54 protein-coding genes, 2 tRNA genes and 6 pseudogenes (2 of these 62 cut by a window edge) are annotated in these 55,465 nt (G+C 62.2%); 41 read left to right on the top strand and 21 right to left on the bottom strand.

What is annotated here, in order from left to right; translation table 11 throughout:
- From sufD to CUR85_RS14950, 5 genes are all read left to right on the top strand, one after another.
- A protein-coding gene (gene sufD, locus CUR85_RS14930; RefSeq protein WP_067262947.1) for a Fe-S cluster assembly protein SufD crosses the window boundary here: on the top strand, positions 1-1,158 show its 3' portion. The gene continues 123 nt to the left of window position 1, outside the view; only the last 1,158 of its 1,281 coding nucleotides appear in the window; the start codon falls outside the window, past its left edge; the stop codon is at positions 1,156-1,158.
- Entirely contained in the window at positions 1,158-1,640 is a 483-nt protein-coding gene (locus CUR85_RS14935) for a hypothetical protein (RefSeq protein WP_067262945.1), read from the top strand. Before sufD ends, CUR85_RS14935 begins: the two co-directional genes overlap by 1 nt.
- Before the next feature lies 1 nt (position 1,641).
- Entirely contained in the window at positions 1,642-2,190 is a 549-nt protein-coding gene (locus CUR85_RS14940; protein WP_280322798.1) for a YIP1 family protein, read from the top strand.
- Positions 2,191-2,219: 29 nt separating this feature from the next.
- Positions 2,220-3,440, top strand: a complete 1,221-nt coding sequence (locus CUR85_RS14945) for a cysteine desulfurase (RefSeq protein ID WP_067262941.1) — start codon at positions 2,220-2,222, stop codon at positions 3,438-3,440.
- A gap of 74 nt (positions 3,441-3,514) precedes the next feature.
- Positions 3,515-3,591: transfer RNA gene (locus CUR85_RS14950), tRNA-Arg, on the top strand.
- Positions 3,592-3,703: 112 nt separating this feature from the next.
- On the opposite strand, the gene CUR85_RS14955 is transcribed toward CUR85_RS14950, so the two are convergent.
- Genes CUR85_RS14955 through CUR85_RS14965 form a run of 3 tightly spaced genes read right to left on the bottom strand, consistent with a single transcriptional unit; the run spans position 3,704 to position 6,050 of the window.
- Entirely contained in the window at positions 3,704-4,783 is a 1,080-nt protein-coding gene (locus tag CUR85_RS14955) for a methyltetrahydrofolate cobalamin methyltransferase (RefSeq protein ID WP_067266272.1), read from the bottom strand.
- A gap of 10 nt (positions 4,784-4,793) precedes the next feature.
- Entirely contained in the window at positions 4,794-5,741 is a 948-nt protein-coding gene (locus tag CUR85_RS14960; RefSeq protein ID WP_280322799.1) for a methylenetetrahydrofolate reductase, read from the bottom strand.
- 12 nt (positions 5,742-5,753) lie between these two features.
- The gene (locus CUR85_RS14965) at positions 5,754-6,050 is read right to left on the bottom strand and encodes a virulence factor (protein ID WP_067266269.1); all 297 of its coding nucleotides are present in this window, start codon (positions 6,048-6,050) and stop codon (positions 5,754-5,756) included.
- 293 nt (positions 6,051-6,343) lie between these two features.
- Here CUR85_RS14965 and CUR85_RS14970 point away from each other — a divergent pair, with 293 nt between their 5' ends.
- From CUR85_RS14970 to CUR85_RS14980, 3 genes are all read left to right on the top strand, one after another.
- Positions 6,344-7,462 (top strand): Ppx/GppA phosphatase family protein, encoded by a 1,119-nt coding sequence (locus tag CUR85_RS14970; protein WP_067266266.1) that lies wholly within the window; start codon positions 6,344-6,346, stop codon positions 7,460-7,462.
- Positions 7,462-8,187 (top strand): RlmE family RNA methyltransferase, encoded by a 726-nt coding sequence (locus CUR85_RS14975; RefSeq protein ID WP_067266264.1) that lies wholly within the window; start codon positions 7,462-7,464, stop codon positions 8,185-8,187. The genes CUR85_RS14970 and CUR85_RS14975 overlap by 1 nt, the downstream gene beginning before the upstream one ends.
- 93 nt (positions 8,188-8,280) lie before the next feature.
- Positions 8,281-8,838, top strand: coding sequence for a hypothetical protein (locus tag CUR85_RS14980; protein WP_067266262.1), 558 nt, complete (start codon positions 8,281-8,283; stop codon positions 8,836-8,838).
- A 71-nt stretch (positions 8,839-8,909) separates the two neighbouring features.
- Here CUR85_RS14980 and CUR85_RS14985 read toward each other — a convergent pair whose 3' ends face one another.
- Positions 8,910-9,044 (bottom strand): hypothetical protein, encoded by a 135-nt coding sequence (locus CUR85_RS14985; RefSeq protein WP_280322801.1) that lies wholly within the window; start codon positions 9,042-9,044, stop codon positions 8,910-8,912.
- Positions 9,045-9,054: 10 nt separating this feature from the next.
- Positions 9,055-9,972: an MBL fold metallo-hydrolase gene (locus tag CUR85_RS14990; RefSeq protein ID WP_067266259.1), complete on the bottom strand. Its 918-nt coding sequence runs from the start codon at positions 9,970-9,972 to the stop codon at positions 9,055-9,057.
- Between the two features lie 193 nt (positions 9,973-10,165).
- Here CUR85_RS14990 and CUR85_RS14995 point away from each other — a divergent pair, with 193 nt between their 5' ends.
- From CUR85_RS14995 to ccoS, 17 genes and pseudogenes are all read left to right on the top strand, one after another.
- Positions 10,166-11,227 carry a methionine ABC transporter ATP-binding protein gene (locus tag CUR85_RS14995; RefSeq protein WP_067266257.1) on the top strand — a complete coding sequence of 354 codons (1,062 nt, stop codon included), beginning with the start codon at positions 10,166-10,168 and terminating at the stop codon, positions 11,225-11,227.
- Positions 11,217-11,891 (top strand): methionine ABC transporter permease, encoded by a 675-nt coding sequence (locus CUR85_RS15000; RefSeq protein WP_067266255.1) that lies wholly within the window; start codon positions 11,217-11,219, stop codon positions 11,889-11,891. Before CUR85_RS14995 ends, CUR85_RS15000 begins: the two co-directional genes overlap by 11 nt.
- A 41-nt stretch (positions 11,892-11,932) precedes the next feature.
- A complete protein-coding gene (locus tag CUR85_RS15005) occupies positions 11,933-12,709 on the top strand; it encodes a MetQ/NlpA family ABC transporter substrate-binding protein (RefSeq protein WP_067266253.1) in 777 nt (258 codons plus the stop codon).
- 412 nt (positions 12,710-13,121) lie between these two features.
- Positions 13,122-14,114 carry a taurine ABC transporter substrate-binding protein gene (locus CUR85_RS15010; RefSeq protein WP_067266251.1) on the top strand — a complete coding sequence of 331 codons (993 nt, stop codon included), beginning with the start codon at positions 13,122-13,124 and terminating at the stop codon, positions 14,112-14,114.
- A gap of 102 nt (positions 14,115-14,216) precedes the next feature.
- Positions 14,217-15,020, top strand: a complete 804-nt coding sequence (locus tag CUR85_RS15015; protein WP_067266249.1) for a taurine ABC transporter ATP-binding protein — start codon at positions 14,217-14,219, stop codon at positions 15,018-15,020.
- Positions 15,020-16,284, top strand: a pseudogene (locus CUR85_RS15020) (ABC transporter permease). The gene CUR85_RS15015 and the pseudogene CUR85_RS15020 overlap by 1 nt, the downstream one beginning before the upstream one ends.
- Before the next feature lie 90 nt (positions 16,285-16,374).
- Positions 16,375-16,962 carry a helix-turn-helix domain-containing protein gene (locus CUR85_RS15025; RefSeq protein ID WP_067266236.1) on the top strand — a complete coding sequence of 196 codons (588 nt, stop codon included), beginning with the start codon at positions 16,375-16,377 and terminating at the stop codon, positions 16,960-16,962.
- A gap of 89 nt (positions 16,963-17,051) precedes the next feature.
- A pseudogene (locus CUR85_RS15030) lies at positions 17,052-19,512 on the top strand (GcvT family protein).
- A 67-nt stretch (positions 19,513-19,579) separates the two neighbouring features.
- Positions 19,580-21,956, top strand: a pseudogene (locus tag CUR85_RS15035) (FAD-dependent oxidoreductase); the annotation flags it as partial.
- Between the two features lie 120 nt (positions 21,957-22,076).
- Complete coding sequence (gene ccoN, locus CUR85_RS15040; protein WP_067262871.1) at positions 22,077-23,687, top strand: cytochrome-c oxidase, cbb3-type subunit I; 1,611 nt, start codon at positions 22,077-22,079, stop codon at positions 23,685-23,687.
- A gap of 5 nt (positions 23,688-23,692) precedes the next feature.
- Positions 23,693-24,529, top strand: a complete 837-nt coding sequence (gene ccoO / locus CUR85_RS15045; RefSeq protein ID WP_209273759.1) for a cytochrome-c oxidase, cbb3-type subunit II — start codon at positions 23,693-23,695, stop codon at positions 24,527-24,529.
- A 10-nt stretch (positions 24,530-24,539) separates the two neighbouring features.
- Positions 24,540-24,728 carry a cbb3-type cytochrome c oxidase subunit 3 gene (locus CUR85_RS15050; protein ID WP_136720504.1) on the top strand — a complete coding sequence of 63 codons (189 nt, stop codon included), beginning with the start codon at positions 24,540-24,542 and terminating at the stop codon, positions 24,726-24,728.
- Positions 24,725-25,624: pseudogene (ccoP, locus tag CUR85_RS15055) on the top strand (cytochrome-c oxidase, cbb3-type subunit III). The gene CUR85_RS15050 and the pseudogene ccoP overlap by 4 nt, the downstream one beginning before the upstream one ends.
- A 96-nt stretch (positions 25,625-25,720) precedes the next feature.
- The gene (ccoG, locus tag CUR85_RS15060; RefSeq protein WP_067267918.1) at positions 25,721-27,310 is read left to right on the top strand and encodes a cytochrome c oxidase accessory protein CcoG; all 1,590 of its coding nucleotides are present in this window, start codon (positions 25,721-25,723) and stop codon (positions 27,308-27,310) included.
- Positions 27,307-27,780: a FixH family protein gene (locus CUR85_RS15065; protein WP_067267908.1), complete on the top strand. Its 474-nt coding sequence runs from the start codon at positions 27,307-27,309 to the stop codon at positions 27,778-27,780. Before ccoG ends, CUR85_RS15065 begins: the two co-directional genes overlap by 4 nt.
- Positions 27,777-29,896 (top strand): annotated as a pseudogene (locus CUR85_RS15070) (heavy metal translocating P-type ATPase). Before CUR85_RS15065 ends, CUR85_RS15070 begins: the two are co-directional and overlap by 4 nt.
- Positions 29,893-30,078 carry a cbb3-type cytochrome oxidase assembly protein CcoS gene (gene ccoS, locus CUR85_RS15075; RefSeq protein WP_067267906.1) on the top strand — a complete coding sequence of 62 codons (186 nt, stop codon included), beginning with the start codon at positions 29,893-29,895 and terminating at the stop codon, positions 30,076-30,078. The pseudogene CUR85_RS15070 and the gene ccoS overlap by 4 nt, the downstream one beginning before the upstream one ends.
- Positions 30,079-30,133: 55 nt before the next feature.
- Here the strand turns inward: ccoS and CUR85_RS15080 are convergent, their stop codons facing one another.
- Complete coding sequence (locus tag CUR85_RS15080; protein WP_067267904.1) at positions 30,134-30,817, bottom strand: helix-turn-helix domain-containing protein; 684 nt, start codon at positions 30,815-30,817, stop codon at positions 30,134-30,136.
- A gap of 155 nt (positions 30,818-30,972) precedes the next feature.
- Between CUR85_RS15080 and CUR85_RS15085 the strand changes: the two genes are divergently transcribed.
- Positions 30,973-31,707: a response regulator gene (locus tag CUR85_RS15085; protein WP_067267919.1), complete on the top strand. Its 735-nt coding sequence runs from the start codon at positions 30,973-30,975 to the stop codon at positions 31,705-31,707.
- Here the strand turns inward: CUR85_RS15085 and CUR85_RS15090 are convergent.
- The 6 genes from CUR85_RS15090 to CUR85_RS15115 form a co-directional block, all read right to left on the bottom strand.
- On the bottom strand, positions 31,704-33,233 hold the full coding sequence (locus CUR85_RS15090; RefSeq protein ID WP_067267903.1) for a PAS domain S-box protein: 1,530 nt from the start codon (positions 33,231-33,233) through the stop codon (positions 31,704-31,706). The two genes, CUR85_RS15085 and CUR85_RS15090, sit on opposite strands and share 4 nt — an antisense overlap.
- A gap of 123 nt (positions 33,234-33,356) precedes the next feature.
- Entirely contained in the window at positions 33,357-33,770 is a 414-nt protein-coding gene (locus CUR85_RS15095; protein WP_067262103.1) for a c-type cytochrome, read from the bottom strand.
- A 21-nt stretch (positions 33,771-33,791) separates the two neighbouring features.
- Positions 33,792-34,076, bottom strand: coding sequence for a universal stress protein (locus tag CUR85_RS15100; protein ID WP_280322803.1), 285 nt, complete (start codon positions 34,074-34,076; stop codon positions 33,792-33,794).
- Positions 34,001-34,645, bottom strand: coding sequence for a hypothetical protein (locus tag CUR85_RS15105; RefSeq protein WP_280322804.1), 645 nt, complete (start codon positions 34,643-34,645; stop codon positions 34,001-34,003). Before CUR85_RS15105 ends, CUR85_RS15100 begins: the two co-directional genes overlap by 76 nt.
- A gap of 158 nt (positions 34,646-34,803) precedes the next feature.
- Positions 34,804-36,744: a TonB-dependent receptor domain-containing protein gene (locus CUR85_RS15110; RefSeq protein WP_067262100.1), complete on the bottom strand. Its 1,941-nt coding sequence runs from the start codon at positions 36,742-36,744 to the stop codon at positions 34,804-34,806.
- A gap of 265 nt (positions 36,745-37,009) precedes the next feature.
- Positions 37,010-37,099 (bottom strand) — tRNA-Ser (locus CUR85_RS15115).
- A gap of 183 nt (positions 37,100-37,282) precedes the next feature.
- Here CUR85_RS15115 and CUR85_RS20340 point away from each other — a divergent pair.
- The 9 genes and pseudogenes from CUR85_RS20340 to CUR85_RS15155 all read left to right on the top strand — a co-directional run bounded on the left by CUR85_RS20340 (position 37,283) and on the right by CUR85_RS15155 (position 44,354).
- A complete protein-coding gene (locus tag CUR85_RS20340; RefSeq protein WP_343245459.1) occupies positions 37,283-37,717 on the top strand; it encodes a DUF2059 domain-containing protein in 435 nt (144 codons plus the stop codon).
- A gap of 2 nt (positions 37,718-37,719) precedes the next feature.
- Positions 37,720-38,085 (top strand): hypothetical protein, encoded by a 366-nt coding sequence (locus CUR85_RS20345; RefSeq protein WP_343245460.1) that lies wholly within the window; start codon positions 37,720-37,722, stop codon positions 38,083-38,085.
- Positions 38,085-38,894, top strand: coding sequence for a DUF2059 domain-containing protein (locus tag CUR85_RS15125; protein WP_067262099.1), 810 nt, complete (start codon positions 38,085-38,087; stop codon positions 38,892-38,894). Before CUR85_RS20345 ends, CUR85_RS15125 begins: the two co-directional genes overlap by 1 nt.
- A gap of 206 nt (positions 38,895-39,100) precedes the next feature.
- Complete coding sequence (locus CUR85_RS15130; protein ID WP_067262097.1) at positions 39,101-39,787, top strand: 50S ribosomal protein L21; 687 nt, start codon at positions 39,101-39,103, stop codon at positions 39,785-39,787.
- Between the two features lie 12 nt (positions 39,788-39,799).
- Entirely contained in the window at positions 39,800-40,069 is a 270-nt protein-coding gene (gene rpmA, locus CUR85_RS15135) for a 50S ribosomal protein L27 (protein ID WP_067262095.1), read from the top strand.
- Between the two features lie 296 nt (positions 40,070-40,365).
- Positions 40,366-40,902: a GNAT family N-acetyltransferase gene (locus tag CUR85_RS15140; protein WP_067262104.1), complete on the top strand. Its 537-nt coding sequence runs from the start codon at positions 40,366-40,368 to the stop codon at positions 40,900-40,902.
- 30 nt (positions 40,903-40,932) lie between these two features.
- Positions 40,933-41,967 carry a GTPase ObgE gene (obgE, locus tag CUR85_RS15145; RefSeq protein WP_067262093.1) on the top strand — a complete coding sequence of 345 codons (1,035 nt, stop codon included), beginning with the start codon at positions 40,933-40,935 and terminating at the stop codon, positions 41,965-41,967.
- Positions 41,955-43,060, top strand: a pseudogene (proB, locus tag CUR85_RS15150) (glutamate 5-kinase). Before obgE ends, proB begins: the two are co-directional and overlap by 13 nt.
- A 28-nt stretch (positions 43,061-43,088) precedes the next feature.
- A complete protein-coding gene (locus tag CUR85_RS15155) occupies positions 43,089-44,354 on the top strand; it encodes a glutamate-5-semialdehyde dehydrogenase (RefSeq protein WP_136720505.1) in 1,266 nt (421 codons plus the stop codon).
- A gap of 3 nt (positions 44,355-44,357) precedes the next feature.
- Here CUR85_RS15155 and CUR85_RS15160 read toward each other — a convergent pair whose 3' ends face one another.
- Complete coding sequence (locus CUR85_RS15160) at positions 44,358-44,960, bottom strand: histidine phosphotransferase family protein (protein WP_067262089.1); 603 nt, start codon at positions 44,958-44,960, stop codon at positions 44,358-44,360.
- A gap of 29 nt (positions 44,961-44,989) precedes the next feature.
- On the opposite strand from CUR85_RS15160, the gene CUR85_RS15165 reads away from it, so the two are divergent.
- The 6 genes from CUR85_RS15165 to CUR85_RS15190 all read left to right on the top strand — a co-directional run bounded on the left by CUR85_RS15165 (position 44,990) and on the right by CUR85_RS15190 (position 49,101).
- Positions 44,990-45,175, top strand: coding sequence for a DUF3553 domain-containing protein (locus CUR85_RS15165; protein WP_067262087.1), 186 nt, complete (start codon positions 44,990-44,992; stop codon positions 45,173-45,175).
- 148 nt (positions 45,176-45,323) lie between these two features.
- On the top strand, positions 45,324-46,082 hold the full coding sequence (gene olsB, locus CUR85_RS15170; protein ID WP_067262083.1) for an L-ornithine N(alpha)-acyltransferase: 759 nt from the start codon (positions 45,324-45,326) through the stop codon (positions 46,080-46,082).
- Positions 46,079-46,927 (top strand): lyso-ornithine lipid O-acyltransferase, encoded by an 849-nt coding sequence (olsA, locus tag CUR85_RS15175; RefSeq protein ID WP_067262082.1) that lies wholly within the window; start codon positions 46,079-46,081, stop codon positions 46,925-46,927. Before olsB ends, olsA begins: the two co-directional genes overlap by 4 nt.
- Positions 46,928-47,081: 154 nt before the next feature.
- Positions 47,082-47,957 carry a 30S ribosomal protein S2 gene (rpsB, locus tag CUR85_RS15180; protein WP_067262080.1) on the top strand — a complete coding sequence of 292 codons (876 nt, stop codon included), beginning with the start codon at positions 47,082-47,084 and terminating at the stop codon, positions 47,955-47,957.
- Between the two features lie 98 nt (positions 47,958-48,055).
- Entirely contained in the window at positions 48,056-48,931 is an 876-nt protein-coding gene (tsf, locus tag CUR85_RS15185) for a translation elongation factor Ts (protein WP_067262078.1), read from the top strand.
- A gap of 38 nt (positions 48,932-48,969) precedes the next feature.
- Positions 48,970-49,101 (top strand): hypothetical protein, encoded by a 132-nt coding sequence (locus CUR85_RS15190; RefSeq protein WP_280322805.1) that lies wholly within the window; start codon positions 48,970-48,972, stop codon positions 49,099-49,101.
- A 138-nt stretch (positions 49,102-49,239) separates the two neighbouring features.
- On the opposite strand, the gene CUR85_RS15195 is transcribed toward CUR85_RS15190, so the two are convergent.
- The 8 genes from CUR85_RS15195 to pstC all read right to left on the bottom strand — a co-directional run.
- Entirely contained in the window at positions 49,240-49,995 is a 756-nt protein-coding gene (locus CUR85_RS15195; protein WP_136720725.1) for a LuxR family transcriptional regulator, read from the bottom strand.
- Positions 49,995-50,432, bottom strand: a complete 438-nt coding sequence (gene aroQ / locus CUR85_RS15200) for a type II 3-dehydroquinate dehydratase (protein ID WP_136720726.1) — start codon at positions 50,430-50,432, stop codon at positions 49,995-49,997. The genes CUR85_RS15195 and aroQ overlap by 1 nt, the downstream gene beginning before the upstream one ends.
- Positions 50,433-50,587: 155 nt before the next feature.
- Entirely contained in the window at positions 50,588-51,598 is a 1,011-nt protein-coding gene (locus CUR85_RS15205; RefSeq protein ID WP_280322806.1) for an IS30 family transposase, read from the bottom strand.
- 133 nt (positions 51,599-51,731) lie between these two features.
- Complete coding sequence (phoB, locus tag CUR85_RS15210; RefSeq protein WP_067266767.1) at positions 51,732-52,421, bottom strand: phosphate regulon transcriptional regulator PhoB; 690 nt, start codon at positions 52,419-52,421, stop codon at positions 51,732-51,734.
- A 4-nt stretch (positions 52,422-52,425) separates the two neighbouring features.
- Entirely contained in the window at positions 52,426-53,133 is a 708-nt protein-coding gene (gene phoU / locus CUR85_RS15215; RefSeq protein WP_067266769.1) for a phosphate signaling complex protein PhoU, read from the bottom strand.
- 4 nt (positions 53,134-53,137) lie between these two features.
- Positions 53,138-53,935 (bottom strand): phosphate ABC transporter ATP-binding protein PstB, encoded by a 798-nt coding sequence (gene pstB / locus CUR85_RS15220; protein ID WP_067266771.1) that lies wholly within the window; start codon positions 53,933-53,935, stop codon positions 53,138-53,140.
- Between the two features lie 15 nt (positions 53,936-53,950).
- Entirely contained in the window at positions 53,951-55,306 is a 1,356-nt protein-coding gene (gene pstA / locus CUR85_RS15225) for a phosphate ABC transporter permease PstA (RefSeq protein ID WP_067266773.1), read from the bottom strand.
- Positions 55,303-55,465, bottom strand: partial view of a phosphate ABC transporter permease subunit PstC gene (gene pstC / locus CUR85_RS15230; RefSeq protein WP_197470959.1) — the final stretch only. It continues 1,307 nt past the right edge of the window; 163 of the gene's 1,470 nt are visible here — the last part of the coding sequence; its start codon lies off the right edge, out of view — the gene reads right to left on this strand; it ends in the stop codon at positions 55,303-55,305. Before pstC ends, pstA begins: the two co-directional genes overlap by 4 nt.

Below are 55,465 nucleotides of genomic sequence, written 5' to 3' on the forward strand. Positions count from 1 at the left end.
CTGCCGCAGCGCCGGGATGAATATTGGAAGTTCACCCGCCCCGACACGCTGACCCAGGCTGAGGCGCAGCCTGCCGCGATCTTCGATCACGGTGACGCGCCCTTGTTCGACGGCACCGAGCGTCTGCGCATCGTCTTTGTTGATGGCGTGTTCGACGCCGACGCCTCGGATGACCTCACGCTCGAAGGCGTCAGCATCGAACGGCTCGCCGCGGCGGACAGCGACCTGCATTGGGCACGCGACCTCTACGGCACGCTGGAAAAGAACGGCCAGACCCCGGTGCAGCGTCCGCTCGCGGCGCTCAACACCGCCTTCGCGACCGATGGCGTCTTGATCCATGTCTCCGGCACGCCGAGCAAGCCGATCAATCTGGTTTATCAACACAAATCAGAGACTTCCGACGCGATTTTGCACCATGTGGTAAAGCTCGACAAAGGTGCCGAAGTCACGCTTTTGGAGAACGGTCCCGCAGCTGCGCGCTTCAACACCGTGATGGAGGTCGAGGTGGCCGACACCGCGCGCTTCCACCATGTTCGCGCACAGGGCCGCGACCACGAGCGCCGTGCCGCGACCCATGTCTTCACCCGTTTGGGGACCGAGTCGCTGTTCAAGAGCTTTACCGTCACCGTGAACGGCGCGCTGACACGCAACGAATGCGTGATCGAGCTCACTGGCGACGATGCCTCGGCCCATGTGGCGGGCGCCTGCGTCGGCGATGGCGATTTCCACCATGACGACACGGTTTTCATCACCCATGATGCCGAGAATTGCGAAAGCCGTCAGGTCTTCAAGAAGGTGCTGCGCAACGGTGCCACCGGCGTGTTCCAGGGCAAGATCCTCGTAAAGGAAGGCGCGCAGAAGACCGATGGCTACCAGATCAGCCAGTCGCTTCTTCTGGACGGCGACAGCCAGTTCCTCGCCAAGCCCGAGCTTGAGATCTACGCCGATGACGTGGCCTGTTCGCATGGCTCGACCTCCGGCGCGATCGACGAGGAGGCACTGTTCTACCTCCGCGCCCGCGGTGTGTCCCATGCCGAGGCAACCGACCTGCTGACGCTGGCCTTCCTTGCCGAAGCGGTGGAGGAGATCGAGGCCGAGGAACTGCGCGAGGAAATCACCGGGCGTCTCAGCTCGTGGTTGGAGCGTCGTAGCGCCTGATGGCTGTCACCAGCGATATCGTTGCGACCTACCGCAGCCCCGGCAAAGTGATGTCGGGGCTGCTTGCGCAGGGACGCAACGAGGTGCGCGTGCTGATGTTCGCGCTGATGGCGGGGCTGCTGATCTTCGTGGCCCTGTCGCCGTATCAAGCCCGCGCGGCGCATCTCGATCCGGACGGGCCGCTCGCGGTGCGCCAGTATTGGAGCGCGTTTTTCTGGATCTTCGTGATGCCCTTGCTGCTCTATGGCTTGGCCGCGATGGTCTGGGGGATCAGCCGTGTCGCGGGGCAACGGCTCAGCGGTTATGCGGTGCGGCTGACCTTGGTTTGGTCGCTCCTTGCCTCTGCACCGATCCTTTTGTTGCTGGGCCTCGCGCTTGGGTTCATCGGGCCGGGCCTACAGGCGCAGATCGTCGGGGTGATCTGGTTGGCCGTTTTCTTTTGGTTCTGGATCGCGGGACTTGTCGCCGCGCAGCGGGGCTGAGATGAGCGGCGCCCTGATCCAGCTTGCGCAGACCACCCTGCGCAGCCCCCGTGTGGCAGCGCGCCAGATTGCGGTGCTGCCCTTGGGCAATGATGTTGTCTGGACGTCGCTTGCCTTGGTGGCCGCACTGAATGCGCTCGTCATCTCGGCCACCTTCGTGATCGCGCCGCCCGCCATGGCGCTGCCGAGCTATTTCCAATCGCCACTGGTGCTCTTCGCGCTGCAGGCCGGGTTGATGGTGCTCTATGTGCATGCGCTGACTTGGGTTGGCCGGGCACTGGGCGGGCAGGGCGCGGTGACGCCGCTTTTGGCTGCCGTCGTGTGGCTTCAGGCGCTTCGCCTCTGTGCGCAACTGGGCATCTTGCTGCTGACCTTGGCGCTGCCGCCGGTGGCGTTGCTGGCCTCTTTCGTCGTTACAATTTGGGGTCTTTGGATCCTTTTGAATTTTGTGGCCGAACTCTTGCATCTGCCGGGGCTATTCCACGCCGCCGCGGTGCTCGTGGGGCCGCGCTTGGGGTCTTGCTGGGGCTTGGCCTTTTGCTGTCTTTGATCGGGCTGACCGCCCAGGGAGTTTAAGTCATGTTCGACGTTGAAGCCGTCCGGGCGCAGTTTCCGATCCTTGGCCGCGAGGTGAACGGCAAGCCGCTGGTCTACCTCGACAATGGCGCTTCGGCCCAGAAGCCGCAGGTGGTGATCGACGCGATCACCCAAGCTTATGCGAATGAATATTCCAACGTTCACAGGGGTCTGCACTACCTTTCTAATCTTGCGACCGACAAATACGAAAGCGTGCGCGGCACCGTGGCGCGCTTCCTCAACGCCGGGTCGGAAGATGAGATCGTGCTCAACACCGGGGCGACGATGGGGATCAACACCGTGGCCTACGGTTGGGCCATGCCCCGGATGCAGGCGGGCGATGAGATCGTCCTGTCGGTGATGGAGCATCATGCCAATATCGTGCCGTGGCATTTCCTGCGTGAACGGCAGGGCGTGGTACTGAAATGGGTCGATGTGGACGCCACCGGCGCGCTTGACCCGCAGGCGGTGATCGATGCCATCGGGCCGAAGACCAAGCTGGTTGCAATATCTCACCTTTCCAACGTCTTGGGCACGAAAGTTGACGTGAAAACCATCACCGAAGCCGCTCATGAGAAGGGCGTTCCGGTCTTGGTCGATGGCTCGCAGGCGGCGGTGCATATGCCTGTCGACGTGCAGGACCTCGGCTGTGATTTCTATGCCGTCACGGGGCATAAACTCTATGGCCCCTCCGGTTCGGGCGCGATCTATATCAAGTCCGAGCGCATGGCCGAAATGCGCCCCTTCATCGGCGGCGGTGACATGATCCGCGAAGTCAGCAAGGACGCGGTGAGCTACAACGACCCGCCAATGATGTTCGAAGCAGGCACCCCCGGTATCGTCGGCACCATTGGCTTGGGCGTAGCGCTGGAGTTCATGATGGATCTGGGGATGGAGAATATCGCCGCCCATGAGGACGATCTGCGCGACTACGCGGTCTCGCGGCTCGGCGGTTTGAATTGGCTCAACCTGCAAGGCACGACGCCGGACAAAGCGGCGATCTTCAGCTTCACACTGGACGGCGCCGCCCATGCGCATGACATCTCGACCGTGCTCGACAAGAAAGGCGTGGCCGTCCGGGCTGGGCATCATTGCGCAGCCCCCTTGATGACGCATCTCGGCGTTTCGGCCACCTGCCGCGCGTCCTTTGGCATGTATAACACCCGGGCCGAGGTCGACACATTGGTCGATGCGCTTGAATTGGCGCATGATCTTTTCACCTAAGGTGAATTTCGCCGCCCTTGCCCCCGGATTTCCCATTGCAGGGGCGGCGCGCTCTGGCTATACCGCCCCTCAGTGGACCCTTAGCTCAGCTGGATAGAGCGCTGCCCTCCGAAGGCAGAGGCCAGAGGTTCGAATCCTCTAGGGTCCGCCATTTTTTCCGATCGTTAAGTTTGCTGCCGCGCGATGCGTCGATCATCCGTTTGCGCAAGAAAAAGCCCCGCGCAGCGATGCTGGCGGGGCTTTCCGATTTCTAAAGCGGTGCCTTAGCGGCGGCGGCGCCCACCTGAGCGGCCCGCGCGACCGCGGCCCTCTTGACCCGCTTTGGGCGCGCTTTTGTTGAACTCAATCCAAGCGCTGCCATGAGGATCACGGTCGAAGAGGAAGTTGGCGGCGCGGATGGCCTCCATCTCCTTGCCCGGGCGGGGTTTGGTCGAGCCGAGGTTAAAGAGCGTCGCAAAGGTCTCGTCATCCATATCTTCGGGGAGGATGATCCCCGCGGCGGCAATCTCGGCCCGCTTTTCGGCGATTTTGGTGGCGCTCAGCGGCACGGCCACCGGGTTCATGATCGCACTCGTCATGCCCGCACCCATTGCCATGGGGAGGAAGGCATTGTTGATGCCGTGGCGGTTGGGCAGCCCGAAAGAGATGTTGGAGGCGCCACAAGTGGTGTTCACGCCCAATTCCTCGCGCAAACGGCGGACAAGGGTAAAGACCTGATGGCCCGCCGTCGCCATGGCGCCAATCGGCATGACCAGCGGGTCGACGACGATGTCATGGGCGGGAATGCCAAAATCGGCGGCGCGTTCGACGATCTTTTTCGCCACGGCAAAGCGCACATCCGGGTCCTCGGAGATCCCTGTGTCGTCATTGGAGATCGCCACGACAGGCACGTTGTATTTCTTGACCAGCGGCAGCACGACCTCCAGCCGCTCTTCCTCTCCGGTGACGGAGTTCAGCAGCGGGCGGCCTTCGCAGGCCTCAAGCCCCGCCTCAAGCGCGCCGGGGACCGAACTGTCGATGCAGATCGGCACGTCGACGGCATTTTGCACGACCTTGATCAGCTCCGGCATCAGCATCGGCTCGACGAAGTTGTTGTCGGCATAGCGCGGGTCTTCGGCCATTTTGTTGGAGAAGACCGCGCCCGAGTTCACGTCGAGCACCGTGGCACCGGCGGCGACCTGCGCGATGGCATCCGCCTCGACCCGCGAAAAATCGCCTTGCTCCAGCTCTTGGCTGAGGATCTTGCGGCCCGTGGGGTTGATCCGCTCTCCGATCACGCAAAACGGCTCGTCAAAGCCGATGACGGCGGTCTTGGTCTTGGATTCGATGACGGTTCTGGTCATGTAACTTCCTTCAGGCTGCGTCGGCGGGCACCCCAGAGGCGCCGCCATTCTCTTGGACCCATGTGGCGCTGGTCTTGATCCCGCCCAGCGGGAAAAGATGCACATGGGTGATGTTGAAATCCGGGTGCGCCGCTTTGTGGGCGGCTAGTTCGCTGATCACATCTGTCGGCTCATAGGGCAACAGCAGCTTGGTGACATCCATTGCCCGCTTTTGCAGCACCTTGAGCGAGGGGCCAACACCGCAGGCGATGGCGAATTTGATCAGCGTTTGCAGTTTGGCGGGGCCCGCGATGCCGATGTGGATGGGCAGGGTGATACCAGCGGCCTTCAGACTGTCGGCCCATTCGATGATCGGCTGCGCGTCAAAGGCGAATTGCGTGGCGATGGCCATTTCGGCGTCCGTGCGGGTTTGGAAATCGTTCTTCCATTTGAGCGCCGCATCGACGTTAAGGCGGCCCCCGACAGCGTCGATATCGCGGTTGCCTTCGGGGTGGCCAGCGACATGCAGGCGGGTAAAGCCTGCCTTGTCGAACAGCCCCGTTTCCATCAACTGCATCGAGTCGCTGAATTCCCCCGCCGGAGTGGTGACACCGCCCGCCAGCAGCAGCGCTTGGCGCACATCGGCCTCGCCCTGATAACGGGCGATCCAATCGGCCAGCGTGGCGCGGTCTTTGATGATGCGGGCCGGGAAATGCGGCATGACCTTGAAGCCATCCGCATTCAACCGCGCGGCGGTGGCGACCATGTCTTCGATCGGGGTGCCGTCGATATGGGCGATATAGACACAGGTGCACTCTGGCAGTAGGGCGCGGAAATCCTCGACCTTTTCGGCGGTGCGGGGCATCACCTCGATCGAATAATCTTTCAACAGCGCCTCGACTTCGGCCACCGGCGCCTCTGGGGCCGGTGTTTCCTTTTTGCGGAAGTTCAAAAGTGCCATGAGCGTGTCCTTGATCATAGGGCTGGCAGGCTATGCCCAACCGTCGTTGTCAATCAGTTGCTTAATCCGGTCGCGGTCGTATTCCGCGTCGATGCGGGCGGCTTCGGCATCGGCGATGCTGTCGGGATCGCCCTCAACCTCAAACGGCTCTGCCTTGCGCCATTCCGCGAGATAGGCGTCGGTATTGGCGGCCCCCACCTTCATCGCCGCGCGGTCGATCGCCTGTTCAAAGCGTTCGGGCAGGGGGCGTTTCGCCCCGCGACGGCCCTTGCCGACGATCACCTGAGCGGGAATATCGCGCCAGTAAACGATGGTGACTGCGGGCATGGGACGATTCCTCCGGTTTAAACCTGTCTAACGAGCGTCGCGGTCAGGACAGGGCCGTTTTTCGACGAAACACGACCCATCCGCGACTTGGGGGAGGTGATAGCGCATTGGCCCTGCCATCACGAGGGGGCGGCGCCCCCATTATTCTCAAGATGATTGTGAGGTGGCCCTGATTGCGGGGCGAGGGTGTCCCGCGGACGCCGCGGAAATTGGCCCAAGGCACCGCGACCACTTGCACCGGCTGGGCGCAGGGAATACCTTTGGGGGCAACTCGATATGAAAGGCGCGTAACCATGGCGCCACAGCGTCCCAAAGGTGCGGGTGCGCTCGACAAAGACATTCCGGCTCTGAGCCCCGCGCCAGTTCCGCCCAGATCTAATGAGCTATATGCGGCCCTAGATCTGGGTACAAATAGCTGCCGCATGTTGATCGCCCAGCCTCGGGGCAGCGGTTTCCATGTGGTGGACAGTTTTTCGAAATCGGTGCAATTGGGTGCCGGTTTGGAAAAGACCGGGCGGCTTTCGCGCGGATCAATGGCGCGCACCATTCAGGCATTGCGCATCTGTCAGCAAAAGTTGCGGCGCAACAAGGTGCAGAACATGCGTCTTGTCGCGACCGAAGCCTGTCGCCGTGCGCAGAACGGGGCGGAGTTCATGCGCCGCATTCAGCGCGAGACCGGTCTCAAGCTCGACATTATCCGCCCCGAGGAAGAAGCCCAGCTTGCCGTGATCTCCTGCGCGCCGCTGGTCAGCCGCAAGACGGAAAACCTGCTAGTGGTCGATATTGGCGGCGGTTCGACCGAGCTGGTGTGGATCGACATCTCCAAAGTGCCGCGGGCCGACCGCGCACGCTCGATCATGCGGCTTCAGGGCGGGTTCTATCAGGCGAAATCTGATGTCCCCGCCGCCCGGGTGGTGGATTGGATCAGCGTGCCCTTGGGCGTGGCGACCCTGCGCGATCAATTTTCTGACGTCGAAGACGATGCCGCGCGCTTTGCCCTGATGAGTTGGTTTTTCGAAGAGAACCTCACCGATTTCACGCCCTATCAGACGATCCAGTCGCAAAAACGGTTCCAGATCGTCGGCACCTCGGGCACCGTGACCACCGTGGCGGCAAGCCATCTGAACCTGAAGCGCTATGACCGGACAAAGGTCGACGGCCTCAGCATGACCAGCGCCCAGATCGACAAGGTGATCCATTCCTATATCGCCATGGGGCCGGGCGGGCGGCGCGCCGATCCGCGTATTGGGCAAGACCGGGCGGCGCTGATCATGTCGGGGGCCGCGATCCTGCAAGCCTTGATGCGCTGCTGGCCGACCGACAGGCTGTCAGTTGCGGATCGCGGTCTGCGCGAAGGCCTGCTATATGCACAGATGAGCGCCGATGGCGTATTAGAAGAAGGGGTCTTTTAATGGCCAAGACACCGGACGGAAAGAACACCTCGGGGCGCGGTCAGCGTGATCTCAAGGTCAAGGTGAAATCCGCACGCGGGCGCAAGCTCAGTTCCACCCGTTGGTTGCAGCGGCAGTTAAACGATCCTTATGTCAAACGCGCGCAGGCCGAGGGCTATCGTGGGCGGGCGGCTTATAAGATCATGGAGCTGGACGATAAATATCGCTTCCTCGTCCCCGGCGCGCGGGTGGTCGACCTTGGTGCCGCACCGGGCGGCTGGTGTCAGGTCGCCGTCAAACGCTGCAACGTATTGGGCGAAAAGAAGGGCAAGGCGCAGGGCACCATTCTGGGGGTCGACCTGCAAGAAATGGAGCCGATCGCGGGCTGCGAGTTGCACCAGCTCGACTTCATGGAGGATGACGCCGACCTCAAGGTCAAGGAGTGGCTCGGCGGCAAGGCGGATGTGGTGATGTCGGACATGGCCGCGGCCTCATCCGGGCATAAACAGACCGACCACCTGCGCATCATCGCGCTTTGCGAGGCGGCGGCCTATTTCGCTTTCGATGTGTTGGAAGAGGGCGGCACATTCGTAGCCAAGGTGCTGGCAGGCGGCGCGGAAGGTGAGTTGCAAAAGCTGCTCAAGCGCCGTTTTGCCAAGGTCGCCAATATCAAACCACCTGCAAGCCGCCCGGATTCGTCGGAAAAATTCGTGGTGGCCACAGGGTTTAAGGGCGAAGAAGCCTAACCCGCCATCGCCGTTCATGGGGCGTAAACCAGTCAAGGCTTAGGGTGTAGCTCTCCCGCGGTATTGTGCCGCCTACCTCATGAGGGCTCCCCGATGCTACGACACCTGCCACTTGTATCGCTCATCTTCATCCTCTGTTCCGGGCTCAAGGTTTCCGCCTCCGAAGTGCCTTGGGCCGTGAACGATTACATCGACCGTGACTTGCTGTCTTGGGTCAATGACGCCCGTATCGTCGATGCGATCGCACAGCAGAACGCGCGGCACCGCGAATTGAAGGCGCTGGCGGTCACGCCGGCGGCAGTTACAGGGCCGGGCGCCGAGGTGCCCCAGTCGAAAGCGCCGATTGCCGCAGCGTTTCTCCAATCGCAGATCGCCCGCGCCGAGGGTCAGATCGCCGAGGTGACTTTGCTGGATGCCTATGGGCTGACCGTGGTCTCCAGCGGCAGCGCCTCGGTCTATTTCAAAGGCGGCAAGCCCAAGAACAGCAACCGTTTTTCGCCGCCGTCGGGGATTTTCGTGATTGATCAGGTGGCCGTTGACGAAAGGTCGAAGGCCCATCAAAGCCGCGTCTCGATGCCGATCACGGAGCCGTCGAACGGCGCAATCATCGGGGTGATTACAGTTGAGTTGGAAGCGGCGGCTTTCTTCTGAGGCTGCCCGCGCAGACCGGTCCCGGCAGGCGGGGCCGGTCTGTTGCTCACCCCTAAGCGGGGTCGGGACTATCAAATATCCCCGAACAATCCTTCAGCGATAAACCCCTTGGCTTCGGCGTTGTCGTGCGGTTGAGCGCCGGGGGTATTTACCGGCAATACCCCACTGGCCATGGCGTGCGAGTCGAACAGGGAGCGGTAGCGCAAATCAAGTGTTTCATTGCGCGCCCCCCAGAAAGCGATAGCTCTCGCCATTGCGCTCGACACGGCCCAATCCGCCCTGCGGCAGGTGGAACCCCATCAGCCAGATCCGCTCCTGCGCCAGCCGATCCAGCAAGCGCTGCCGGGTCTTCGCGCCTAACTCGGGGTCTTGGTCCGATCCGCTGGCCCAGCCCGGGCGCGCAAAGGCAAGATGGTGGTTGCCAATGGCGTCGCCGCCGATCAACAGCGCATCACCGCCCGTGCCCAGAAGGAAAGACATATGCCCGGGCGTATGGCCGAAACTGTCCTGCGCCGTGATGCCGGGCAGCACTTCGTCCCCGTCGGCAAAATGGCTCACCCGATCCTCAATCGCTTCCAGCCGCCGCGCGGCCCCCACGGCAAAGGCGGCACGGGCCGGGCCAATCCGGTCCACCGTCGCCGGATCGCGCCAATAGTCCCATTCGACCTGGCCCATATGGTAGCGCGCATTGGGAAAGACCAGATCGTCGAAATCGTCCAGCACGCCCCACAGGTGGTCGGGATGGCCATGGGTAAAGACCACATCGGTCACCGCCTCCGGCGCGACGCCTGCGGCATCAAGGCTGTCGAGCAGCGCCCCGGCGGAGGGCATGAAGGCAGGGCCCGCGCCCGCGTCAAAGAGGATCACACGCTCGGCATTGCGCAAAAGCGTCAGGTTGCAGGGCGGCTCCAACTGGTCTTGGGGCAGGTCGAAGGGCGCCAAAGCCTCCGCCAGTGCGTCTTGCGGCAAACCTTCGAAGAAAAAGCTGCGCGGCAGTACCAGATTGCCGTCGCTTATGCTGATGAATTCATAGCCGCCGATCTGGGCCGAGGTCATCGCGAAGACGCGCAGCGGCGTTTGGGCGAGCGCGGCCGCCCCCATTCCGGCCAGCACCATCCGTCTGTTAATCTTCATCTGATCCCCTCCCATCATTCATTCCGATTCGTGAATATAATCATCCCCATCGGTGTGCGGCACAAGGGGCGAATGCGGGGGCGAGAGATAGGCCCGAGAAACAAGGCAGCTATGCATGATCATGCCTTGCATCGCCCGCAGGGGTTCTATCTACGGGGGCACCACTCGAAACCCACCCCGATCCGGACGGAAAATGACTGATATCACTACAGAAGGCGCCTCGATCGCCTTTGACAAGGTCGGCAAGGCCTTTACCAAAGCGGGCGGTGCGACCGTGAACGCGCTCGAAGGGATTTCCCTCGACGTGGCGCCCGGCTCCATCACCGGGATCATCGGGCGTTCGGGGGCGGGCAAGTCGACCCTGCTGCGGATGGTCAACGGGTTGGAGCGTCCGACGACCGGCAAAGTGCTGGTCGGGGGTGAGGATGTTGGCAGCGCCAAGGGCGGCAAGCTGCGCGCGATACGCCGTGACGTTGGCATGATTTTTCAACACTTTAACCTGCTGTCTTCACGCACTGTGGCGGGCAATATCGCGCTGCCGCTCGAAGTGGCGGGAATGCCGAGCGCGCAGATCAAGCCGCGCGTGGCGGACCTGATCGACCGTGTCGGTCTGAGCGCGCAGGCCGGGCGCTATCCGGCGGAGCTTTCGGGCGGGCAGAAACAGCGCATCGGCATCGCGCGGGCCTTGGCCACCGGGCCGAAGGTGCTGCTTTCGGATGAGGCGACATCGGCGCTCGACCCCGAAACCACCCAAACGGTTCTGGCGCTTTTGAAGGACATCAACCGCGATCTGGGGCTGACGATCCTGCTGATCACCCATGAGATGGCCGTGGTGCGCGACATCGCGAGCCATGTGGCAGTGATCGACGCGGGCCGCATCGTGGAGCATGGGGAGACCTATGACATCTTCACCGCGCCGCAACATGCGACGACGCGGTCCTTCCTGTCGGGCGTGACGGGCGTCACCCTGCCTGCCTTCGTCAAAGACCGCCTGACCCGAACCCCGCCCGCGGCAGGGGGCGAGGAGGTCATCCGCGTCACCTTTGCGGGCACCCATGCCACCGATCCGATGCTGGCGCGATTGACGCAAGAGATGGGCATTCCGGTCAATATCCTTGCCGGCGCGGTGGAAGAGATCGGCACGCGGCCCTTCGGCAACCTGCTGGTGTCGATGCCCGTGGCGCAGGCCGCCCAAGCGCGGGCCTTTTTGGAACAACACGGGCTTCTGACGGAGGTGCTGGGCTATGTCGGCTAATCTGATTAACCTATTGATCGAAGCCACCGGTCAAACCCTTTACATGGTGGCGATTTCGGCCATCCTCGGCACGCTCTTCGGCCTGCCGCTGGGGCTGTTTCTGGCCACATCGCAACGCGGGGAACTGCTGTCGTCGCCATGGGTGAACAAGGTGTTGGGGCTGGTGGTGAACGCCACGCGCTCCGTGCCGTTCATCATTCTGGTCGTGGCCATCATTCCCTTCACCCGCATGATCGCTGGCACCTCGATCGGCACCACGGCGGCGATCGTGCCGCTGACCATCGCCACGGTGCCTTTCATCGCCCGGCTGGTGGAAAACGCCATCCGCGAGGTCGATTCCGGCCTGATCGAAGCCGCCCGCGCCATGGGTGCGACGCCGCTGCAAATCATCCGCAAGGTGCTGCTGCCCGAGGCGCTGCCCGGCATCACACTGGGCCTGACCCTCGCCATCGTGAGCCTCATCGGTTACTCCGCCATGGTCGGCGCCGTGGGCGGCGAAGGTCTCGGCGATCTGGGTATCCGCTATGGATATCAGAGGTTTATGCCCGATGTCATGGCGATTGTCGTGATCATCCTCATCGTTCTGGTGCAGCTTGTGCAGTCCATTGGCGAGCGTATCGCCAGCGCCGTGGATAAACGGGCCACCAAAAGTGGCGGTCAATAGGCCGCGCCTTACATCCGTTCTCTCAATCTAAGGAGACTACTATGCTTCGTCTTACAACACTCACCTCCGTTCTGGCGCTGATGGCCACCGGCCTTGCCGCCGAGGAAATCAAAGTCGGCGTTTCGCCCGGCGAACATGCCGAAATCATGGAAGAAGTCGCCCGCATCGCGGAGCCTATGGGCCTTGAAATCGATGTGGTCGAATTCTCTGACTATGTGGTGCCGAACCAAGCGCTGGCCGATGGCGACATTCAGGCGAACTCTTTCCAGCACGTGCCCTATCTCGAAGCGCAGATGAAAGACCGCGGCTTTGAACTGAGCGTGGTCGGCAACACGATCACCACCCCGATGGGCGTCTATTCCGACAAGATCACCGATCTTGCCGATCTCGAAGAAGGCGCGACATTCGGCATTCCGAACGATCCCACGAACGGTGGCCGCGCGCTGTTGGTTCTGCAAGAACTCGGGTTGATCAAAGTCGATGAGGCCGCAGGTCTGGTGCCGACCGTCCTCGACATCACCGAGAACCCCAAGGACCTGTCTTTCAAGGAGCTCGACGCCGCGCAACTGCCGCGTTCGCTGGCCGATCTGGACGCGGCTTTGATCAACACCAACTACGCGATTGCCTCGGGCCTCAGCCCCAAGGAAGATTCCATCGCGATGGAAAGCGCCGAGAACCCATATGTGAACGTCATCGCCGTCCGCAAGGGCGACGAGGACGCGGCATGGGTTGAGACATTGCTCAAGGCCTATCACTCCGATGAGATCAAAACCTTCATCGATGAAAGCTATCAGGGCACGGTCATCACCTCCTGGTAAGCGCTTATTCTAGAATCGTATTGATAGACTTGACCCGGGCCTCCGCGGGTCAAGAGCGCCCCGGCCAGGGCCGGGGCATGTTGACTGGTTAAAACTCCCCTAATCATTGGGTTGAGGCTGACGGTCAGCTAAAACCATTAAATTTCTGTTTAGAAATTCCGCGTAGTTCTTGCAGGTAACGCGCGTTCTGGCACATTTCTACGCATACTTCTTAACATTGAAATTATGTTGCGCTGCGGCGTGAGAAAATTGTTGAAAAGTTCAGTTCCGCCCGTATCGTGAAATCGTGAGGGATTTTTTCACATGACCCGGGGCTTGCCCTTCCTGATGTCTGACAGGGCCGATGGTGGCGATCCATGTGAACGGGAGTTCGACTGCAAGACGCGACCATAACAAACCAAGGGAGACTATCATGAAGACCGTGAAACTGATGGGCACCGCCGCCAGCCTGCTTGTGCTGGGGGTCAGCCAATCCGCCGCGCAGGATCTGACCGTTGGGTATTTCCTCGAATGGCCGATGCCGTTCCAATACGCCAAGGCGGAGGGGATGTATGACGAAGCGCTCGGCACGACGGTAAATTGGGTGAGCTTCGATTCCGGCACCGCCATGTCGGCGGCGATGGCCTCGGGGGATGTGCAGTTGTCGCTGAGCCAAGGCGTGCCGCCCTTCGTGGTCGCCACGTCGGCGGGGCAAGACCTGCAAATTCTCGATGTCGCGGTCAGCTACTCCGAGAATGATAACTGCGTCGTGCGCGAGGCGCTGGAGATCGACAAATCCTCTACCGAGGAACTGGCGGGCAAGAAGGTCGCGGTGCCGCTTGGCACGGCTGCGCATTACGGTTTCCTTAAACAAATGAACCACTTCGGCGTCGATGTTGGGTCGCTCGACGTGGTGGATATGGCGCCGCCAGATGGGGCCGCGGCCATCGCACAGGGATCGGTCGATATGGCCTGCGGCTGGGGTGGGTCGCTGCGCCGGATGATGGAACATGGCAATATCCTTCTGACCGGCGCGGAGAAGGAAGATCTGGGCATCCTCGTTTTCGACGTGACCTCCGGCCCGGCCTCTTGGGTGGCCGAGAACTCTGACACGGTTGCCGCCTTCCTGAGCGTGACGGCCGAGGCAAACGCGATGTGGGCGGATGAGGCCAACCGCGACAAGATGCTGCCTGTCATCGCCAAGGACGCAGGTATGGACGAGGACGCCACGATGGAAACCATCGCGACATTCTCTTTCCCGTCGGTTGATGAGCAGATGGGTGAGAAATGGCTCGGCGGGGGCGCGCAGGAGTTTATGAAAGGCGTGGCCGATGTCTTTGTCGAAGCAGGCGCGATCGACGGTGCGCTCGACAGCTATGAAGACGCGGTGAACACCGGCCCGCTGCAAGCGGCGAGCGAAATGTAGGCCAAGCGGCGCAAAATAAGGCCGCCCCGTTGCAGCCCGGTGCCTGATTGCGAGGCACCGGCAGATGGGGCGCGCCGATAAACCAATAAGCAGCGGGGCAGCATGTCGGGATTGAAAATCGAAAACCTGTCGATGCGGTTTGATCTGCCCAATGGCAGTCATGTGCAGGCGCTTGAGGACGTATCGCTTGACCTTGCGGAGGGGGAGTTGATGTCGGTCCTTGGCCCCTCGGGCTGTGGCAAGACGACGCTGCTCAATATCGTGGCGGGTTTCCTTGCCCCGAGTTCGGGCGAGATCGTGATGAACGGCCATAGTGTCACGGGGCCGGATGCCGAGCGTGGCATGGTCTTTCAACAGGGCGCGCTTTTCGAGTGGATGTCGGTGCGCGAAAACGTGAGCTTTGGTCCGCGCATGAAGGGGCAGGGCGAAAAGCAGTACGGGGCCGAGGTTGACCATCTGCTCGATATCGTCGGGCTGGGCGATTTCAAGGAAAAGGCGATCTATGAGCTCTCAGGCGGGATGCAGCAGCGGGTGGCGCTGGCGCGCTGTCTGGCGAATGACCCCGATGTGATCTTGATGGACGAACCCTTGGGCGCGCTGGACGCGCTGACCCGCGAAAAGATGCAAAGCCTCGTCCTGAAACTGTGGAAAGAGACCGGCAAGACCATCATCCTGATCACCCATTCGGTCGAAGAGGCGCTGCTGCTCGGCGAGCGGCTTCTGGTCATGGCGCCGCGCCCGGGGCGCATTCACCGCGAATACCGTCTGCCCTTTGCCGATCTGGGCGTGGGGCAAGACCTGCGTGAGGTCAAGAAACACCCGGAATTCGCCGAAAGGCGCGAGGAAATCCTCGGTATGATCTGGGACATGGAGGAAGAGATCATGGGCCGGACGGAGGAGGCATGATGTTGATCCTGCTTATTTATATCGTTATCTTCGCGCTTTCCTTTTTCCTTGTCCGCTTGGTCGTCGATCAGACAGCCAGCGGCTTTGCGGCGCGTAAAACGGTAACCTTTGGCGACGAAAGCGCGGTGACGTCGAACCGCACCGCCAGCGTGATCTCGATCTTGACGATCTTCTTGCTGTGGGGCGCGTTCACCGGCTCATCCCTGCTGCCCCGATTTTTGCATGCGCCCGGCCCGTTTGAGGGGCTTGCCGAGCTGACCTATACTGCCGAGGCCGATGACGGCTCCCGCGATGACGGCACGATCACGGTGCTGGTGCATCCGGTGGGCGAAGACGCCGAGACGCCGCAGGTCGATCCCGGCGAAGGCTGGGCCAAGAATGACGCTTTCACCATCGGCGCTTGGCGCTCAGGGCTATTGCGTGTTGATAAGAATGACGAGAAGGGCCGCGATCTCGGGCACCGGGTCGTCGCCGTGAATGGGCAGGAGATCGCGCCCGGTGGCGAGGTGCAGACCGAGTTTGGCCGCGTGGGCATGTCACCCAAAGGCACGCTGAACTTCGAGCCCGCCAAGGGCTGGCAGATGGAGCCGATCTGGCTGCCGCCCCCGAAGCCGTGGTCTCCCGCCTTGCTGAAATCTCAAGCCAAGGCTACCGCGACAGCACCCTGTGGGAGCATCTGGGCTATTCGCTGTTCCGCGTGGTCGTGGGGTTCGCCCTTGGAGCGCTGGTGGGCATTCCGCTGGGCTATGCCATGGGGCTGTCGGGCTGGTTTCGGGGCTGGTTCGATCCGATTGTCGAATTCATGCGCCCGGTGCCGCCGCTTGCCTTGATCCCGCTGGTGATCATCTGGGCGGGGATCGGTGAGGTGGGCAAGATCATCCTGCTGTTCCTCGCGGCGCTGTGGATCATGGCCATTGCTGCGCGCTCGGGCGTGTCGGGGGTGAATATCACCAAGGTCCATGCGGCTTATTCGCTGGGCGCGTCCAAGGCGCAGATCATGCGCCATGTCATCGTGCCAAACTCGCTGCCCGAGATTTTTACCGGTGCGCGGGTGGCGATGGGGGTCTGCTGGGGCACGGTGGTCGCCGCCGAACTGGTCGCGGCAGAGAAGGGGGCGGGGATGATGATCATGGTCGCCTCCAAATTCCAGCTGACCGACATCGTGCTTATGGGGATCATCCTGATCGGCATCATCGGGTTCGGCATCGACATGCTGATGCGCAAGGCTGAGCGGTTGCTGGTCCCTTGGAAAGGGCGGTCTTAACCCCGCCTGCAATCCCCTTCTGTATGAAAGGAGCCCCCTTGCCAGACGCCGAATTCCGCGCCAGAGTGAAAAAATGGAGGAAAATTTCACATGACCGGAGCGAAAAGACCCGGGGCGGAGGCCGTGGGGCCGCGCTCTCTGGGGGCCGACCTACGGGCGATCCGCAAGGGGCGCAAACTGACCCTCACGGATCTGGCCGAGGCTTTGGGCCGGTCGGTCGGCTGGGTCAGTCAGATCGAACGCGACATCTCGACCCCCTCCATCGCCGACCTGCGCCGCATCGCCGAGATCTTGGATGTGCCGATCTCGCTACTTTTTGGCGAAGCGACGGTAAGCCCCGAAGAACGTGGCTATGTCGTACGGGCCGGGGCGCGGCGCGCCATGGGAAGTGCGGCCAATGGGTTGACGGAAGAACTGCTTTCGCCCGATCTCACCGACAGTTTCGAGGTGATCCACTCGACCTTTGCCGCCTATTCAGGGCTGGAAGCGCCCGTCAGGCGCGAAACGCAGGAGGTCGGTTTCGTCATCTCGGGCCGGTTGAACCTCACGATCGCGGAACGCCGCTTTACCGTCGGCCCCGGCGACAGCTTTCGCATTCGGGGCGAATATTACACTTGGGACAACCCCTACGACACGCCCGCCGTGGTGGTCTGGGTGATCTCTCCCCCGGTTTACTGAACCGGATTTTCATCAATTCGAACAATTACAAACTGTCCGGGGGCGCCTCTGGCCAGCCCTTTGGCGGTGCATGGCGATAGGAGGTGCATGTGGCTGATTTTCCGACAACGGCACGGGTGGTGATCATCGGCGGCGGCGTGGTTGGGGTCTCGGCCCTCTATCACCTCGCCCGCGCGGGGTGGACCGATTGCGTCCTGCTGGAAAAGAATGAACTCACCGCAGGCTCTACCTGGCATGCGGCGGGCAACTGTCCGAATTTCTCGAACTCTTGGGCGGTGATGAACATGCAGCGCTACGGGCTTGAGATGTACCGCGGTTTGGGGGAGGCGGTCGGCTATCCGATCAATTATCATGTCACCGGGGCGCTGCGGCTCGCGCATAGTCGCGAGCGGATGCAGGAGTTCGAACATGTCGCCTCCATGGCCCGCGCGCAGGGGCTGGGGATGGAGATGTGCACCCCCGCCGAATTGAAGGAACACAACCCTTTCATAGAGTTGCACGATTTGGCAGGCGGGCTGTGGGATCCCTTGGATGGGGACATCGACCCGGCGCAGCTGACCCAAGCCCTTGCCAAAGGGGCGCGCGAGGCGGGCGCGGCGATCCATCGTTTCACCTCCGCGACCGGGATAGACCGCGAAAGGGATGAATGGATCGTCCATACCGATAAGGGCGCGATCCGCTGCGAGAAGGTGGTCAACGCTGCTGGCTACTACGCGCAACGGGTGGGCGAATGGTTCCGCCCCCATGGGGGCCGCCGGGTGCCCGCGGTGGTGATGAGCCATCAGTATTTCCTGACCGAGGAAAACCCCGAGCTTGCCGCTTGGACCGCCGAGAAGGGCCATAAGATGCCAATGGTCCGCGATGTGGACAGTTCCTACTACCTGCGGCAGGACAAGAACGGCCTGAACCTCGGCCCCTATGAGCGCAACTGCAAGGCGCATTGGATCACCCCGAGGATCCGATGCCCGAGGATTTCAGCTTTCAGCTTTATCCCGACGATCTGGATCGGCTGGAATGGTATATCGAAGACGCCATGGCGCGGATGCCGCTGTTGGGCCAGAGCGGTGTGGGGCGGATGATCAACGGGCCGATCCCCTATGCGCCCGATGGGCTGCCGATGCTGGGCCCGATGCCCGGCGTGCCGAACGCTTTCGAGGCGCATAGCTTTACCTTTGGCATCGCGCAAGGCGGCGGCGCGGGCAAGGTCATGGCCGAATGGATCACGCAAGGTGAAACGGAGTGGGACATGTGGGATGTCGACCCGCGCCGCTACACCGCCCATGCCGATCACGACTACACTCTCGCCAAGGCGCTTGAGACCTATGGCCATGAATATGCGATGCATTTCCCGCATCACGCATGGCCCGCCGGGCGCGACAAGAAGCTGTCGCCGCTGCACGACCGTTTGCGCGACGCGGGCGGTCAGATGGGGGCCTACAACGGGTGGGAGCGGGCGAATTGGTTCGCCAAACCCGGTGATGACACCGCCGAGGCCGCGACCCAGACATGGGACCGGGACGGCCCGTGGGCGGCGCGGGTCCGTGAGGAGGTCGCGGCGGTGCGCGACCATGCGGGCGTGCTCGATCTACCGGGGTTCTCGCGTTTTGCGCTTGCGGGGCCGGGGGCGGCGGAATGGCTGCGGGGCCGGATTGCGGGGGCGCTTCCCAAGGTCGGGCGGATGACGCTGGGCTATTTCCCCGACAGCCGGGGCCGGGTGCTGACCGAGATGTCGATCCTGCGCCATGCTGAGGATGACTTCACCCTGATCACCGCCGCTCCCGCGCAATGGCATGACTATGAATTGCTGCGCGATGCGTTGCCCCAAGAAGGCGAGATCAGCCTGACGGATCGAACCGATGCGGTCTCGACCCTGATCCTATGCGGCCCGAAATCCCGCGCCCTGCTGGCGCCGCTGGCCCCGGAGGCCGATCTGGCGCTGCCGTGGCTCAGCCATCAAGAGGCGTCGGTAAAGGGCAAGCCTGCGCTGCTCGCCCGGGTCTGTTTCGCGGGCGAGTTGGGCTGGGAAATCCACGCGGCCCCGAAGACATGCCCGCGATCTATGACGCGGTCATCGCGGGCGGGGCCACGCGCTTTGGGATGTTCGCGCTCAATTCCATGCGCCTGGAAAAGGGGTATCGAACGTGGAAGGGAGATCTCTCGCAGGAGTATACGTTGTTAGAGGCCGGATTGGACCGTTTCCTGCGTCTTGATAAGCTGGAGGCATTTCCGGGGAAGGAGGCGCTGATCGCCGAACGGGACGCAGGGCCGCGGCGCCGCTTCGTGACGCTGGTGGTCGAAGGCAACCCGCAAGATGCGCCGCCGATGGCCACGCTGCGCCTGAATGGAGGTGCCGTGGGCGAGGTGACCAGTGGCGGCTATGGTTACCGGGTCGATGCCTCTATCGCCCTCGGCGTCGTGCGGGCCGAGGCTGCCGTGCCGGGCACTGAACTTACCGTCGAAATCTATGGCCAAAGCTACCGCGCCACGGTGCAGCCCGACACCCCGCTTTGGGACCGCGAAAACACGCGCATCCGCGCGCAGGAGGTCTGAGATGGGACAGCTGCCTTCCAAGGCCCGCGCGGTGATCATTGGCGGTGGCGTGATCGGCTGTTCGGTCGCCTATCATCTAACAAAGCTCGGCTGGACCGATGTGGTACTGCTGGAGCGCAAACAACTGACCTCCGGCACTACATGGCACGCGGCGGGGCTGATCGCGCAGCTGCGCGCGACGCAGAACATGACGCGGCTGGCGAAATACTCCCAAGAACTCTACAGCGCGTTGGAGGGGGAAACCGGGGTCGCCACCGGCTTCAAACGCGTGGGCTCGATCACCGCCGCCCTGACGCCCGCGCGGCGCGAGGAGATCTTGCGTCAAGCCGCCATGGCCCGCGCCTTTGGCGTCGAGGTCGAAGAGATCACCCCGAAGAGGTCTGCGCGAGATACCCCCATGTGAAGACCGAGGGCATGACCGGCGCGGTCTATTTGCCGAAAGACGGGCAGGGCGATCCGGCCAATATTGCGCTGGCCTTGGCCAAGGGCGCCCGGGCGCGTGGCGCGGTGGTGGCCGAGCGGGTCAGGGCGACGGGGGTCGCCCGCGCGGGGCGTCGGATCACGGCGGTGGACTGGGCCGGGGAGGATGGCAGCAGGGGCCGGATCGAGGCCGAACATGTCATCAACTGCGCGGGCATGTGGGGCGCGAGCTGGGCCGGATGCTGGGCAGCAACGTGCCGCTGCAAGCCTGTGAGCATTTCTATATCGTCACCGAGGCTGTGCCGGGCTTGCACGAGTTGCCGGTGCTGCGCATCCCCGATGAATACGCCTATTACAAAGAGGATGCGGGGAAGATCCTGCTCGGCGCTTTCGAACCCGTGGCCAAACCTTGGGCGCTGGACGGCATCCCCGAAAATTTCGAGTTCGATCAATTGCCCGAGGATTTCGACCATTTCGAGCCGATCCTCGAGATGGCGGTCAAACGGCTGCCGCTGCTCGCGGAGGCGGGAATTCATACCTTTTTCAACGGCCCCGAAAGTTTCACCCCCGACGATGCCTATCACCTCGGTCAAGCGCCCGAGATGGACAATGTCTGGGTCGCCGCCGGGTTCAATTCCATCGGCATCCAATCGGCAGGTGGGGCGGGCATGGCGCTGGCGCAGTGGATGGAGGACGGGCAGAAACCCTTCGATCTGGGCGATGTGGACATCGCGCGGATGCAGCCGTTTCAGGGCAACAAGACCTATCTGGCGGAACGGTCGACCGAAACGCTGGGGCTGCTCTATGCCGATCACTTCCCCTACCGCCAGAAGGCTACTGCGCGGGGCATTAGGCGCAGCCCGCTCCATGCGCATCTGCTGGAGCATGGCGCGGTCATGGGCGAATTCGCAGGCTGGGAGCGGGCCAATTGGTTCGCCGATCCCGGGCAGCCGCGCGAATATCGCTATGGCTGGGGCCGGCAGAATTGGTTCGACAATCAAGCCGCCGAACATGCCGCCATCCGCGCGGGCGTGGGGCTTTACGATATGTCGTCTTTCGGCAAAATCCGCGTCGAGGGGCCAGAGGCCGAGGCTTTCATAAACCACGTCTGCGGCGCGCAGATGGCGGTGCCGGTGGGCAAGATCGTCTATACCCAGTTCCTCAACCCTCGCGGCGGGATCGAGGCGGATGTCACCGTGACCCGGCTGAGCGAGACCGCCTATCTCGTCGTCACCCCGGCGGCGACGCGGCTGGCGGATGAGACATGGCTGCGCCGCCATGCTGGCGACCGGATGGTGGTGATCACCGATGTTACGGCGGGTGAGGCGGTGCTCGCGATTATGGGGCCGAAGGCGCGAGAGGTCTTGCAGGCGGTCTCTCCCAATGACTTCTCGAATGACACCCATCCCTTTGGCATGGCGCGCGAGATCGAGATCGGCATGGGCCTCGCCCGGGCGCATCGGGTGTCCTATGTGGGCGAACTGGGCTGGGAGCTTTACGTCAGCGCCGAGATGGCAGGCCATGTCTTTGAGGCGCTGATGGAAGCGGGCGCGGCTTTCGGCGTGAAACTTTGCGGTCTGCATGCGATGGACAGTTGCCGGATCGAAAAGGGCTTTCGCCACTTCGGCCATGACATCACCTGCGAGGACCATGTGCTGGAGGCGGGCTTGGGCTTTGCGGTGAAGACCGACAAGCCGGATTTCATTGGCCGCGACGCGGTGCTGCGCAAAAAGGAAGAGGGGCTGAAGCTGCGGATGCTGCAATTCCGCCTGACGGACCCCGCGCCACTGCTCTACCACGCTGAACCGATCCTGCGGGAGGGGGCGATCGTGGGCTATCTCACCTCGGGCAACTATGGCCATCACTTAGGGGGTGCGATCGGGCTGGGCTATGTGCCCTGCGCGGGCGAAAGCCCCGCCGATCTGCTGGCCTCAACCTATGAGATCGACGTGGCGGGCCGCCGGATCAGGGCCGAGGCCAGTCTGAAACCGATGTATGACCCCAGCGGGGCGCGGACCAAAAGCTAGGCCGTCGCCTTACGAAAACGCGCCCTTCGCAGGCTTATCCGCCGAGTTTTGACATAGATCAAAGCGGCGGCTTGGGGCCCATGCGATCCGTCTCCCAAAGATGAAGGGATTCGGAATATGTTCGATACGCTCAAGTTGATCGTGCTTGCGCTTATAGTGTTCTTTGCAGCACTCGGGGCGGATTGGGCGCGCGATCCGGCTTATATGGTTCACGCCCTGCTGGTCATGTTGGTGGCCGCAGGGTTGTTTTTTTGGCAGTTGCGCCGGATGCCTGTCGAGGACGCGGCGCCCGTCGCGCCTGCAGCGCCGCAGGGCTATATGGATGGCCCCATTCGCTATGGCGTCATCGCCACCGCCTTTTGGGGCGTGGTGGGGTTTTTGGTCGGCACCTTCATCGCCTTCCAACTGGCCTTTCCCGCGCTGAACATCGACTGGGCGCAGCCCTATGCCAACTTTGGCCGCCTGCGTCCGCTGCACACCAGCGCGGTGATCTTCGCCTTTGGCGGCAATGCCCTGATCGCTACGTCTTTCTACATCGTGCAGCGCACCTCTTCGGCACGGCTCTGGGGTGGGAACGCGGCTTGGTTCGTCTTTTGGGGCTATCAGCTTTTCATCGTTCTGGCGGCCACGGGCTATCTGCTGGGGGCGACCCAATCCAAGGAATATGCCGAGCCGGAATGGTACGTCGACATCTGGCTCACCATCGTCTGGCTGGTCTACCTCGCCGTATTCTTTGGCACGATCCTGAAGCGGCGTGAGCGGCATATCTATGTCGCCAACTGGTTCTTTCTGGCCTTCATCATCACCGTGGCCATGCTGCATGTGGTCAATAACCTCGCCATCCCGGTGTCGATCTGGGGCTCCAAATCGGTGCAGGTCTTTGCGGGCGTGCAGGATGCGATGACGCAATGGTGGTACGGCCACAACGCGGTGGGTTTCTTCCTGACGGCGGGTTTCCTTGGCATGATGTATTACTTCGTGCCGAAACAGGCGGGCCGTCCGGTTTATAGCTACAAACTGTCGATCATCCACTTCTGGGCGCTGATCTTTCTCTATATCTGGGCGGGGCCGCACCACTTGCATTACACCGCTTTGCCCGATTGGGCGGCGACGCTGGGGATGGTGTTCTCGATCATCCTGTGGATGCCAAGCTGGGGCGGCATGATCAACGGGCTGATGACGCTCGAAGGCGCGTGGGACAAGATCCGCACCGATCCGATCATCCGCATGTTCGTGGCCTCGCTCGCCTTCTACGGCATGTCCACCTTCGAAGGGCCGATGATGTCGATCCGCGCGGTGAACAGCCTCAGCCACTACACCGACTGGACCATCGGCCATGTGCATTCCGGCGCGCTTGGTTGGAACGGGCTCATCACCTTTGGTGCGCTCTACTTCCTCACCCCGCGGCTCTGGGGCCGGGCGCAGATGCACTCCATGGCGGCGATCAACCTGCACTTCTGGCTCGCGACCCTTGGGATCGTGCTCTACGCCGCGTCGATGTGGGTCTCGGGCATCATGGAGGGGCTGATGTGGCGTGAGGTCGATGCCAATGGCTTCCTCGTCAACAGCTTTGCCGACACCGTCGAAGCGAAATTCCTAATGTATGTGGTCCGTGGTCTGGGCGGGGTTCTCTACCTCGCGGGCGGTGCGGTGATGGTCTGGAACATGTGGATGACCATCCGCGCCCCGCAAGCCCGCCCCGTCACCGTCGCCCTGCCAGCGGAGTAAGATCAATGGCCAAGAACCCCCACAGCCCCAATTATGACCCCGCTGACGACCCGAAAGTCGTGACCGCTAGCGAAGGCCTGAAGAAGGGCAAAATTCCTAACGAACTGCCGCCCGAGACGGAGGCCATCACCTTTCACCAGCGGTTCGAGCGCAACGCGACACTGCTGCTGATCGCCTCGCTCGGGGTGGTGAGCATCGGCGGGATCGTCGAAATCGCGCCGCTCTTTTGGCTGGAGAATACTATCGAAGAGGTCGAGGGCATGCGCCCCTATTCGCCGCTGGAACTGGCGGGGCGCGAGATCTATGTGCGCGAGGGCTGCTACGTCTGCCACAGCCAGATGATCCGCCCGATGCGCGATGAGACGGAGCGTTACGGCCACTACAGTCTCGCCGCCGAGTCGATGTATGACCACCCGTTTCAATGGGGCTCCAAACGCACCGGGCCGGATCTGGCGCGCGTCGGCGGGCGCTATTCGGATGAGTGGCATGTCGATCACCTGATGGACCCGCAATCGGTGGTGCCGGAAAGCGTCATGCCGAAATACGCCTTTCTGATGGACGCCAAACTTGAGCCTGAGGATGTGACCGATCTGGTCGCCACCCACCGCACGGTCGGCGTGCCCTATAATGATGAAATGATCGCAAATGTCCGTGGCGATTTCCGGGTGCAGGTCGACCCTTTCGGCGATTACGACGGGCTGTTGGAACGCTACCCCGGCGCGCAGGTGCGCAACTTCGACGGCCAGCCGGGGGTGAGCGAGATGGATGCCCTGATCGCCTATCTGCAAATGCTCGGAACGCTGGTCGATTTCTCGACCTTCGTGCCTGACGCCAGCCGCTGAGGAGACCGCAATGGACACCTATTCTTTCCTGCGTGAACTGGCTGATAGCTGGGCGCTGTTGATCCTGACGCTGATCTTTCTGGGCGTCATTGCTTGGGCCTTTCGCCCCGGCTCGCGCGCCCTGCACGACGATGCCGCCGCCGTCCCGTTTCGCAACGACGACCCCGATCAAGCCCGCAATGACGGAGCCCGCACATGACCGATAAACGCAAGATCGACCCCGCCACCGGGACCGAGACCACAGGCCACAGTTGGGACGGGATCGAAGAGCTGAACACGCCGCTGCCGCGCTGGTGGCTCTGGACCTTCTATGCCACCGTCGTCTGGGGCGTGATCTATACCATCCTTTATCCCGCCTGGCCGATGGTCTCAGGCGCGACGGCGGGGCTGCTCGGCTATTCCACCCGTGGCGAAGTCGCTGCCGAGATTGCGCGGGTGGACCTGTCGAATGCCGACTTGACCGAAAGCCTCGTCAACGTCGATCTGGCGGTGCTGAAGGACAACGAAGAGCTGCACCGTTTCGCGACACAGGCCGGGCGCTCGGTCTTTGCGGCCAATTGCTCGCAATGCCACGGCGCGGGGCAGGGGGGTGGTGGCCTCGGGCTATCCCAACCTTCTGGACGATGACTGGCTTTGGGGCGGCACGATGGAGGATATCGCCTATACCGTGCGCCATGGCATCCGCAACGAGGATGACCCGACGCGCGTTTCTCGGAGATGCCGCCGTTTGATTGGATGGAGGAGGCCGAGCTCGACGCCACCGTGCATTTCGTGCGCAGCCTTTCGGGGCTTGAGCATGACGCAGGCGCAGCGCTGGCGGGGGCAGAGGTCTATGCCGACAACTGTAGCGCCTGCCATGGGGAGCGTGGCCTCGGCGACCGTGAGATGGGCGCGCCCAACCTTGCCGATGCGATCTGGCTGCGCGGCGGCAGCCATGAGGCGATCCTGCGGCAACTCAAAGCGCCGCGCATGGGGGTGATGCCGCCGTGGCAGGCCCGTCTGGGCGAGGCCGAGGTCCGCGCCGTGACCGCCTATGTCCACGGTCTGGGCGGCGGCGAGGCTGCGGTCGATGCCGAGGGTGCCGCTGCCGACTAAACCGGTACGACAAATAATCTGCGGATTGATGCAGATCAAAGCGGCCTGCGCCCCACGGGTGTAGGCCGCAAGACGTAAACTCGGAGCCTACTGCCCATGTCCAACGCCGCCCCCCCGCTTTTCGCCGCCCGCGAGCCGATCTTTCCCCGCCGGGTCAGCGGGTTCTTTCGTTGGTTGAAATGGGTGATCCTGATCCTCACGCTGGGGGTCTATTACATCACCCCGTGGATCCGCTGGGACCGGGGGCCGAACCTGCCGGACCAAGCGGTTCTGGTCGATCTTGCGAACCGGCGCTTTCATTTCTTCTGGATCGAGATTTGGCCGCATGAATTCTACTTCGTGGCGGGGCTACTGATCATGGCGGGGCTGGGGCTGTTCCTCTTCACCTCCGCTCTGGGGCGGGTTTGGTGTGGCTATGCCTGCCCGCAGACCGTCTGGTCCGATCTCTTCATGACCGTGGAGCGTTGGATCGAAGGCGACCGCAACGCGCGTATCCGTCTGCACAACGCCCCCTGGAGCCTGCGCAAGGCGCGGCTGCGGGGGGCGAAATGGGTGGTCTGGCTGTTGATCGCGGTGGCGACAGGCGGGGCTTGGGTCTTTTACTTTGCCGATGCGCCAAGTCTGGCGCGTGACCTCGTGACCCTGCAAGCCGCCCCCGTGGCCTATGCCACCATCGCCGTGCTGACGGCCACGACCTTCATCTTTGGCGGTTTCATGCGCGAACAGGTCTGCATCTACATGTGCCCTTGGCCCCGTATCCAAGGCGCGATGATGGACCCCGGCACACTGACCGTCGGCTACCGCAAATGGCGGGGCGAGCCGCGGGGCAAGGGCGGGGTGAAGCGCCAGAAAGCGGCGGCAGAGGCGATCGGCAGCGGCGATGCGGTGGCCCGCTATGGTGCGGCGCTCGACAAAAACACCGCGGGCGACCGCCAATCGCGGGACGGCGAGGTTTTGGGCGATTGCATTGATTGCAACGCCTGTGTCGCGGTCTGCCCGATGGGGATCGACATCCGCGAAGGCCAGCAGATGGAATGTATTACCTGCGCGCTCTGCATCGACGCCTGCGACGATGTGATGGCCAAGATTGGCCGACCGCGCGGGCTGATCGACTATCTCGCGCTGGATGATGAGCCGCCCACCGCGCCCAAGGAAAGCGCCGCCGTGGCGGGCTTTGCGGAAGCGCCTGCCGGTGACGTCGCCGGGGCCACTGCGCCGCCCTGGCAGCCCAAGCCGCTTTGGCAGCATGTCTTCCGCCCGCGTACCTTAATCTATACCGCCGCTTGGGCCGCCATTGGTGTGGCGCTTGTCGTGGCGCTCTTCATCCGGCCCGAGATCGACATGACCGTGGCGCCGGTGCGCAATCCGACCTTCGTCACCCTCTCGGACGGGTCGATCCGCAACGCCTATGACATCCGCCTGCGCAACAAACATGGGGAGGCACGGGATTTCCGGCTGTCTCTCGCCGGAGACCGCGGTTTGGACCTCAGCGTCGAGGGGGCGGCGGGCTCGGTGGTTTCCGTGCCCGCAGACACCACCCGCCTGCAACGGGTCTATGTCATCGCCCTGCCGCAGAGTGACGCCGCCACCGCGCCGCGCAGCGATCTGCGGTTCTGGGTCGAAGACGTCCGCTCGGGCGAGCGGGCCTTTGGTGACACGATTTTCAACGGAAAGGACAGCCAATGACCGCAGCGCAATTGCAACGGGGGCGCCCCCTGACAGGCTGGCATGTGCTGGCGATCTTCGTGGGCGGGTTTTCCATCATCATCGCGGTGAACCTCGCGCTCGCTTTCAACGCGGTGCGCACCTTCCCGGGCAAGGAAACCGAATCGAGCTACGTCGCCTCGCAAAATTTTGACAGCGACCGCGCGGCGCAAGAAGCGCTCGGCTGGGCGGTGCAGACCGAGTTGACGGGGGATGCGCTCCGCTTGGCGGTGCAGGATGCCAATGGCGTGGTGCAGCCCGAGATCATCGCGGCGACATTGGGCCGGGCGACCACCGTGGCGGATGACATGACACCCGACTTCGCCTGGGATGGCCATGCGTGGACCGCGCCCGTTACCGCAGGCCCCGGCAACTGGAACCTGCGGATCGAGATGCGCGCCGCCGATGGCACGCTCTTTCGCCGCCGCATTCCTTTGCAGGTGAGACGATGACCGTCGCCGCCTGTCCCGGCTGTATCGCAGGCACCCCTCGGCCGAGGCCGCGGCGCAGCACATTGCGGAGAACGACAAGGCCATCCATCTCGCCCTGCCGCAGATCCGTTGCGCGGCCTGTATTGCGGGGGTCGAGGGGGTCTTGGCCCGCTTGCCCTCGGTCAAAGCCGCGCGGGTGAACCTTGGGGCCAAACGGGTGCGGATCGTGCTGAGCCCCGGGTATGACGCCAGCGCCGCGCTTCAGGCGTTGAACGACGCGGGCTTTGAGGCACATGAGCTGGACGCGACCGCCCTGCGGCCTGCGGGGGATGACACGGGCCGCCGTCTGTTGGCCCGCGCCGCCGTGGCGGGCTTTGCCATGATGAATGTGATGGCGGTCTCCGTCGCGGTCTGGTCCGGAGCGGGCGATATCACGCGCGAAATGTTTCACTGGGTCTCTGCCGCCATCGCGTTGCCCGCCTTGGCCTTTTCGGCGGTGCCCTTCTTCGCCTCGGCATCGATCGCCCTGCGGGCGGGCCGAATGAATATGGATGTGCCGATTGCGCTGGCGATCCTGCTGGCGGCGGCAACCTCGCTTTATGAGACTTTCGCCGCCACCGGGGCGCATACTTGGTTCGATGCGGCGCTCTCGCTGACCTTTTTCCTGCTGGTGGGCCGCTATCTAGAGCATCGCGCGCGGGCCACAGCACGTTCCGCCGCGGCGGAGTTAACGGCGCTGGAACTGCCCCGCGCGACCCGTCTGACCGCGACGGGGCGTGAGACGGTGGACGTCAGCGCCCTGATGCCCGATGACCGCATCGCCCTCGCTGCCGGGGCGCGCGCGCCGGTGGATGGCATCGCCTTGGGCGCGGTGATGGTGGACCGCTCCGCCCTGACCGGAGAGGCCGACCCCGTCGCGGTGGCGACGGGCGGGCCGATCTGCGCGGGCGAGGTAATCCTTGGCACGCCGCTGACCTTAAGGGTCGCCCGCCGGGCCGAGGACAGCACCCTGCGCCGCCTTGCGGCTTTGGTCGAGGTCGCTGAGACCGGCAAACACCGCTACAGCGGGATCGCCGACCGCGCCGCGCGGCTTTACGCGCCGGTGGTGCATGGGCTGGCGGCGCTGGCTTTCGTGGTCTGGTGGGCGCTGACGGGGGACCTTTATCACGCGATTGCGGTGGCCACGGCGACGCTGATTATCACATGCCCTTGCGCGCTGGCGCTGGCCATTCCGGCGGTGACGGCGGCGATGACCGGGCGTTTGTTCCGCGCGGGCGTGTTGCTGAAATCCCCCACGGCGTTGGAGCGTTTGGCCGAGATCGACACGGTTCTCTTCGACAAGACCGGCACGTTGACCGAAGGCGTCGCGCGGCTGCCCGCGCTTGATGCAGAGGCGGCATCGGTCGCGCTTGCCCTCGCGCAGGCGTCTGACCACCCCGCCTCGCGCTCCTTGGCGGCGGCGTTGCAGGGGCAGATGCCCGCCGATCTGCGCGACCTGCAAGAGGTGCCGGGCGAGGGCGTCTGCGGCCTTTGGCACGGGGCGCTGGTCTCTCTGCGTCGCGGGCAGGAAGGGCCGGAACTGTATCTGCCGGACCGCTCTATTCCCTTGCCCCTGTCCGAGACGCCCCGCGTCGGGGCGGCGGAAGTCGTCAGCGCCCTGCGCGGGCGTGGGATGGAGGTGGCGATGGTCACCGGCGATACCGCGCAGCGTGCAGAAGTATTGGCCGAAACCCTCGGGATCGCCACGGTTCATGCCGCCGTTCGGCCTGAGGATAAGGCCGGTCTGGTTCGCGACATGGCTGCGCGGGGCAAGCGGGTGCTCATGGTGGGCGACGGGCTGAATGACACGGCGGCGCTTGCGGGGGCGCATGCCTCTCTCGCGCCTGCTACGGCGCTGGATGCCGCGCGGGTCGCCTCAGACGGGGTGATGCTGGGCGGTGATCTTTCGGCGGTCGCCGATACCCTGCGGCTGGCCCGCCGGGCGCGCAGCCGTATTCGCCAGAACCTCGGGCTGGCTGCCGCCTATAACGCGGTCGCCATCCCGGTGGCGGTCATGGGCTTCGCCACCCCGCTGATGGCGGCGGCGGTGATGTCTTCCTCGTCTATCCTCGTGGTTTTGAATGCGGTGCGCCGATGAATATCCTGATCGTTCTCATCCCCGTCTCCGTCTGTCTTGGCGCGGCGGGGCTTGCGGCCTGTCTCTGGACGCTGCGCAATGGGCAGTACGATGACCTCGAAGGAGACGCGGCGCGGATTTTGCTGGAGAATGGCGCGCCTAATGGGGACACCCAACAGCGCGATTCCGAAAAGGCGACCTAGAAACGCAAAACGCGGGCCGAGACCCGCGTTTTCTTAGCTCAATAGAAGACTGCTGTCAGTCGGCAGCCTGTGAGGCCGAGATGAGCGCGTCCATATCCTTGATCAGCACGGTCTGAGAGGTTTCGAGCGCGATGATATCTTGCTTGCGCAGGCGGGTCAGGGTGCGGCTCACCGTCTCAATCGTCAGGCCGAGGAAATCCGCGATGTCGCTGCGGGTCATCGGCAGGGCGCAGGTGGTGTAATTGCCGATCGGCCTGCCGGTGCGCTCCGCCAGCGTGATGAGGAAGGAGGCAACCTTTTCCAGCGCAGATTTGCGCGCCAGCATCATGAAGTGATCCTGCATCGCCGAAATCTCACGCAGGGCGGCGTTCAACAGCCGTTTATGCGTCTCGTGATCCCCCTCGAAATCGTCGAGCGCATGGCGGCGGTGGGCGATCACCTCTGCCGTCTGGATCGCCTCGCAATCGCTGTGATGAAGCGCGCCATTGGGAAAGCCGATGATGTCGCCGGGCAGGCCAAAGGCGATGACCTGCCGCCGCCCGTTGTCGAGCACGCGGGTCAGGCGAAAGACGCCCGAGGTGATCTCATAGATATGGTTGGCGATATCGCCCTCGCGAAACAGATGGCTGCCGACCGCCTGCCGCCTGCGCGGCGATTGCGCGGCGGGGGTGCGGGAGCAAAGCTGCGCCTCGGGCACTTTGGTTGCGGGGGTGAACTCATTGGATAGCGTCACGTACATGCGATCGTCCTTTCTGCGGCGCCGTCACATTCTCAAGCGCATGTCGCAGAACGACCTTTGGTCTCGTATCCATTTGTAACGCTTTGTCGCAGGGAATGGCGTGGCGGGTGGTGCTCGCTTGGGTTGCGGATTATACAAACGCAACTTTTGGGGTGATGGGCGTGACCGCGAAGAAGATCCTTGTTGTTGATGACGATGCCAAGATCCGGACGCTTCTGAGGCGCTGCCTTGAAAGCGACGGCTACCTTGTGACCGAGGCGCATGACGCGCAGAGCGTGGGCGCGGCCTTCGCGGCGGAGGCATTCGATCTGGTGACCTTGGATCTGAACCTCGGCGCGGAGGACGGGCTGGACATCGCGCGCGACCTTCGCCGCGATCATGACGTGCCGATCTTCATGGTGACGGGCAAGGACGATGTGATCGACCGCGTTGTCGGGCTGGAGCTGGGCGCGGATGACTATCTGACCAAACCCTTCCATGTGCGTGAGGTCTTGGCCCGCGTCAAATCCGTCCTGCGGCGAAGCGGCAAACGCGAGGCGGAGACGCCCGCGCCGCAAAGCGCCGACCCTTGGCTTGCGCTCGACGGGTTGAAGATCAACCTCGACCGGATGCTGCTGGTGGGCCGGAACGGGCAGGAGGGGGATCTGACCACGGCTGATTTCAAACTCTTGGCCGCCTTTGTGAACCACGCGAAAAAACCCTTGTCACGCGACCGGTTGATGGATCTGATCGACGGGCAGAATTGGGCGCCCTTGGACCGCACCATCGACAACCAAGTGGCACGGCTGCGCAAGAAGGTCGAGCGTGATCCGGCGCGTCCGCTATTGATCAAAACGGTGCGCGGGGTGGGCTATGTGTTGACCGAAAGCCCCACCGCCACCTCGGTTTAATCCTGTAACAAGGCGCGAAACGCTTCGGCCAGATCCGCTTGCCTATAGGGTTTGCGTAAGAGGGAGAAGGCATGGCTCTCTTCCTCGCCGCGCAGGACGTTTTCGGAAAAGCCCGAGGTGATCAATATCCGCAGATCGGGCATTTCCGCCGCGACCCGTTTGGCCAGCGCATGGCCCGACAACTCCCCCGGCATCACCAGATCGGTAAAAACCACGTCGATGTCATCGCGGTCTTGCAGGATGTCCCAAGCCGCATCGCCGGTGGTCGCCGTAACGCAGTCGAACCCCAGCGACTCCAGCCGTCGCTCCGACAGGCGCAGGACCATCGGGTCATCCTCGACCAGCAGCACGCGCAGGCCGGTGCCGATCCCGGCGTGCTGCTCTGGCGCGTCGCTGGAGGCCGTCCGCGCGCTGGTGCTGTCCACGAGGGCGGGGAAATAGAGGCTGATCGTCGTGCCCTTGCCCAATTCGCTGTAGATCGCGATATGCCCGCCGGATTGCTTGATGAAGCCGTAAACCATCGACAGGCCCAGCCCCGTGCCTTGGCCGACCGGTTTGGTCGAGAAAAACGGCTCCATCGCGCGGGTGCGGGTCTCAGCAGACATGCCTTCGCCCGTGTCCGCGATCGACAGGCGGATGTAGTTGCCCATGTCGATGCCGATTTCTTGTGCGACATAGGTGTCGTCGAGCTGCATGTTGCGGGTTTCCAGCGTGATTTTACCGCCCGAAGGCATGGCGTCTTGGGCATTGAGCGCGATGTTGAGCACGGCAGTCTGAAGCTGGGTGGCGTCGACCTTGGCCAGCCAAAGATCCTCGGCAAAGCCCGTCTCGACCGCGATATGCGCGCCGATGGTACGTTTGAGCATCGCCACGGCTTTTGAGACTTCGGCGTTAAGGTCGATCTCCGCCGCGTTCAAAGTTGTCTTGCGGGCAAAGACCATCAGGCGCGAGGTGAGGTCCGCGCCGATCTCTGCCGCCTCCAACGCGTCCGAGATCAGCGCGCCGCTTTTGGCCGAGGTTTCCGACATCTCCAGCAGTTCCAGATTGCCAATCACGACCGTCAGAAGGTTGTTGAAATCATGCGCGATGCCGCCGGTCATCTGGCCGATGGCATCCATCCGTTGCGAGCGGGCGCTGGCCTCCTCGGCGGCTTTTCGGCGCGACAGATCGTGCATAATGCCGACAAAGGCGACCTCGCCCGAGATATCGGCGCGGCCCACGGAAAGATGCAGCGGGAAGACACTGCCATCGGCGCGCAGCCCTTCCACGTCGCGGCCCACGCCGATGATGCGTTTCTCTCCGGTCTCGAGATGGTGGCGCAGGAAGCCGTCATGTTGAACGGCCATGTCTCCCGGCATCAGCATGCGCACGTTTTGCCCTACCAAATCCTCAACCGGATGGCCGAAGAGCGTGGCCGCCGCCTTGTTCACCCGCAGGATATTGCCCGCGTGATCCGCCACCACCATGGCATCGACGGCGGCGTCCAGAAGGGCCAGCAGAACGGGGCTTTCGTCGTTGATCTTCATGCGAGGGTTCCGTCTGTAGGGGCTGCGGGGCAGGGCATCCGATAGCGTGAGAGGGGGCGGGGGCGCAATGCAGGGCGGGGGCGCGCTAAGTGCCCGAGGGCTGTCTCCCGAACCACGCCTGTCCTACCACTGGATCGCTTCCAAATAGTCGAGCAGATTGGCGAAATCGGTTTCCAGCACCTCCCCATCCGCGCCGCCATTGGGGTAGACGTGGCGCAGGCCAACGGCGGAGAAGTCCGGCATGGGTGAGGCGGGGTCGTCTTTTGCAAGCTGGCCCATGACAAAGCGGCTGACAAACTCGCGCGGGAAGTAGCCGTCGTTGCGCTGTTTCAGCCCGGCCAAATCCGGCGGCACCACATCCAGATGCAAGGACATCGGACCGCCGCCTTCGCCCTGCGCCCCGTGGCAGGCGGCGCATTCCTTAGCATAGACCCGCTGCCCCGCGCGCACCCGGTCGGTGTCGCCAGAGGACCCCTCCGAACAGCCGGAGAGGAGGGCGCAGGATAGCCCGGCGAGGGTAGCGAGGTGAGGGCGCATAGGGGGTCCTTTCGATGGGCTTTAGTGCGACAGAAGCACAGGAAAGGCGCTTTGTTCAATCAGGCTGCGGGTCGTGCCGCCAAAAACCATCTCGCGCAGGCGGGAGTGGTCATAGGCGCCCATGACGATCAGATCGGCCCCGGTTTCTTTGGCGCGTTTCAGGATGGCGGTGCCAATGTCCTCGCCTCCGCTGGCATATTGCTGCACGGCAACGTTGCAGCCTTGGTGGGTCAGCCAAGCGGCGACATCGGTACCGGGGTTTTCCCCGTCATAGGCCGAGATCGAGACCGGGTCGAAAAGCGCCACGGTAACCTCCCGCGCATTGCGCAGGATTGGCAGAGCGGCGCGGGTCGCTCGCGTGGCGGGAATGCCCGCTTTCCATGCGACGAAGACCGATTGCGGGTCAAAGCCACCTTGGCCTGCGCGGTGTTGAGCAAAACGGGCGCGGCGGACTCGAAGAGGGCGGCATGGACGATGTCCTCGAACAGGCGCTTGTCTTCGCGCAAGTCCGTGCCGATAAGCACCGCGTCACAGGTCAGCCCCGCCCGCGCCACCGTGTTGCGTAAGGCGGAGGCATCGCCACAAACCGCGCGCACATCCGCGCTGGCGCCTTGGTCGGTGAGATACAGGGAAAATTCCGCGCGCTGTTTTTCGACCGCCTCGCGGGCCGCGTCCACATCCGCCTGCCAGCCCGCGGGGAGGGAATAAGTGCTGAGTTCGCCCACCCCCATCGAATAGACCGGGACGGCAGGGGTTTCGCTGAGCAGAAGAACGATCAGATGCGCGCCCCGGGTCTGCGCCTCGCGGGCGAGGGCCTCTAGCTGATTGGGCCGGGCATCGACCCCCAGCACGACTGTGATTGTAGCATTTTGCATGGCGACGCTCCTCATGTGACCCCGGCCATTATGGGGCGGGCGGGGCGCGGCTGCATTGATCTGGATCAAGCGGGAGGAGGACTGCGGAAAGAACCGTAGGCGGCAAGCGCCGGAAAAGGGTATCGCCCCCGCACAAAGGGGGGCGATACCTGCGTCAGTTAAAAGCTGATCGACGCGGTCAGGCTGACAGTGCGGCCCGGTTCGGTCAAGGGCACCACATTGGCAAGCCCAAGCCCATCGGAACTGCGGCTTGCATAGGTCGCGTCGAACAGGTTCTGCACGTCCATGCGCAGGTTCAGGTTCTCCATCCGCCGCGGTTTGTATTCCGCGTAGAGATTGACCACCTCATAGCTGTCGAGCGACACATCGGTATCGTCGTTCTCCAAGGCGATCTGCGCGGTCGCCCCGATGCGCCACTCCTCGGTCACGTCATAGCCCGCTTCGAAGCCAAAGATATGGCCAACTGGACGGCCAAGGTAATAGGCGGTCGTAGCGGTTGTCGCGTCGTTGGTTTGCACATCGGCATAGGTGTAGTTCAAGGTCGCGAAGCCGCGCGCGCCGGTATAGGTGACCGACCCGTCGAAGCCGCGCGATGTCAGATCGTCCACTGCACCGCGTGCACCGCTTGAGGGCAGAACGGCGTTGATGTCTTCGATCTCAGTGTCGAAGAGCGCGCCTTTGACCGCCCAAGGGCCGCTGTCGTAACGCAGGCCAAGACGCACCGCATTGGCGCGCGAGGTGGTGAAGCCGTCATAATTCCACGGGGTGCGGAAGTTGACCAATGCAGCCTCACCCAACTCATAACCGCCCCAGCTGGAGGCGGCCCCGGCGTTGAGGGTCCATTGATCGTTCAAGACGTAATCGACAGAGCCGTTGAGGCTGGCGCCGCTGGCGTCAAAATCGCTCCCATCGGCGCCTTCGAAGGACGCCCAGTCATAGCGTCCGCCGTAGGATACGGAGATGCGGTCCGACAGATCCTGCCGTGCCTGTGCGAAGATACCGATGTTGCTAAGCTCTTCGCGGCCGCTCGAACTGCGCGGGCTGACCGTGTTGTCATAGCCTTCGGCGCTTTCGTCAAAGAAATCGACACCGACATTGACGCTGCCGTTGCGGAGCGTGAACTCGTTGCTGAGCACACCGCTGAGGCTTTTGTTCACACCATAAAGCGAGCCTACGTCCATCGCCTGCTCGTTGTAGCTGAGCTGCGCATAGGGCGCCCAGATGCCCGAGGGGTTCTCGTCTTCATAGGTCAGGCTATAGGATGTGCGTTGCGACAGCGCTTCATAAAGCACCGTGTCGCGCCCGATCACATCGGCAAAGTCGGGGCGGATGAAGCCACCCTGAGATGCGCGCAGGCCGCTGTCAGTGGTCTCAGAAGCAGAGAAGCTCAGACGTTTCCCGCTTTGGGAGGTATAGGCGAATTTCGCGATATAGTCGGTCAGGTCCGCCCGCGTGCCGGTGATGGTGCTGCCCGAGCCGTCATCATAATCGTCGCCCGTCGCCCGGGTGCCGCTCAGCAGATAATCGAAACCGTCGTTCTGCCCGAAGAGGGTCAGGGTGTTGCGGAACCCTTGGCCATTGCTGCCATAGGACAGCGTGTAGCGACCTCCAAAGGGATCATCCCCGTCCAGCAAATCGCGGGCGTCTTTGGTGGTATAGGCGATAGAGCCCGCCAGCGCGTTTGGTCCCTGATCCGCCGGGGCAAGCCCCGCGCTGACCTCAACGGATTTCAGCAAGGCCGGATCCAGCAGGACGTTGCCGGTATGGTGGAAGGCCGATTTGTTCTGTCGCGCACCATCGATGGTGACGGAAAGCAGGCTTTCCTCGATCCCGTTCACATAGACCTTCTGCGCGATCGGCGCGCCGCCGCTGGCAGTGATCGCGGATTCGCCGGCAAAGACATCGGCCACGGTCGCCGGGTTGCGCTGTTCGATTTCGGTTTCGGTGATCTCGTCATTGCCCAAAACGGCCTGTGCGGCTGAGGTCTGAATGCGCAGCACGCCGAGATCGAAGGCGGTGTCGTCTTGCGCATAGGCGAGAGTGGCGGTCGAGCACATCAGCCAAGAGAGCGCGACGCGCTTGGCGGTAGTGGTTTTCATTTTATTGTCCCTTGTAGAAATCCTTGGCTGGCTGGGACTCATGAAACCGCTTGCTTGCTCTGCGCGGATAGTTGCGTCAATCCGCCGAAATGTTCAAGGCGCGGATTTGGCTAAAGCGGGAGGGGGGCGGCTGCGGCGTTGGATTTCTACGCGGGTGCTTGGTCTTTAAGCAGATCGGTTTGGAGGACAGTGACGTCGCGGCTTGCGCGGCGACTGACCATCGTCTTCGTATCGGGCGAAATAAGCACCACGCCCAAGGCGTTAGTGGCGGAGAGACAGGGATTCGAACCCTGGGACCCCGTGAAGGGTCAACGGTTTTCGAGACCGCCCCGTTCGACCACTCCGGCACCTCTCCGCGGGGGTCTGGGGGGTCCGTTTAGTCGCCTTTTCCAGCAGTGGCAAGAGGGGTTTTGCGCATCAATTGAAAGTTTGGGGATTTTCATTGCGCCGAGGCTGGTAGAGCCTAAGTTTAAAGGCAGAATTCTGCGAAAGGACCGCCCATGTTCCGCCAAAACCGAATGAGTGCAGCCCCTTTGTCATGGCGTTGATGCTGCTCGTCGCGCTTGCCCTGCCGCTGCGGGCGGCGGATCGCGGCGCGTTGGAGCGGTTTTTGGAGGTAACCGGCTTTGACGTGGCGTTGGAGAGCATTCGCCTGTCTGCCGATTCCGCGCCTGAGATGTTGGGGCTGCAAAGCGAGGATTTCGGCTCGGAGTGGTCGCGGCTGGTGCGCGATGTTTTTGACACCGAGTTGATGCACGACATGGCGATGGATATCCTTGCCGAGACGCTCAGCGATGACCTGTTGGATCATGCCGCTGGGTTCTATGCCTCCGATCTGGGCCAGCGTTTGGTGGCGGTCGAGAATAAGGCGCATATGGCTGAGGATGATGGGCTGAAGGCCGAAAGCGGTGCCGCCATCATCGCGGGGCTTGAGCGGATCGGCTCCCCCGGTTGGAGACCCTGCGGCGCTTGAACGTGGCCAGCGATGTCGAAGAAATTTCGGTCCGGGCCATTCAAGAGGTGCAGATTCGTTTCCTTCTGGCCGCCGCGGCGGCCGGGGTGATCGAATTGCAGATGGAAGAGCCGGACCTGCGCGGGGCGATGCGGGCGCAGGCGGATGAGCTGGGCGCGCAGATCGCCGCTAACGCGCTGGCCAACGCCGCCTATACCTATCAATCCTTCTCGGACGAAGACCTTGCCGCCTATGCCGAGGCGTTGGAGCATCCCAAGATGCAGCAAGTCTATACGCTGATGAACGCCGTTCAATATGAGATCATGGCCAACCGGTTCGAGGCCGTGGCCGCGCGGCTTGCGGCCATGCAGCCCAGTCAGGACATCTGATGCGGGCTTGGGTTTTCGCGCCGCTTCTGTGGCTTCTGGCGCTGCCTGCTTGGGCCGATGCGCGGATGACTGTGCTGGTCGACTTGTTGGAGCTTCGCCAAGCGGCGGTGATCCTCAGCGATGAAGGGCAGGCCCATGCGGAGGTGCTGAACCAAGACATTCTGGGCGGGCAGGGCGGCCCAGCCTGGCAGATGCAGGTCGAAAGCATCCACGATCCCGAGCGTATGGTCGAAATGGTCCGCCGCGCCTTAGAAGAGACGATGACGGCGGAGGAGGTCGAAAAGGCGATCGCCTTTTATTCCACCGAACTGGGGCGTCGGATCGTTGGGCTGGAGAATGCCGCCCGTGCCGCCATCGCCAAGCCTGAAATCGAGCAGATTGCGCGGGCGAACTATGGGGTGCTGGCGGGGGACGGTGATCCGCGGGTGACTTTGATCCGCCGATTGATCGACGCTTCCGATATGATCGACCGCAATGTCGGCACGGCGCTAAACAGCAATTTCCAATTCCTGCGCGGCATGCGCGATGGCGACGCGCTCAAGGACAGTGATGAAGACCTCTTGGCCGATGTTGGCGCCGATCTGGATGCGGTGACCGAAGATACCTCCGTCTGGTTGCACGCCTATATGCTGCTGGCCTATCACCCCTTGAGCAACGCCGAAATTGCGCAATATGCGGCCTTTGCCGAGACACCGGCGGGCCGGGCGCTCAACCGCGGGCTTTTCGACGGGTTCGGTCGGGCCTATGAGGATATCTCCTACGGGCTGGGGCGCGCATTGGCGCTGAACATGGTGGCCGAAAGCCTCTGACAGGCCCTAGGGGCGGGGCCAAGAAAACCTACTTGACTTGCGCCGCTATTCCGAAGATAAGCCCGCATCCCGGCGGGTAATCCGTTTTCGGGATTGTTTTTTAATGACGCCCCATGGGCGCGCTGTTCGAGGCGGATCGGCCGGAAAGCCATCCACAAACTCCCAAGCGGGTGCCACAGAACGCGGATGACAGAAAAGGAAGACGCATGTTTGCGGTCATCAAGACAGGCGGCAAGCAATACAAGGTTCAAGCAGGCGATATGCTGCGCGTTGAACGTATTGCGGCCAATGCTGGCGAAACAGTCCAGTTCAACGAAGTTCTGATGCTGGGCGGCGACAGCCCCGTGCTCGGCGCGCCCACGGTTAAAGATGCAGGCGTTCAGGCCGAAGTCGTCGATCAGATCAAAGGCGAAAAGGTCATCAACTTCGTCAAGCGCCGCCGGAAGCACTCTTCCAAGCGCACCAAGGGTCACCGTCAGAAGCTGACTCTGGTCAAGATCACCGACATCCTCGCCTCCGGCGCAGAGAAGTCGGGCGTATCCGAAGCTGTCGGCACAGGCTCCGTAAGCGCCGCCGCCGTGGCTGCCATCACCGGCAAGACCGATGAGGCTGCGCAGATCAAGAAGGCCAAGAAGGCGAAAGCCACCAAGGCCGCTCCGAAAGCCGAGAAAGCCGACCAGATGTCGGAAGCTGGCGCGGACGACCTGAAGGCGCTGAGCGGCGTTGGCCCCGCACTTGAGAAAAAGCTGCACGAAGCGGGCATCACCTCCTTCGCTCAAATCGCAGCATGGACCGAAGCGGATATCGCTGAAGTTGACGAGAAACTGTCTTTCAAAGGCCGTATCCAGCGTGAAGGCTGGGTCGAACAGGCCAAAGAAAAGACCAAAGGCTAAGGAGAGACCGAGATGGCACATAAAAAAGCAGGCGGTTCATCCCGTAACGGGCGCGACTCAGCTGGTCGTCGCCTTGGCGTGAAAAAATACGGCGGCGAAGCCGTCATCCCCGGCAACATCATCGTGCGTCAGCGCGGCACCAAGTTCTGGCCTGCCGAAGGCGTTGGCATGGGCAAGGATCACACGATCTTTGCAACCGTCGACGGCGCTGTGACCTTCCACAAAGGTCTGAAAAACCGCACGTTCATTTCGGTTCTGCCACGCGCGGAGGCCGCTGAATAAGCCGTACCCCAAAGGGTTTGAAAAAATCAGGGATCGGCGATACCGCCGGTCCCTTTTTCTTTTTCGGAAAGACCCCCGATGTTTTTGTTTTCCAGTTTAGGGCCCATTGGCCTGCCGGGCCGTTTCTCCGCTCTTTGCGGAAGGCGGCTGAATTTTGATAAAGTCGTTACATTCGGCAGGGAGGAATATGTCGAATGTGTCAACGCCTCGGCGCGCGGGTTGCGCGCGATCGGGGCAGGGGCGGCCCGTCTGGCCAAAGGCCCCCAATCCAGTCTGTTCGGAGGAGGAACATGACGATGCAGTTGGAAGCGATTGTGAACCAACCCCTTATTGAGACAGAGCGGTTTGACCTGCGCCCGGTGCGCCGGTCCGACATGGGCATGATTGAGATGTATGCCAGCGACCCGCGGGTCGCCAATGCCACATCCTCGATCCCGCATCCGCTGCCGCCCGGCAGTGTTGAGGCCTATGTCACCCGCGCCATGTCCGATGACCGTGAAGAAGACGTCTGGGTCATGGACGGTACCCGCGCGGACAGTTCCGAAGTGATGGGCGTGATCTCCCTCACCCGGCTGGACCGCAACCAATCCGAAATCGGCTATTGGGTGGCACCGGCGTTCTGGAACACGCATCTTGCCTCTGACGCGGTGCAGGCTTTGGTAAACGCTAACCCTTTGGGCAATGACGCGCTTTTTGCCTCTGTTTTCCATGACAACCCGGCCTCGGCCAAGGTGCTGACCAATGCGGGCTTTGTCTATCTCGGCGACGCGGAAACCTATTGCTTGGCCCGCGATGCTGCCGTACCCACATGGACCTATAGCCGCAAGCTGTAGCTCCGTTTCCCGTGCCTGAAAGGCAAGACCATGAAGTTTCTCGACCTGTGCAAAGTCTACATCCGATCCGGCGCCGGGGGCGGCGGCTGTGTGTCGTTCCGGCGTGAGAAATATATCGAATATGGCGGCCCGGATGGCGGGGATGGCGGCACCGGCGGCTCGGTCTGGGCCGAGGCGGTCGATGGGCTGAACACGCTGATCGACTTTCGCTATCAGCAACACTTCTTTGCCAAGAACGGCCAGCCCGGCATGGGCAAACAGCGCACCGGTAAGGACGGTGAGGATATCATCCTGCGGGTGCCCGTGGGCACGGAGATCCTCGATGAGGATCAGGAAACCGTCATCGCCGACCTGACCGAGCTTGGCCAGCGCGTGCAGCTTGCGCGCGGCGGCAATGGCGGCTGGGGCAACCTGCATTTCAAATCCGCGACCAACCAAGCCCCCCGCCGCTCGAACCCCGGGCAGGAAGGGGTGGAGCGGACCCTCTGGCTGCGGCTCAAGCTGATCGCCGATGTGGGCCTGCTGGGCCTGCCGAATGCGGGCAAGTCGACCTTCCTTGCGAGCACGTCGAACGCGCGGCCTAAGATTGCCGATTACCCATTCACCACGTTGCACCCCAACCTTGGCGTGGTCGGTGTCGATAACACTGAATTCGTGGTGGCGGATATTCCCGGCCTCATCGAAGGCGCCTCCGAAGGGCGGGGTCTGGGCGATCTTTTCCTTGGCCATGTCGAGCGTTGCGCGGTGTTGTTGCACCTCATCGACGGCACCTCTGAAACCGTGGCCGAGGATTACCACACCATCATCGGAGAGCTGGAGGCCTATGGCGGCGATCTGGCCGAAAAGCCGCGTGTCACTGTGTTGAACAAAGTTGACGCTTTGGATGAGGAAGAACGTGCAAGCCGTTTGAAAGAATTGGAAAAAGCCTCTGGCGGCAGCGTGATGATGATGTCCAGTGTGGCTGGCGAAGGCGTGACGGAAGTATTGCGCACCCTGCGCCAGAACATTGACGAAGATCGCCTGCGGTTCCGCAGCACCGAGGAAGAGACGCCTTGGCAACCCTAAGCACCGCCCGCCGTGTCGTCATCAAGATCGGCTCCGCCCTTCTGGTGGACCGCGATAGCGGCAATCTGCGCCGGGACTGGCTGACTGGATTGGCGCAAGATGTCTTGTGGCTCAAGGGCTTAGGCTGCGATGTTGTGCTGGTATCGTCTGGCTCCATCGCGCTTGGCCGGGGTGTTCTGGGCCTCCCGCCGACCGTCTTGGCGCTGGAACAGGCGCAGGCCGCCGCGGCGGTGGGGCAAATCCGCCTTGCCCGGGCTTATGAAGAGGTGCTGGCCCCCACGGCATCACCACGGCGCAGGTGCTGGTAACGCTGGAAGACAGCGCCAACCGCCGGCGCTACCTCAACAGCCGCGCGACATTGGAGCAGTTGCTCTCGCTCGGCGTGGTGCCCATCGTGAATGAGAATGACACGATCGCGACCGATGAAATCCGCTTTGGCGACAATGACCGTCTCGCCGCGCAGATCGCGGTGACGGTGGGGGCGGATCAGTTGATTTTGCTCTCCGATGTGGATGGTTTCTACAGTGCCAACCCCTCACAGGACCCCACCGCGAAACGCTATGACGTGATCGATAGCATCACCCCCGAGATCGAGGCGATGGCCGGTGATGCCGGGTCGGGCCTGTCCAAAGGTGGTATGAAAACCAAGCTGATGGCCGCGCGCACGGCGACAACGGCGGGCTGTGCGATGGCGATCACCGATGGGTTCGTCATGCGCCCGCTCACCGCGCTAGAAAGTGGGGCGAATGCCACTTGGTTCAGCGCGCAGAGCGATCCACAGGCCGCGCGCAAGCGCTGGATCGCCGCGATGAAACCGCGCGGGGCAGTGACCTTGGACGCCGGAGCCGTGGCGGCTTTGGCGCGGGGCACATCCCTCTTGCCGGCCGGGGTGACCGCCGTTGAGGGGCGTTTTGAACGGGGCGATAGCATCGCCATGTATGATCCCGCCGGTCACGCGGTGGGCCATGGTCTCAGCCGCTATTCGGCGGAGGAGATCGGGCAGATCAAAGGCCACAAGAGCGCGGAGATTGAGGCGCTTTTGGGCTATCCCGGGCGGGCGGCCTTGATCCATCGCGACGATATGGCGCTCTAAGAGAAGATGAAGACAGGGGCATAAGGCTATGAACGACATCGAAAATATCTCTGAACTGATGGCCGATATCGGCGCCCGCGCCCGTGCAGCGGCAGCGCAACTGGCAACCGCCACGGCCGAGAGGAAACACGCCGCCCTGATCAGCGCTGCCGATGCGGTCTGGAAAAACCGGGCCGAGATCATTGCCGTCAATGAGCAAGACCTCGCCTTTGGCCGCGACAAGGGGCTGTCGGACGCCATGATGGACCGGCTGATGCTGAACGAAGAGCGTATTTGCGGCATGGTCGACGGGCTGCGGTCGGTCGCGGAACAGGTCGATCCGGTGGGCGAGGTAATCGCTGAATGGGACCAGCCCTCGGGCCTGAACATTCAGCGGGTGCGTACCCCGCTCGGCGTGATCGGCGTGATCTATGAATCACGCCCTAATGTGACGGCGGATGCCGGCGCGCTTTGTCTCAAAGCGGGCAATGCGGTGATCCTGCGCGGCGGGTCGGAAAGCTTTCATTCATCGCGTGCCATCCACGCTTGTCTGCAACAGGGGCTGCGGGATGCGGGCATGCCCGAAGACGCGGTGCAATTGGTCCCGACGCGCGACCGGGCGGCGGTGCGTGAGATGCTGACGATGACCGATACCATCGACGTGATCGTGCCGCGCGGCGGCAAGGGGCTTGTCGGCTTGGTCCAGCGTGAGGCGCGGGTGCCGGTCTTTGCCCATCTGGAAGGCATCGTGCACATCTATATCGACGCCGAGGCGGACCCCGAGAAAGCGTTGAAGGTCGTGCTTAACGCCAAGACACGGCGGACGGGCATTTGCGGCGCGGCGGAATGTCTTTTGATCCATGAGGATGTGGCCAAGACGATTGGCAATGGCGTGATCCGGGCGCTGATCGACGCAGGCGTCGAAGTGCGCGCTGATGCAGCCTTGCAGGATGTCCCCGGCACGGTCCCGGCCAGCGATGCGGATTGGGGGCAAGAATACCTCGATATGATCGTCGCGGCGCGGGTCGTCCCCGATCTGGACGCTGCGATGGCGCATATTCGCGAGTATGGATCGGGGCATACCGATTGCATCCTGACCGAGAATGCGGAGACCGCCGCGGCGTTCTTTAACGGGCTGGATTCGGCGATCCTGATGCATAACGCCTCGACCCAATTCGCGGATGGGGGAGAGTTCGGCATGGGCGCAGAGATCGGCATCGCCACAGGCAAGCTTCATGCCCGCGGCCCCGTTGGCGCGGCGCAGTTGACGAGCTTCAAATACCTCGTGCGTGGCGAGGGGACCGTGCGCGGCTGACCTTTAGTAAGACAGGGTCAGTGCCGTATCGCTGTTGTCGAGCGTGATTTCTTTCCCCTGCGCTTCGGCCAGAATTGGCAAGAGCGCGAATTGAACCTGCGCGGGCTGTAGCGGCCGGTCCGGCCCGGGCTGTGTCAGCAGCGCCCAAAGTTCAGGGTCTATCGCGATTTTGTCGGCCTCGGCCTGTAGGGACCAATGGCCTGCCTCTTCGGCGATGGTGATCCGCCCGCCGTGGTGCAGGGCCGTTTCGATACAGAGCAGCGCGAGGAAGGCCATCCGTACGCAATTGCGCGATTGGGGGCTTGTGACCTGCCAATCAACCTCAACCCGCGAGGCGGCATAGAGATCACGTAGGATCGAAGTCACCTCGTTCTGGCCCATGGTCTGATCGCCCGCGGCCCCAAAGGCGATGCGGAAAAAGCGGATCCGGGCCGAGGCGCTTTCGACGCTTTGACCGATCAGGGCAAGCTCAGGCCCCGGGGCGGCCCCGGTGCCCGCCATCTGAAGCAATTCAAGCCCGTTGTTGATGGCCCCAATTGGCGATATCAAGTCGTGGCAAATGCGGCTGCCGATCAGGGCGGGCAGGTCAATGTTAAGCTGGCCCATGGTGGCCCCTTGGAATGATTGGAAACGGCATGGATGATCTGAACGCGCTGCTGACGCCGGGCATGTTGGTGATGCATCCGCAGCATCCCGAATGGGGCACGGGACAGGTGCAAAGCAATATCGGCGGCAAGGTGACGGTCAACTTTCGTGACCAAGGCAAAGTGGTCATAGACAGCTTTCGTTTGGAATTAATGCCGGTATTTGATGAGGGATGACCCTTTCCAAATCCTTAATGGTGGAAGAAAATTTTCTTAAAGCAACCTTAAGGAGAGTAACCGATTTCCGCTTTCCCTGCAACTGTTGCGCCCGCGCAGCCGATTGCCTATCAGGCGGAGACTTTCATTTCGGGCATAGGATTGGCCGATGCCACGGGGCGTAGCAGCAGATTTTCAGGTCAGATTGGCGCAGACGGAGGCCGATGTGCAGGCGGCACAGCGGCTGCGGTATGACGTTTTCGTGCGCGAGTTGGGCGGCGGCGGGCCGATGGTCGATCATGCCGCCGGGTTGGAGCGGGACCGGTTCGATCCCTACTTTGACCATCTGCTTTTGACCGACCGGCGCTGTGGTAAATTGGCGGGCGTCTACCGGGTGATGCGAGGCGATATGGCCGCGCGGGCAGGGGGCTTCTATTCGGCGGCGGAATATGATCTGGCGCCGCTTGTCCAGTCGGGGCGTAAGTTGTTGGAATTGGGGCGCTCTTGCCTTGACCCCGCTTATCGCGGTGGCACGGCGATGCACCACCTTTGGGCCGCGCTTGCAGGCTATGTTGCCGAATATGAGATCGAGGTTCTCTTTGGCGTGGCGAGCTTTCACGGCACCGACACCGCGGCTCTGGCCGAGCCGCTTTCGCTTTTGCATCACCGGCATTTGGCACCGCCCGAACTGCGGGTCCGCGCGCGCGAATACGCGCCCATGGACCTGATCCCCGAGGCCGAGTTGGACCGGCGCAAGGCCATGCTGGCGGTGCCGAGCCTGATCAAAGCCTACCTTCGGCTGGGCGGCACCGTGGGCGAGGGGGCCTATATCGACCGGGCCTTCAACACCACGGATGTTTGCCTGATCCTTGATACGAAACAGATGAGCGCGCGGCAGATGCGGTTCTATAACGGGAGTGCTGCATGAGCACGACTTGGGACAGCGACCAGCCGCCGCCAGAGCGGCGTTTGACGCTTGCCGGGACGCTGCGGGTCATGCTGCGCGGCGCGGCCTTGGCGATTTTGGTTTTCGGCGGGTTACTGGTCTTGCTGCTGCTGCGCTTGATCGAGCGGCCAATTTTCGGCCTGCATCGGCCCATCACCCCCCATATCACGCAGATGGTATGCCGCGCGGCGTTCTGGGTGCTGGGCATGCGCTTTATCCGCCGCGGCACCCCGATGGAACGGCGCGGCGCGGTGGTGGCCAACCATACCTCATGGCTCGATATTTTTGCGCTGAATGCGGCCAAACGGATCTACTTCGTCTCCAAATCCGAGGTGGCGGGCTGGCCCGGCATCGGCTGGCTGGCGCGGGCGACGGGTACCGTTTTTATCCGCCGCGACCGGGCCGAGGCGCGCAACCAGACAGAGGTGTTTCGGACCCGCCTCTTGGCCGGGCATAAGCTGCTATTTTTCCCCGAGGGGACCAGCACCGACGGGTTTCAAGTGCTCCCCTTCAAGACCACGCTGTTCGAGGCCTTCTTTGATCCGGCCTTGCGCGATGAGATCGCGGTGCAGCCGGTCAGCGTGATCTACCACGCGCCGCAGGGTGAAGATCCGCGGTTCTATGGCTGGTGGGGGGATATGTCCTTTGGCGCGCATCTGCTAACGACGCTGGCCGCGGCCCGGCAAGGCGCGGTCGAGGTGGTCTATCACCCGCCGTTGCCGGTGGCGGAATACACCGGGCGCAAGGCGTTGGCGCAACGCTGCGAGGCGATCGTGCGCGCGGGGCATGCTCAGGCAGATGCTGATGGCGGGCCGCGCCTGCAATAAGCTCTTGCGCTGCGCCGCGCGCTGGCCTATATGCGCCCCACTTGAACCCGCAGTCGGGGTTGGGCCTTTTGGGGAGAAATCCCAGATCGTCCGCCGGTTGGCAGCATGAGGCTGTCATACCCCCGATGAGGCTAAACCGGAAAGGTATAAAGACATGGCTCTTCCTGAGTTCTCCATGCGCCAACTGCTCGAAGCAGGCGTACACTTTGGTCACCAGACACAGCGCTGGAACCCCCGCATGGGCCCGTATATCTACGGCGCGCGCAACGGCATCCACATCATGGACCTCACACAGACCGTCCCCATGCTGGACGAAGCGCTGAAAGTGATCCGTGACACCGTCGCCAAGGGCGGCAGCGTTCTCTTCGTCGGCACCAAGCGTCAGGCCGCTCAGCCGATCGCCGACGCCGCAGAGAAATGCGCACAGTATTACATGAACCACCGTTGGCTCGGCGGTACGCTGACCAACTGGCAGACCGTTTCGCAGTCGATCAACCGCCTGAAAAATATCGACGAACAGTCCGAGCGCGGCTTCGAAGGCCTGACCAAGAAAGAGCGTCTTGGCATGGAACGCGACCAAGCGAAGCTCGAAGCGTCGCTGGGTGGTATCCGCGAAATGGGCGGTCGCCCTGACCTGCTCTTCGTCATCGACGTGAAGAAAGAGTCGCTGGCCATCGCAGAAGCCAACAAGCTGGGCATCCCGGTTGTGGCCGTGGTTGACACCAACTGCTCGCCCGACGGTGTTGATTACATCATTCCCGGCAACGACGACGCGGCCCGCGCCATCGCGCTCTACTGCGATCTGGCATCGCGCGCCGCTCTCGACGGCATGTCGGCTCAGCTGGGTGCGGCAGGCGTTGACCTGGGCGCCATGGAAGAAGCCCCCGAAGAAGAAGCCGTGAGCGAAGAAAGCACCGGCGTCGAAATCGGCAACGCGTCCGAAGAGACTCTGCACGACGATGCCATGGGCAAAGACGCGCCGCTGGACATCGAATCCAAGAAAGAGACCGTCGCCAAAGCCGAAGGCTAAGCGTCACGGACCTGAAACACGGGGCAGGGTAACCTGCCCCGATTTCCACCAGAGGCGGGCCTTGGGCCTGCACCCGATTTCCAAAGGAGAACCAAGAGATGGCAATCACAGCATCCATGGTCAAGGAACTGCGCGACAGCACCGGCGCAGGCATGATGGACGCCAAGAAGGCATTGACAGAAAACGACGGCGACATGGAAGCCGCTGTCGACTGGCTGCGCACCAAAGGTCTGGCCAAAGCGGCGAAGAAATCCGGCCGTACCGCTGCCGAAGGTCTTGTGGCTGTTAAGGTCGAAGGCGGTCACGGTGTCGCGGTTGAGGTGAACTCTGAAACTGACTTCGTCGGCAAGAACGCCGAATTCCAATCCATGGTCAGCAACATCGCCGATGCCGCGCTGAAAGTGGACGATGTCGAAGCGCTGAAAGCGGCTGAGATCGACGGCAAATCCGTTGAAACCACCCTGACAGACGCCATCGCCAAAATCGGCGAGAACATGTCCCTGCGCCGCATGCAGAGCATCGAAGGCGAGACTGTCGTCTCCTACGTCCACAACGCCGCCGCACCCGGCATGGGCAAAATCGGCGTTCTGGTCGCTATGACCGGTGGCAACGAGGAACTGGGCAAGCAGATCGCGATGCACATCGCCGCTGTGAACCCCGCGTCGCTCTCCGAAGCTGATCTGGACCCGGCCGTGGTCGAGAAAGAGAAGCAGGTTCAGATGGACATCGCCCGCGAAAGCGGCAAGCCCGAAGCCGTGATCGAGAAAATGATCACCGGCCGCATGCAGAAGTACATGTCCGAAGTGACACTGGTGAACCAGTCCTTCGTCGTGAACCCTGACCTGACCGTCGGCAAAGCCGCCGAAGAAGCGGGCGCAACCATCACTGGTTTCGTGCGTCTGGAAGTTGGCGAAGGCATCGAAGTCGTCAAAGAAGACTTCGCAGCGGAAGTGGCGAAAGCCGCGAAGGGCTAAGCCTTCTCGACCTGAAGAATATGGGGCGGTGCATTCCGATGCGCCGCCCTTTTTCGTGGGCAATCACCGATGGCGACGCCGACACAAACGACAGCTCGAAGCATCAGGGCAAGTTCTGGATGGGGCAGGGGAAGGATCCGGTCAGCCAGGCGAAAAATAAACCTGACTGAGACCGGCGAGCCAAAAAGCGCCTTGGTATTACAAGGATTAAAGGCCCGTCGTACCGCGGGTGCGAACACCCGCGATACTGGCGGACCATGGCCATCTACTACCTGAGGTGCCAGTAAGGTATTCCATACCCTAATATATTACGGATCCATCACAAACATCTGGTTCGCAAAGGCCGCTTTCAGCACCGCCTGAGCCGTCGTCTCGACCGACAAAGCCTCCCGCGCGAGGCGCAGGTGTTTTTCGACCGTAGGCGCCGTCAGACCCATCAGCAGGGCGATATCCTGCGTGGTCTTGCCATCTCCGACCCATTGCAGCACCTCCAGTTGACGCCGCGTGAGGCTGCGGTTAGGGCTGCTATAGGGCAGGGAGAGGATCTTCAGATGCGCAATTTCATTCATCAACTGAATGTCAGCGCCATGCGTGGCCCAAATCGCATCCACCTCATCCTGAGACAGGCCACGGCGCGCTGTTAGCGCAATCGCCCCCTTGGACCGGGCCGAGATCGAGCGGAAGCTGATCGTATAGCCCGCCGTCACATCCATGCTGGCGTTGAAGTCGATCACTCGTTTTTCGGTCTCCGATAAGCCATCGCGCTGCGTGATTTCCGCCAAGGAGCCCCAGCTACAGGCGCCTTCGTTGTTGAGCGCCCAACGCAGCATCGGCGCGTTGAAGTAGAGCCCACTGTGCACATAGCCGTTGAGGTATTCCGTGCTTTGATTGCTCAGAATCACGAAATCCGCCGGATCGCCCAAAGAGGTCGGTGTGCGGTAGCGCGTAAAGCCGTAGATCAGCCGGTCGAACCCATAGTCAGCCATCTGTCGCGTATGGGCATCCCAGAGTTCTTCGATTGTCGGGCTATGCGCGATCTGATGAAGATAGTCGCGCAAATTCATTAGCTTACGATATGACGTTGAAGGGCTTGAATGGCCAGAATATAACCGTGGACGCCAAAGCCGCAAATCTGCCCAAGGGCCACCGGCGCGATATAGGACGTGTGGCGGAAACTTTCACGGGCGTGAATGTTGCTTAGATGCACTTCAACCACAGGCAGTTCGACCGACGCGATAGCGTCCATCAACGCGATAGAAGTGTGCGTATAGGCGCCGGCATTCAGAATGATACCGGCATGTTGGCCGCGCGCCGCATGGATTAGATCGATCAGGCTGCCTTCGTGGTTCGACTGCGCAAACTCCATCTCCAGACCCAGCCGTGCGGTTTCCTCGGCACAGAGGGCCTCAACATCCGCCAAGGTGGTCTTGCCATAGACCTCAGGCTGCCGCGTGCCCAAAAGGTTCAGGTTCGGGCCGTTCAAAATAAGTACAGACGCCATAATCACTCACATTAAATCATCTAGATAGTGTTAACGGAGCAAAACTGGCGCTGTCCAGCGTCAGGTGGCATTGCGGTGCTGCTGTGGCGAGAAAATCGCAACAACAAGGCTGGCATTGTGAACTCACGGTGAAGTGCAGTTCTTGATATGTCGTTTTACTCCAACCGGTTCTGTATTTCCATCAGGTTGCTTTCAAAGACCTCAGCGGGCGTCCGGTAGCCAAGGCACTTGCGCGGCGTTGCGTTGAGGCGGTGGCAAATCGACCTCAAATATCGATTTGTCAGCGCCGTCGGTGCGGTTGATCTTGGAAGGTATCGACGCAGCCTGTTGTTCGTATTCTCAACAGTGCCTTTCTGATAGGGCGCTTGCGGGTCACAGAACCAGGCATCCGCTCCGATCCCGGCCTTGAGATATTTCCAGGCCGAGAACTCGGTGCCGCGGTCGAAGGTAATCGACTGGCGCGCATCGGCGGGCAGGGGAGCCAACCCGTTGATCAGAGACTCCATGATCGGTTTGGATTGGCGATCTTCATTACGCATCACGACGGCATAGCGGCTGACGCGCTCCACCAGTGACGTCACGTTTACCTTCCCATGCTCCTTGCGGAACATCATCAAGTCGCACTCCCAATGGCCGAATTCTAAGCGTTTTGAGACACGCTCAGGCCTGTGTGACAGGCTTTGACTGTCAAATATGTGGGTTCTGTTGTGCCTGCGGTAACCACGCGGCCGACGGTGGCGACGATGCTCAGGGAGATGGCGGTAGAACTGTTCCTCGCGACCGTCTTTGGAATAGGCAAAGCGATAGATCGTCTCGTGACTCACGCGGATCGGGTGCCGTTCGAGCCGCATCCTGCCGGCTATCTGTTCGGGCGACCAGCCAGCCTTCAGGCGGTTTTCGATAGCGGCTTTCAAATCAGGGTGGATGATCATCTTGCGATGGATCGCACGGCGCTGCTCATATTTGTCCTGAGCGACGAGCGCGTGATACCCATTTAGCTCAAGCAGTTCGTTGTCCGTGTACCGATTACGCTTAATGTCTCGGTAGATCGTGGACGGGTCGCGACCCAGTCGATCCGCGATCTCTGAAATCGGCATTTTGGCTTCAAGCCACTTTGCAAGCTTGCGACGTTCGTCCAGCTTCAGGTGACAGTAGTGGGTTCCCATTCTTCATACTCCATGCAACTCTCTGTATTCGTACATATTTTGCACTTCGTTTGTGAATCCACCCATGGCGATCTGTAAAACTGATAATCAGTGTTATGTAAATAAATCGGGTCCTGCGAGGGGCTGGATCAGTTTAACCCAAGGCGTAACCCGCGCCGCGCACGGTTCGGATCGGGTCTCCGCCACCTTCGCGCGTCAATGCTTTGCGCAAACGCGCGATGTGAACGTCCACCGTGCGCGTATCGACATAGATGTCGCGGCCCCAAACGTGGTCGAGCAATTGATCGCGGCTGAACACGCGCCCGGGTTTCTCCAGCAGCGTTGTTAGCAGCCGATACTCCGTCGGCCCCAGTTTCAGCTCGTTGCCCGCGCGGCTCACGCGGTGACGCTCCGGGTCGAGCTGGATATCGTCAAAGCTCAGCAGCGCGCCTGCGGCTGCGGGACGTGTGCGGCGCAACTGCGTGCGCACACGGGCCATGAGTTCGCGCAGGTTGTACGGCTTGATCACATAGTCATCCGCGCCGGTTTCCAGGCCCCGCACGGTATCCACTTCCTCAGAACGCGCAGAGAGCATGATAACTGGAATATGCCGCGTCGCCTCGCGCGATTTGAGCTGACGGCAAACTTCGATGCCGCTCATCAAGGGCATCATCCAATCGAGGATCACCAAATCCGGCGCGGCCTCTGAGACCAGAAGCATGGCTTCTTCGCCGTCTTCGGCCCGGCGCACCTCAAAGCCTTCGGCTTCGAGGTTATAGGCCAGTACCTCACGTTGCGCGGGTTCATCTTCTACCAGCAGAACCTGGGGTCGTGTGACGTCCATCGTCTCAGTCCTTCGCGGTGATCGAAGTGCGGTCGGCCTTGGGCCGGTCGTCCTCGGGCGTCTCACCGGTCACCAGATAGACAACCTGTTCGGCGATGGCCGTCACATGGTCACCCATACGTTCGACGTTTTTGGCGATGAAATGCAGATGCATACAGGCGGTGATGCTGCGCGGGTCTTCCATCATGAAGGTGAGGAATTCGCGGAAGAGCGCATTATACATCTGGTCGACATCTTCGTCGCGGGTGATCACATCGCGCGCAAGATCCGCGTCGCGCTGAATATAAGCGTCGAGCGCATCTTTCAGCATTGCCTCGACCGCGCCAGCCATGCGGCGGATCGCGCCGGTGCTGTCGCTGACAGGCTCCATCTGGTTCAGGACGCTGGTGCGCTTGGCCATGTTTTTTGCATAGTCGCCAATACGTTCGAGGTTGGCGCTAATCTTGATGACGCTCAGCGTCAGACGCAGGTCGATCGCGGTGGGCGCGCGCAGCGCAATGACACGGGCGGCGCTTTCGTTGATCTGCTCTTCCAGTCCGTCGATGGCCTTGTCCCCTGCCCGCACCTCATTGGCGAGCTCTTCGTCGCGGGTTTCCAGCGATTGCGCGCCGCGGCGAATGGCGTCTTCGACCAGCCCGCCCATTTTGAGGATCTGCGCCTGAACGGCTTCCAGATCGCGGTCGAATGCTGATGCAATGTGTTGATCTGACATGATATTATCCAATACGGCCGGTGATGTAGCTTTCGGTGCGCGGGTCTTGGGGCCGCGTGAAGATGTCGTCGGTGTCGCCAAATTCCACGAGGTTGCCGAGGTGGAAAAAGGCGGTTTTCTGGCTCACCCGCGCGGCCTGTTGCATGGAGTGTGTGACGATCACGACGGAGTAGTTCTGCCGCAATTCGTCAATCAATTCCTCGACTTGCGCGGTGGCGATGGGGTCAAGGGCCGAGCATGGCTCGTCCATCAAGAGCACTTCGGGTTCGGTCGCCACGGCGCGGGCGATGCACAGACGCTGCTGTTGGCCGCCCGAGAGGCCGGTGCCCGGTGCGTGCAGACGGTCCTTCACCTCGTTCCAGATCGCGCCCCGGCGCAGGGCTTGTTCGACGATATCGTCGAGGTCTGCCTTATTGCGGGCCAGCCCGTGGATGCGCGGGCCGTAGGCCACGTTGTCGTAGATCGACTTTGGGAAGGGGTTTGGCTTTTGAAAAACCATACCCACTTTGGCGCGCAGCTGCACCGGGTCGACCCGTTTGTCATAGATGTCTTCGCCATCGATGCGGATGTCGCCGGTCACGCGGGCCACATCAATTGTGTCGTTCATCCTGTTGATACAACGTAGAAAAGTCGATTTGCCGCAGCCCGAAGGGCCGATAAAGGCGGTCACGGTTTTGTCGTTGATGTCGATGTCCACGTCGCGAATGGCGTGGCTGTCACCGTAGTAGACCTGCACGTTGCGGGCCGCGATCTTGACGGGTTGGGTTGTCACGTCACTCTCCGAATATCTGTTGTCTTTCATGGTCCCGTCCTTGGTTTACCAGCGACGCTCAAAGCGGCGGCGCAGCAGCACGGCGATGGCATTCATCGTGATCAGGAACACCAGCAAGATGATGATACCGCCCCAAGCACGTTCGTAGAAGGCCGGGTCGGCGCGTTTGGCCCATTCATAGATCTGGGCCGGCATGGCGGAGTTCGGGGCCATCAGCCCTTCGGCGATGCTGTCGGGCGGGTTGGACGCGATGAAGCCCACCATGCCGATCAGCAGCAAAGGTGCCGTTTCGCCAAGGGCTTGGGCAAGCCCGATGATCGTCCCCGTCAGGATGCCCGGTGCGGCGAGGGGCAGCACATGGTGGAACACCGATTGCATTTTCGAGGCCCCTACCCCAAGCGCCGCGTCGCGGATCGAGGGCGGCACCGATTTGAGCGAGGCGCGGGTCGAGATGATGATCGTCGGCAGGGTCATCAGGGTGAGCACCAGACCACCCACCAGCGGAGCCGAGTTCGGCAGGTGCATGTAGTTGATGAAGACCGCGAGACCAAGGATACCAAAGACGATCGAGGGCACCGCGGCGAGGTTTGAGATGTTCACTTCGATGATGTCGGTGATCCAGTTCTTCGGCGCGAATTCTTCGAGGTAGATTGACGCGGCGACCCCGATGGGCAGCGCCAGCACCAGCACCACCAGCATCATCGCGAAAGAGCCGATCATCGACACCCCCATGCCCGCCGCTTCGGGCCGCGCGTCAGAGGCGTCGGCGCCTGTGATGAAGTCGAGGTTGAACCGCTTTTCGATGCTGCCGTCGGCGATCAACGCATCGACCAGATCAAGCTGTTTGGCGCTGATGTTCTTGTCATTGGCGATGCTTTCGCGGGTCACGCGGCCCTTGAGGTAGCCATCGACACGGCTGTTGGTCAGGAACTCGAACTCGGCATTCGTGCCGATCAACTCGGGGTTGGCCAAGACGTAGTTGCGCAACTGGGCAGCGGCGTCTTTCGACAGGATATCGGCCATCGCCTTGGGCTTGAGATCGGTCTCAACCTCGCCCGCTTCGACCTTGTTTTCAAAGGCAGATTTCAGCAGCGGTGAATATCCGAAGGTCGAGACCTTCTTTATGTCTTCCAGATCGCGGTTGCCGTTTTTGTCGAGCTTGTCTTCCAGCAGCGGCACGGAAAGCGTCACATAGGTCTGCTGAAACGCGCCGGTCCCGCGTGAGATGATGGTGAAGAGCAGCGTCAGCAGCATCAAGAGGCCGATCACGATGGCAATGATGCCATAGAGCTTGAAACGGCCCTCGGAAGCGTTGCGGCGTTTGGTGCGTCCGTCTTGAACCAGCAGGGAGGCTCCGCGCGGGTCTGCGATGGGGGCTGCGGGGTTGGGGATATCGCTCATTCGTACTGCTCCCGGTATTTGCGCACGATGTAGAGGGCCAGCACGTTCAGGCCCAAGGTCAGGACGAAGAGGGTCAGGCCAAGGGCGAAGGCCACCAGCGTCTCGGGGCTGGCGAAATCGCTGTCCCCGGTCAACTGGCTGACGATGCGGGTGGTGATG

Origin of the sequence: Sulfitobacter faviae (genome assembly GCF_029870955.1) — a bacterium.
GTDB lineage: Bacteria > Pseudomonadota > Alphaproteobacteria > Rhodobacterales > Rhodobacteraceae > Sulfitobacter > Sulfitobacter faviae.

What these genes read in the sequence shown, in the direction of transcription:
- CUR85_RS15090 (WP_067267903.1), bottom strand. Translation starts at nt 33,233, where the DNA reads ATGAAGATCAACGACGAAAGCCCCGTTCTGCTGGCCCTTCTGGACGCC.
- CUR85_RS15165 (WP_067262087.1), top strand. Translation starts at nt 44,990, where the DNA reads ATGGATGATCTGAACGCGCTGCTGACGCCGGGCATGTTGGTGATGCAT.
- CUR85_RS14990 (WP_067266259.1), bottom strand. Translation starts at nt 9,972, where the DNA reads ATGAAGATTAACAGACGGATGGTGCTGGCCGGAATGGGGGCGGCCGCG.
- CUR85_RS15005 (WP_067266253.1), top strand. Translation starts at nt 11,933, where the DNA reads ATGCTTCGTCTTACAACACTCACCTCCGTTCTGGCGCTGATGGCCACC.
- rpmA (WP_067262095.1), top strand. Translation starts at nt 39,800, where the DNA reads ATGGCACATAAAAAAGCAGGCGGTTCATCCCGTAACGGGCGCGACTCA.
- ccoN (WP_067262871.1), top strand. Translation starts at nt 22,077, where the DNA reads ATGTTCGATACGCTCAAGTTGATCGTGCTTGCGCTTATAGTGTTCTTT.
- CUR85_RS15155 (WP_136720505.1), top strand. Translation starts at nt 43,089, where the DNA reads ATGAACGACATCGAAAATATCTCTGAACTGATGGCCGATATCGGCGCC.
- CUR85_RS15000 (WP_067266255.1), top strand. Translation starts at nt 11,217, where the DNA reads ATGTCGGCTAATCTGATTAACCTATTGATCGAAGCCACCGGTCAAACC.
- CUR85_RS14940 (WP_280322798.1), top strand. Translation starts at nt 1,642, where the DNA reads ATGAGCGGCGCCCTGATCCAGCTTGCGCAGACCACCCTGCGCAGCCCC.
- CUR85_RS15025 (WP_067266236.1), top strand. Translation starts at nt 16,375, where the DNA reads ATGACCGGAGCGAAAAGACCCGGGGCGGAGGCCGTGGGGCCGCGCTCT.
- CUR85_RS15205 (WP_280322806.1), bottom strand. Translation starts at nt 51,598, where the DNA reads ATGGGAACCCACTACTGTCACCTGAAGCTGGACGAACGTCGCAAGCTT.
- CUR85_RS15110 (WP_067262100.1), bottom strand. Translation starts at nt 36,744, where the DNA reads ATGAAAACCACTACCGCCAAGCGCGTCGCGCTCTCTTGGCTGATGTGC.
- CUR85_RS15080 (WP_067267904.1), bottom strand. Translation starts at nt 30,817, where the DNA reads ATGTACGTGACGCTATCCAATGAGTTCACCCCCGCAACCAAAGTGCCC.
- CUR85_RS14975 (WP_067266264.1), top strand. Translation starts at nt 7,462, where the DNA reads ATGGCCAAGACACCGGACGGAAAGAACACCTCGGGGCGCGGTCAGCGT.
- CUR85_RS15015 (WP_067266249.1), top strand. Translation starts at nt 14,217, where the DNA reads ATGTCGGGATTGAAAATCGAAAACCTGTCGATGCGGTTTGATCTGCCC.
- olsA (WP_067262082.1), top strand. Translation starts at nt 46,079, where the DNA reads ATGAGCACGACTTGGGACAGCGACCAGCCGCCGCCAGAGCGGCGTTTG.
- ccoS (WP_067267906.1), top strand. Translation starts at nt 29,893, where the DNA reads ATGAATATCCTGATCGTTCTCATCCCCGTCTCCGTCTGTCTTGGCGCG.
- CUR85_RS15050 (WP_136720504.1), top strand. Translation starts at nt 24,540, where the DNA reads ATGGACACCTATTCTTTCCTGCGTGAACTGGCTGATAGCTGGGCGCTG.
- pstA (WP_067266773.1), bottom strand. Translation starts at nt 55,306, where the DNA reads ATGAGCGATATCCCCAACCCCGCAGCCCCCATCGCAGACCCGCGCGGA.
- obgE (WP_067262093.1), top strand. Translation starts at nt 40,933, where the DNA reads ATGAAGTTTCTCGACCTGTGCAAAGTCTACATCCGATCCGGCGCCGGG.
- CUR85_RS15105 (WP_280322804.1), bottom strand. Translation starts at nt 34,645, where the DNA reads ATGCAAAATGCTACAATCACAGTCGTGCTGGGGGTCGATGCCCGGCCC.
- CUR85_RS15065 (WP_067267908.1), top strand. Translation starts at nt 27,307, where the DNA reads ATGACCGCAGCGCAATTGCAACGGGGGCGCCCCCTGACAGGCTGGCAT.
- CUR85_RS14965 (WP_067266269.1), bottom strand. Translation starts at nt 6,050, where the DNA reads ATGCCCGCAGTCACCATCGTTTACTGGCGCGATATTCCCGCTCAGGTG.
- CUR85_RS15130 (WP_067262097.1), top strand. Translation starts at nt 39,101, where the DNA reads ATGTTTGCGGTCATCAAGACAGGCGGCAAGCAATACAAGGTTCAAGCA.
- CUR85_RS14995 (WP_067266257.1), top strand. Translation starts at nt 10,166, where the DNA reads ATGACTGATATCACTACAGAAGGCGCCTCGATCGCCTTTGACAAGGTC.
- CUR85_RS15085 (WP_067267919.1), top strand. Translation starts at nt 30,973, where the DNA reads ATGGGCGTGACCGCGAAGAAGATCCTTGTTGTTGATGACGATGCCAAG.
- CUR85_RS14935 (WP_067262945.1), top strand. Translation starts at nt 1,158, where the DNA reads ATGGCTGTCACCAGCGATATCGTTGCGACCTACCGCAGCCCCGGCAAA.
- ccoO (WP_209273759.1), top strand. Translation starts at nt 23,693, where the DNA reads ATGGCCAAGAACCCCCACAGCCCCAATTATGACCCCGCTGACGACCCG.
- aroQ (WP_136720726.1), bottom strand. Translation starts at nt 50,432, where the DNA reads ATGGCGTCTGTACTTATTTTGAACGGCCCGAACCTGAACCTTTTGGGC.
- CUR85_RS20340 (WP_343245459.1), top strand. Translation starts at nt 37,283, where the DNA reads ATGGCGTTGATGCTGCTCGTCGCGCTTGCCCTGCCGCTGCGGGCGGCG.
- CUR85_RS15095 (WP_067262103.1), bottom strand. Translation starts at nt 33,770, where the DNA reads ATGCGCCCTCACCTCGCTACCCTCGCCGGGCTATCCTGCGCCCTCCTC.
- tsf (WP_067262078.1), top strand. Translation starts at nt 48,056, where the DNA reads ATGGCAATCACAGCATCCATGGTCAAGGAACTGCGCGACAGCACCGGC.
- CUR85_RS15160 (WP_067262089.1), bottom strand. Translation starts at nt 44,960, where the DNA reads ATGGGCCAGCTTAACATTGACCTGCCCGCCCTGATCGGCAGCCGCATT.
- CUR85_RS15140 (WP_067262104.1), top strand. Translation starts at nt 40,366, where the DNA reads ATGCAGTTGGAAGCGATTGTGAACCAACCCCTTATTGAGACAGAGCGG.
- phoU (WP_067266769.1), bottom strand. Translation starts at nt 53,133, where the DNA reads ATGTCAGATCAACACATTGCATCAGCATTCGACCGCGATCTGGAAGCC.
- CUR85_RS15010 (WP_067266251.1), top strand. Translation starts at nt 13,122, where the DNA reads ATGAAGACCGTGAAACTGATGGGCACCGCCGCCAGCCTGCTTGTGCTG.
- olsB (WP_067262083.1), top strand. Translation starts at nt 45,324, where the DNA reads ATGCCACGGGGCGTAGCAGCAGATTTTCAGGTCAGATTGGCGCAGACG.
- CUR85_RS15125 (WP_067262099.1), top strand. Translation starts at nt 38,085, where the DNA reads ATGCGGGCTTGGGTTTTCGCGCCGCTTCTGTGGCTTCTGGCGCTGCCT.
- pstB (WP_067266771.1), bottom strand. Translation starts at nt 53,935, where the DNA reads ATGAAAGACAACAGATATTCGGAGAGTGACGTGACAACCCAACCCGTC.
- CUR85_RS14980 (WP_067266262.1), top strand. Translation starts at nt 8,281, where the DNA reads ATGCTACGACACCTGCCACTTGTATCGCTCATCTTCATCCTCTGTTCC.
- phoB (WP_067266767.1), bottom strand. Translation starts at nt 52,421, where the DNA reads ATGGACGTCACACGACCCCAGGTTCTGCTGGTAGAAGATGAACCCGCG.
- CUR85_RS14960 (WP_280322799.1), bottom strand. Translation starts at nt 5,741, where the DNA reads ATGATCAAGGACACGCTCATGGCACTTTTGAACTTCCGCAAAAAGGAA.
- CUR85_RS14955 (WP_067266272.1), bottom strand. Translation starts at nt 4,783, where the DNA reads ATGACCAGAACCGTCATCGAATCCAAGACCAAGACCGCCGTCATCGGC.
- CUR85_RS14945 (WP_067262941.1), top strand. Translation starts at nt 2,220, where the DNA reads ATGTTCGACGTTGAAGCCGTCCGGGCGCAGTTTCCGATCCTTGGCCGC.
- CUR85_RS15195 (WP_136720725.1), bottom strand. Translation starts at nt 49,995, where the DNA reads ATGAATTTGCGCGACTATCTTCATCAGATCGCGCATAGCCCGACAATC.
- CUR85_RS14970 (WP_067266266.1), top strand. Translation starts at nt 6,344, where the DNA reads ATGGCGCCACAGCGTCCCAAAGGTGCGGGTGCGCTCGACAAAGACATT.
- CUR85_RS15190 (WP_280322805.1), top strand. Translation starts at nt 48,970, where the DNA reads ATGCGCCGCCCTTTTTCGTGGGCAATCACCGATGGCGACGCCGACACA.
- rpsB (WP_067262080.1), top strand. Translation starts at nt 47,082, where the DNA reads ATGGCTCTTCCTGAGTTCTCCATGCGCCAACTGCTCGAAGCAGGCGTA.
- ccoG (WP_067267918.1), top strand. Translation starts at nt 25,721, where the DNA reads ATGTCCAACGCCGCCCCCCCGCTTTTCGCCGCCCGCGAGCCGATCTTT.